Annotated in this window: 45 protein-coding genes and 2 pseudogenes (1 of these 47 running past the window's edge); 27 read left to right on the top strand and 20 right to left on the bottom strand. The window is 70.2% G+C overall.

The features are described 5' to 3' along the window. Nucleotides 1-113, bottom strand: the 5' portion of a protein-coding gene (locus ACZ5NW_RS36130) for a hypothetical protein (protein ID WP_468748273.1). 487 nt of this gene lie to the left of the window's left edge; only the first 113 of its 600 coding nucleotides appear in the window; it begins with the start codon at nucleotides 111-113; its stop codon lies off the left edge, out of view. Nucleotides 114-366: 253 nt separating this feature from the next. On the opposite strand from ACZ5NW_RS36130, the gene ACZ5NW_RS36125 reads away from it, so the two are divergent. From ACZ5NW_RS36125 to ACZ5NW_RS36065, 13 genes and pseudogenes are all read left to right on the top strand, one after another. Further along, on the top strand, nucleotides 367-774 hold the full coding sequence (locus tag ACZ5NW_RS36125; protein ID WP_468748272.1) for a Rossmann-fold NAD(P)-binding domain-containing protein: 408 nt from the start codon (nucleotides 367-369) through the stop codon (nucleotides 772-774). Then, on the top strand, nucleotides 771-1,904 hold the full coding sequence (locus tag ACZ5NW_RS36120; protein ID WP_468748271.1) for a phosphoenolpyruvate carboxykinase (ATP): 1,134 nt from the start codon (nucleotides 771-773) through the stop codon (nucleotides 1,902-1,904). The genes ACZ5NW_RS36125 and ACZ5NW_RS36120 overlap by 4 nt, the downstream gene beginning before the upstream one ends. Before the next feature lie 115 nt (nucleotides 1,905-2,019). Further along, nucleotides 2,020-2,313 (top strand): annotated as a pseudogene (locus tag ACZ5NW_RS36115) (ATP-binding protein); the annotation flags it as partial. Nucleotides 2,314-2,566: 253 nt separating this feature from the next. Further along, nucleotides 2,567-3,877 carry a cellulose binding domain-containing protein gene (locus ACZ5NW_RS36110; protein WP_468748270.1) on the top strand — a complete coding sequence of 437 codons (1,311 nt, stop codon included), beginning with the start codon at nucleotides 2,567-2,569 and terminating at the stop codon, nucleotides 3,875-3,877. 26 nt (nucleotides 3,878-3,903) lie between these two features. Next, a complete protein-coding gene (locus tag ACZ5NW_RS36105) occupies nucleotides 3,904-5,070 on the top strand; it encodes a cellulose-binding domain-containing protein (protein ID WP_468748269.1) in 1,167 nt (388 codons plus the stop codon). A 189-nt stretch (nucleotides 5,071-5,259) separates the two neighbouring features. Continuing rightward, the gene (locus ACZ5NW_RS36100) at nucleotides 5,260-6,756 is read left to right on the top strand and encodes a cellulase family glycosylhydrolase (protein ID WP_468748268.1); all 1,497 of its coding nucleotides are present in this window, start codon (nucleotides 5,260-5,262) and stop codon (nucleotides 6,754-6,756) included. 1,049 nt (nucleotides 6,757-7,805) lie between these two features. Beyond that, the gene (locus tag ACZ5NW_RS36095) at nucleotides 7,806-8,747 is read left to right on the top strand and encodes an ABC transporter ATP-binding protein (protein ID WP_468748267.1); all 942 of its coding nucleotides are present in this window, start codon (nucleotides 7,806-7,808) and stop codon (nucleotides 8,745-8,747) included. Further along, on the top strand, nucleotides 8,744-10,093 hold the full coding sequence (locus ACZ5NW_RS36090) for an ABC transporter permease (protein WP_468748266.1): 1,350 nt from the start codon (nucleotides 8,744-8,746) through the stop codon (nucleotides 10,091-10,093). Before ACZ5NW_RS36095 ends, ACZ5NW_RS36090 begins: the two co-directional genes overlap by 4 nt. Before the next feature lie 13 nt (nucleotides 10,094-10,106). After that, a complete protein-coding gene (locus tag ACZ5NW_RS36085; protein WP_468748265.1) occupies nucleotides 10,107-12,863 on the top strand; it encodes an alkaline phosphatase family protein in 2,757 nt (918 codons plus the stop codon). A 108-nt stretch (nucleotides 12,864-12,971) separates the two neighbouring features. Further along, complete coding sequence (locus tag ACZ5NW_RS36080; RefSeq protein ID WP_468748264.1) at nucleotides 12,972-13,886, top strand: LLM class flavin-dependent oxidoreductase; 915 nt, start codon at nucleotides 12,972-12,974, stop codon at nucleotides 13,884-13,886. A 69-nt stretch (nucleotides 13,887-13,955) separates the two neighbouring features. Next, nucleotides 13,956-14,360, top strand: coding sequence for a hypothetical protein (locus tag ACZ5NW_RS36075; protein WP_468748263.1), 405 nt, complete (start codon nucleotides 13,956-13,958; stop codon nucleotides 14,358-14,360). An 11-nt stretch (nucleotides 14,361-14,371) separates the two neighbouring features. Then, a complete protein-coding gene (locus tag ACZ5NW_RS36070; RefSeq protein WP_468748295.1) occupies nucleotides 14,372-14,743 on the top strand; it encodes an FAD-binding protein in 372 nt (123 codons plus the stop codon). Between the two features lie 53 nt (nucleotides 14,744-14,796). After that, entirely contained in the window at nucleotides 14,797-14,970 is a 174-nt protein-coding gene (locus ACZ5NW_RS36065) for a hypothetical protein (protein ID WP_468748262.1), read from the top strand. A 144-nt stretch (nucleotides 14,971-15,114) separates the two neighbouring features. Here ACZ5NW_RS36065 and ACZ5NW_RS36060 read toward each other — a convergent pair whose 3' ends face one another. Then, nucleotides 15,115-16,158: a sensor histidine kinase gene (locus tag ACZ5NW_RS36060; protein ID WP_468748261.1), complete on the bottom strand. Its 1,044-nt coding sequence runs from the start codon at nucleotides 16,156-16,158 to the stop codon at nucleotides 15,115-15,117. Next, nucleotides 16,152-16,880, bottom strand: coding sequence for a response regulator transcription factor (locus tag ACZ5NW_RS36055; RefSeq protein ID WP_468748260.1), 729 nt, complete (start codon nucleotides 16,878-16,880; stop codon nucleotides 16,152-16,154). Before ACZ5NW_RS36055 ends, ACZ5NW_RS36060 begins: the two co-directional genes overlap by 7 nt. A 192-nt stretch (nucleotides 16,881-17,072) precedes the next feature. Between ACZ5NW_RS36055 and ACZ5NW_RS36050 the strand changes: the two genes are divergently transcribed. Next, the gene (locus ACZ5NW_RS36050) at nucleotides 17,073-19,328 is read left to right on the top strand and encodes an MMPL family transporter (RefSeq protein WP_468748259.1); all 2,256 of its coding nucleotides are present in this window, start codon (nucleotides 17,073-17,075) and stop codon (nucleotides 19,326-19,328) included. Nucleotides 19,329-19,437: 109 nt separating this feature from the next. On the opposite strand, the pseudogene ACZ5NW_RS36045 reads toward ACZ5NW_RS36050, so the two are convergent. The 7 genes and pseudogenes from ACZ5NW_RS36045 to ACZ5NW_RS36015 form a co-directional block, all read right to left on the bottom strand. Then, nucleotides 19,438-20,129 (bottom strand): annotated as a pseudogene (locus ACZ5NW_RS36045) (alpha/beta hydrolase fold domain-containing protein). A 287-nt stretch (nucleotides 20,130-20,416) separates the two neighbouring features. Further along, entirely contained in the window at nucleotides 20,417-23,065 is a 2,649-nt protein-coding gene (locus ACZ5NW_RS36040) for a family 78 glycoside hydrolase catalytic domain (protein WP_468748258.1), read from the bottom strand. Between the two features lie 403 nt (nucleotides 23,066-23,468). After that, complete coding sequence (locus ACZ5NW_RS36035; protein WP_468748257.1) at nucleotides 23,469-25,715, bottom strand: glycoside hydrolase family 3 C-terminal domain-containing protein; 2,247 nt, start codon at nucleotides 25,713-25,715, stop codon at nucleotides 23,469-23,471. A gap of 247 nt (nucleotides 25,716-25,962) precedes the next feature. Beyond that, complete coding sequence (locus tag ACZ5NW_RS36030; protein ID WP_468748256.1) at nucleotides 25,963-26,733, bottom strand: SDR family NAD(P)-dependent oxidoreductase; 771 nt, start codon at nucleotides 26,731-26,733, stop codon at nucleotides 25,963-25,965. A 330-nt stretch (nucleotides 26,734-27,063) separates the two neighbouring features. Next, on the bottom strand, nucleotides 27,064-27,699 hold the full coding sequence (locus tag ACZ5NW_RS36025) for a TetR/AcrR family transcriptional regulator (protein ID WP_468748255.1): 636 nt from the start codon (nucleotides 27,697-27,699) through the stop codon (nucleotides 27,064-27,066). A 55-nt stretch (nucleotides 27,700-27,754) separates the two neighbouring features. Then, entirely contained in the window at nucleotides 27,755-30,193 is a 2,439-nt protein-coding gene (locus ACZ5NW_RS36020) for a glycoside hydrolase family 3 protein (RefSeq protein ID WP_468748254.1), read from the bottom strand. A 70-nt stretch (nucleotides 30,194-30,263) separates the two neighbouring features. Further along, complete coding sequence (locus ACZ5NW_RS36015; RefSeq protein WP_468748253.1) at nucleotides 30,264-31,757, bottom strand: MFS transporter; 1,494 nt, start codon at nucleotides 31,755-31,757, stop codon at nucleotides 30,264-30,266. 517 nt (nucleotides 31,758-32,274) lie between these two features. Between ACZ5NW_RS36015 and ACZ5NW_RS36010 the strand changes: the two genes are divergently transcribed. Next, nucleotides 32,275-35,124 (top strand): glycoside hydrolase family 78 protein, encoded by a 2,850-nt coding sequence (locus ACZ5NW_RS36010; protein WP_468748252.1) that lies wholly within the window; start codon nucleotides 32,275-32,277, stop codon nucleotides 35,122-35,124. Nucleotides 35,125-35,170: 46 nt separating this feature from the next. After that, nucleotides 35,171-36,223 (top strand): alpha/beta hydrolase, encoded by a 1,053-nt coding sequence (locus ACZ5NW_RS36005; RefSeq protein WP_468748251.1) that lies wholly within the window; start codon nucleotides 35,171-35,173, stop codon nucleotides 36,221-36,223. Between the two features lie 436 nt (nucleotides 36,224-36,659). Here the strand turns inward: ACZ5NW_RS36005 and ACZ5NW_RS36000 are convergent, their stop codons facing one another. Beyond that, nucleotides 36,660-37,421, bottom strand: coding sequence for an SDR family NAD(P)-dependent oxidoreductase (locus ACZ5NW_RS36000; protein ID WP_468748250.1), 762 nt, complete (start codon nucleotides 37,419-37,421; stop codon nucleotides 36,660-36,662). A gap of 163 nt (nucleotides 37,422-37,584) precedes the next feature. On the opposite strand from ACZ5NW_RS36000, the gene ACZ5NW_RS35995 reads away from it, so the two are divergent. After that, nucleotides 37,585-38,220: a TetR/AcrR family transcriptional regulator gene (locus ACZ5NW_RS35995; protein WP_468748249.1), complete on the top strand. Its 636-nt coding sequence runs from the start codon at nucleotides 37,585-37,587 to the stop codon at nucleotides 38,218-38,220. A gap of 60 nt (nucleotides 38,221-38,280) precedes the next feature. Here ACZ5NW_RS35995 and ACZ5NW_RS35990 read toward each other — a convergent pair whose 3' ends face one another. Together ACZ5NW_RS35990 and ACZ5NW_RS35985 are read right to left on the bottom strand one after the other, a co-directional pair. After that, entirely contained in the window at nucleotides 38,281-38,454 is a 174-nt protein-coding gene (locus tag ACZ5NW_RS35990) for a hypothetical protein (protein ID WP_468748248.1), read from the bottom strand. A 286-nt stretch (nucleotides 38,455-38,740) separates the two neighbouring features. Then, nucleotides 38,741-39,628 (bottom strand): AraC family transcriptional regulator, encoded by an 888-nt coding sequence (locus tag ACZ5NW_RS35985; protein ID WP_468748247.1) that lies wholly within the window; start codon nucleotides 39,626-39,628, stop codon nucleotides 38,741-38,743. A gap of 116 nt (nucleotides 39,629-39,744) precedes the next feature. Between ACZ5NW_RS35985 and ACZ5NW_RS35980 the strand changes: the two genes are divergently transcribed. Then, nucleotides 39,745-40,749 carry an aldo/keto reductase gene (locus ACZ5NW_RS35980; protein ID WP_468748246.1) on the top strand — a complete coding sequence of 335 codons (1,005 nt, stop codon included), beginning with the start codon at nucleotides 39,745-39,747 and terminating at the stop codon, nucleotides 40,747-40,749. A 426-nt stretch (nucleotides 40,750-41,175) separates the two neighbouring features. Here ACZ5NW_RS35980 and ACZ5NW_RS35975 read toward each other — a convergent pair whose 3' ends face one another. Beyond that, nucleotides 41,176-42,444, bottom strand: coding sequence for an MFS transporter (locus ACZ5NW_RS35975; protein ID WP_468748245.1), 1,269 nt, complete (start codon nucleotides 42,442-42,444; stop codon nucleotides 41,176-41,178). A gap of 56 nt (nucleotides 42,445-42,500) precedes the next feature. Beyond that, on the bottom strand, nucleotides 42,501-43,622 hold the full coding sequence (locus ACZ5NW_RS35970; protein ID WP_468748244.1) for an ArsR/SmtB family transcription factor: 1,122 nt from the start codon (nucleotides 43,620-43,622) through the stop codon (nucleotides 42,501-42,503). Nucleotides 43,623-43,634: 12 nt separating this feature from the next. Between ACZ5NW_RS35970 and ACZ5NW_RS35965 the strand changes: the two genes are divergently transcribed. The 7 genes from ACZ5NW_RS35965 (at nucleotide 43,635) to ACZ5NW_RS35935 (ending at nucleotide 49,623) form a co-directional block, all read left to right on the top strand. Next, nucleotides 43,635-44,327 (top strand): response regulator transcription factor, encoded by a 693-nt coding sequence (locus tag ACZ5NW_RS35965; protein WP_468748243.1) that lies wholly within the window; start codon nucleotides 43,635-43,637, stop codon nucleotides 44,325-44,327. A gap of 366 nt (nucleotides 44,328-44,693) precedes the next feature. After that, complete coding sequence (locus tag ACZ5NW_RS35960; RefSeq protein WP_468748242.1) at nucleotides 44,694-45,620, top strand: alpha/beta hydrolase; 927 nt, start codon at nucleotides 44,694-44,696, stop codon at nucleotides 45,618-45,620. A 12-nt stretch (nucleotides 45,621-45,632) separates the two neighbouring features. Next, a complete protein-coding gene (locus ACZ5NW_RS35955; RefSeq protein ID WP_468748241.1) occupies nucleotides 45,633-46,517 on the top strand; it encodes a short-chain dehydrogenase/reductase in 885 nt (294 codons plus the stop codon). A gap of 6 nt (nucleotides 46,518-46,523) precedes the next feature. Further along, nucleotides 46,524-47,417 carry an SDR family NAD(P)-dependent oxidoreductase gene (locus ACZ5NW_RS35950; protein WP_468748240.1) on the top strand — a complete coding sequence of 298 codons (894 nt, stop codon included), beginning with the start codon at nucleotides 46,524-46,526 and terminating at the stop codon, nucleotides 47,415-47,417. Between the two features lie 76 nt (nucleotides 47,418-47,493). Beyond that, entirely contained in the window at nucleotides 47,494-48,087 is a 594-nt protein-coding gene (locus ACZ5NW_RS35945; protein WP_468748239.1) for a TetR/AcrR family transcriptional regulator, read from the top strand. Between the two features lie 605 nt (nucleotides 48,088-48,692). Beyond that, on the top strand, nucleotides 48,693-49,178 hold the full coding sequence (locus ACZ5NW_RS35940; RefSeq protein WP_468748238.1) for a prepilin peptidase: 486 nt from the start codon (nucleotides 48,693-48,695) through the stop codon (nucleotides 49,176-49,178). Between the two features lie 43 nt (nucleotides 49,179-49,221). Next, nucleotides 49,222-49,623 carry a UDP binding domain-containing protein gene (locus ACZ5NW_RS35935; protein ID WP_468748237.1) on the top strand — a complete coding sequence of 134 codons (402 nt, stop codon included), beginning with the start codon at nucleotides 49,222-49,224 and terminating at the stop codon, nucleotides 49,621-49,623. Here ACZ5NW_RS35935 and ACZ5NW_RS35930 read toward each other — a convergent pair. Both ACZ5NW_RS35930 and ACZ5NW_RS35925 read right to left on the bottom strand, forming a co-directional pair. Continuing rightward, the gene (locus tag ACZ5NW_RS35930) at nucleotides 49,565-50,227 is read right to left on the bottom strand and encodes a restriction endonuclease (protein WP_468748294.1); all 663 of its coding nucleotides are present in this window, start codon (nucleotides 50,225-50,227) and stop codon (nucleotides 49,565-49,567) included. The two genes, ACZ5NW_RS35935 and ACZ5NW_RS35930, sit on opposite strands and share 59 nt — an antisense overlap. 627 nt (nucleotides 50,228-50,854) lie before the next feature. Further along, a complete protein-coding gene (locus tag ACZ5NW_RS35925; protein ID WP_468748293.1) occupies nucleotides 50,855-50,992 on the bottom strand; it encodes a helix-turn-helix domain-containing protein in 138 nt (45 codons plus the stop codon). A gap of 145 nt (nucleotides 50,993-51,137) precedes the next feature. Here ACZ5NW_RS35925 and ACZ5NW_RS35920 point away from each other — a divergent pair, with 145 nt between their 5' ends. Both ACZ5NW_RS35920 and ACZ5NW_RS35915 read left to right on the top strand, forming a co-directional pair. Continuing rightward, a complete protein-coding gene (locus ACZ5NW_RS35920; RefSeq protein WP_468748236.1) occupies nucleotides 51,138-51,767 on the top strand; it encodes a hypothetical protein in 630 nt (209 codons plus the stop codon). 259 nt (nucleotides 51,768-52,026) lie between these two features. Beyond that, a complete protein-coding gene (locus ACZ5NW_RS35915) occupies nucleotides 52,027-53,958 on the top strand; it encodes an NHL domain-containing protein (protein ID WP_468748235.1) in 1,932 nt (643 codons plus the stop codon). Here the strand turns inward: ACZ5NW_RS35915 and ACZ5NW_RS35910 are convergent. The 3 genes from ACZ5NW_RS35910 to ACZ5NW_RS35900 are packed head-to-tail and all read right to left on the bottom strand — an operon-like array spanning nucleotide 53,943 to nucleotide 57,356. Beyond that, on the bottom strand, nucleotides 53,943-54,596 hold the full coding sequence (locus ACZ5NW_RS35910) for a hypothetical protein (protein ID WP_468748234.1): 654 nt from the start codon (nucleotides 54,594-54,596) through the stop codon (nucleotides 53,943-53,945). The two genes, ACZ5NW_RS35915 and ACZ5NW_RS35910, sit on opposite strands and share 16 nt — an antisense overlap. Further along, the gene (locus ACZ5NW_RS35905) at nucleotides 54,593-56,320 is read right to left on the bottom strand and encodes a polyprenyl synthetase family protein (RefSeq protein WP_468748233.1); all 1,728 of its coding nucleotides are present in this window, start codon (nucleotides 56,318-56,320) and stop codon (nucleotides 54,593-54,595) included. The genes ACZ5NW_RS35910 and ACZ5NW_RS35905 overlap by 4 nt, the downstream gene beginning before the upstream one ends. After that, entirely contained in the window at nucleotides 56,313-57,356 is a 1,044-nt protein-coding gene (locus ACZ5NW_RS35900) for a hypothetical protein (protein WP_468748232.1), read from the bottom strand. The genes ACZ5NW_RS35905 and ACZ5NW_RS35900 overlap by 8 nt, the downstream gene beginning before the upstream one ends. Nucleotides 57,357-57,671 lie beyond the last annotated feature (315 nt).

The raw sequence follows: 57,671 nt of genomic DNA, 5'->3' as shown, positions 1-57,671 counted from the left end.
AACCGGAGTGCGGCGGTCTGCCCGCCGATCGTGTCGTGCGGGTCCGGCACGGCGGCCAGGATGGGGGCTGCCATCACGGCGACCGCGCCACCAAGGACGGTGCGTCGGTGCATGGGATCGTCGTCTCTCACCTGAACCTGCGCCGTGCGCCCGTCTGCGAGACCCACCAGCGCCGGCGGGATCTGAAGATGGGCAGCCGCCGCAGCCAGGACGTCGGTGCTGTAGGAGGCTTGGCCGCGTTTCTCCAGACGGGAGACGGCCGACTGGGACATGCCCAGGGCCTGCCCCGGTGCCGCCTGCTCCGCCCGCTACCGGCTCATCCTCGCCCACCTCCTCAACGTGCCCGCGGCCGCCATACAGGGGCACGTGATCGGTGAGCACGGTGACGGGGCCGTGGTGTGCGCATCGTCGACCACCGTCAACGGCACCCCCGCCGATGTACCCCTTGCGGAGGTACGCGCGGAACTGCGTACCCGCCCCGGGCGGATCAGCGCCGGGGTCGGCTGGACCCGCTTCGGACCCGCCGGCGCCGTGGTGTCGGCCCTGCATAAGGCTCTCGGCCTGGTCGAGGGGACCGAGGAACTCACTGCCGAGCACCGCGGCGACTGGCTCGGAATTCCGTTGCGGGCCACCTCTGGTCGGCCCGTAGCGTGCTTGCCAGCCCTGAATGCGGACGAAGACGCGCAGCTGGCCGCGACCATCATCAAACTCCGAGGCGCCTACCGGGCCCTCGGCTGTCCTGCCCCATCCTCGACCCCTCTGGAGACGACGTGAGTACCCCTATCGCCACCCGGCTGCAGGCCGCGGACGCGAGCGTGACCGTGCTCAGCAACACCGCCTTCGTCACCGACTGGACCCGCCGCTACTTCGGATCATGGTGGAACGCCTTCGACGTGCCCGCGAGCAGTGTGTGCGCCGGGCCGCTGGTCACGGCCGACCTCGACGAGAGGGCGTACACGGACCTCGCCGCGCTGGTGCGCTCCTGCCCCCACAACGAGGTCACCTACGCCAAGGCCCAACTGCTGCTCGCCCAGGACAGCACAGGCACCATCACCGGTGTCTCCCCGGACGAAGGACTCGCCTACCGCTCCGAACAGCTCGGCAGCCACGTCACCCTGTCCGCCCGCACGGCGCAGCCGTTGGCGCTGGCCGCCGCACGGATCGCCCGGGAGATGATCCGCGCGTCCCTGCTGCGCGACGGCTGGACGCTCCTGCACGCCTCCGCCGTCGTCCGCGACGACCGCGCTCTGCTCGCCTTCGGCTCCAAGGGCGCGGGCAGGACCACCACGGCCCTGCTGCTGGCCCATCGCGGCGCCCAGCTCCTCGCGAACGACCGGGTGTTCGTGAAGGTTGTCGGTGACGAGCTGCGCGTGCTGCCCTGGCCGTCGGCTGCGGCCATCGGGCTGGGCCTGCTCGACGCGCTCGGGCTGTACGAAGTCGTGCGCGATCGACTCCAGGCGGGCGAGCAGCTCCACCCCACCCAGCTCAAGGACGTCACCGACGCACTTCTGGCCGGCCGCCGCGAGCCGCTGTGGGAGCCGGGCGGCAAGCGGGAGATGAAGGTGCAGGTCTTCCCCGACCAGTTCGCCACCTGGTTCGGCATGGAACTCGCGACGGGCGGACACGCGGCGGCCCTGCTGTTCCCCCGCATCGACCCCGCCTCCAGCCCGGCCGTGGTCGACGGCGACCGGGCCCTCGGTGAAGACGACTTCATGAGCGGCAGCACCGAGGACCGCTACCCCGACCACTTCGGCCTCGCGCACGGCATCAACGGCGGCGGCAGCGAACTGGCCCGCGCCACCGTCGCCGACCGGCTCGCCGCCCTCCCTCACCACCAGGTCGTGCTGAGCCACGACACCCAGGCCAACGCCGACTTCCTCGCCAAACTCGCGGCCGACCTGTGAGCTGAACCGGGCTGCGGCAACCCGCGTCGAGGTCGGCCGCAGTCCGTTGTCGGTCTGTGACGAGCTGACCGGCACCCGCCCCTTCACCACCCACCCGAGGACGAGGGGGGACGTCTTGAGCGAGCTGGTCAGCACCCGCATCAGCACCACGGCCGGCAAGCTCGGCCTGCCCCACCTGACCGAGACCATCAACGAGTACATCAGGCGGGCTGACGAAGGGAAGATGGGCTACCTCGACTTTCTCCACCTGGTGCTGTCCGAGGAACTCGCAGTCCGCGACGACCGCCGCTTCCGCCAGGGTCTGAGGCTCTCCCGGCTCCCGCACCACACGACACTCGACGAGTACGAGTACGAGTACGAGTACGACTTCGCCTTCCAGCCCGACCTCGACCCTCGCAAGGTCAAAGACTCCCGGCAGAAGCGGAACCTTTGCTGACTCCCCCCGTCCGGCCCGGGCGCGCCCCCGCCCCGCCCCGGACACGGTGAAAACTCCGACCTATGCGCGACCACTTGTCAAGGTCATGACCCTCTTCTAGAGTCCCGGATACGAGCTGTGGGAGCGCTCCCACGGCTGAAGGTGCTCCAGCGCTCGCTCCCCTCACCCCCAGAGGGGTCCCGCACGAACGACACGGTGCCCCGTCACGAAGAAGGCGGATCCCCCCATGCAGCTTCCCTCGGCCCCCCGCTCGCCCACCCGAAGGCGCATCGCCGCGTTGCTCGCGGCGCTGTGCTGCGCCGCATTGCCCGTCGTGGCCGCGGCGGCCCAGCCGCCCGCGGTGAGTGCCGCCGCCACTGAGGTCCTGGGTAACGCGACCCACTTCTCCGGGCTCGGCAGCCCCTACGGCGGCTGCGGTCTGCCGCAGCGCGAACTGGACAGCCAGGACTTCGTGGCGCTCAACGTGTTCAACACACCCGGCGACTACTCGGGCGCCTACCCCCGCCCCGTGCCGGACTCAAGCGCATCGATCAAGGGCGCCTTCGACAACGGCCGCAACTGCGGCCGCTGGGTCAAGGTCACGATCGGGGACTTCTGCACCGGAACCAACGACGGCGCGCAGGGCCAGCCCTTCTGCCGCAACGGCTCCTGGGCGGCCGACCAGTACAACGGGGCCACCCTGACCATGCTTGTCGCGGACAGCTGCGCCGATTCCAACGCCTGGTGCCGGGACGACCCCAACCACCTCGACCTGGCGACCGACTCCCTCAATCGCTTCCGGATCGGCGGCACCCCGGTGGGGACGATGTACCCGAGCCACTGGAACAACCGTCATGTCTCCTGGAGCTTCGTCCCGGCCCCGGACTACAGCGGCGACATCCGTATCGGCTTCCTCAGGGGAGCCCAGCGCTACTGGCCCGCCATCGCCGTCTCCCATTTACCCAACGGCATCCACGGCATCCAGTACCTGGCGAACGGCGCCTGGACCGACGCATCCATGAACAGCGACATGGGGCAGTCGTATGTCATCGGCGCGACGGCCTCCGGCGGAAGCGACTTCACCATTCGGATCCGCGACGCCGCCGACGCCTGGCTTGGCGGCGGCCGTACGTATTCCTTCTCGCTGCCGTCGGGCTGTGCGGGAGGCTGCTCGCAGGACTACACCGCCGTCCCGTACACCACCGATACCTCTACAGGGACACCGCCTCCCACCCCCGCGCCGAGCCCCTCCGGCGACACCGCCTGCACGGCGGCATGGAAGGTGACCGGCTCATGGCAGGGCGGGTACCAGGTCGACGTCACGGTCACCAATACCGGGTCCCGGCCGGTCACCAGCTGGTCGGTGCATCACACCCTGCCGGGCGGTGTGAGCGTGGCGAACCGCTGGAACGCGGTGGTGGATCCGTCCCGCCCCGCCATCACCGTTCACAACGCCTCCTACAACGGCTCCCTGGCGCCGGGCGCCTCGACGACCTGGGGGATGACGCTCAACGGCGACGACCGAGACCTCGGCACCCTCCTCTGCACTGCGTCCTGACTCCTGTCGAGAGAGTGATCATGGCCATGCCTTCATTACGTGTGCGCCGCCACCGCCTGCCTCTCTGGGCATGGGTGCTGACCGTGGTGGCGGTTGCCCTTCCCGTGCTGGCGACGTCGCGCGCACAGGGCGCGGCGACGGGCTGCACAGTCACGTACACCACCAACGAGTGGTCCGGCGGTTTCACCGCCCAGATCCGCGTCACGAATCTCGGCCCCGCCCTGAACGGCTGGCGGCTGGAGTGGACCTACGGCGGCGACCAGCAGGTCACGTCCGCCTGGAACGCACAGGTCACCCAGTCAGGCAGCGCGGTGACCGCTGTGAACGCCGCGCACAATGCCGTGCTTACCGCCGGCGGGACCGTCGACTTCGGCCTCCAGGGCACCTGGCGCACCGCCGACCCGGCTCCCATCGCCTTCGCCCTCAACGGCGTGCCGTGCGGCGGAACCGCGACCCCCACACCGACACCGACCCCCACACCGACACCGACCGCCACGGCGCCGGCCGAATGCGCCGGGGCGGCCATCTGCTCCGACTTCGAGGACCAGACTGGCACCGTGCCCTCGGGAGCCTGGCAGACCGCGGCACCCGACTGCCAGGGCACGGGGAGGGTCAGCGTCGACACGTCCGTCGCCTTCAGCGGCAGCAGGTCACTGCGGGTCGACGGCGGCGCCGGCTACTGCAACCACGTCTTCGCGGCCTCCACCCGCGAACTGTCCTCCGTCGGACCCGTGGTGTACGTACGCATGCGCATCCGGCACACCACCGCCCTGCCCACCAGCCACGTCACCTTCGTGTCCATGCCGGACGCCTCACAGGGCGGCAGGGCGCTGCGCGTCGGCGGGCAGAACGGCGCGTTGCAGTGGAACCGCGAGAGCGACGACGCGACGCTGCCGGAACAGAGCCCGGCGGGGGTCGCCCTCAGCACCCCGCTGCCGACCGGCCGGTGGCTGTGCCTGCGGTACCAGATCGACACCACCGCGCAGTCCATGCGCACCTGGGTCGACGACCAGGAGGTCGCCGGACTGCACGTGGACGGGGTGCCGACCCAGAACGTCGACGGGCAGTGGCTCGCCCGCAGGACCCCTCCCCGCCCCACCGCCCTGCGCCTGGGCTGGGAGAGCTACGGCACCGGCGACGACACTCTCTGGTTCGACGACGTGGCCCTGGGCTCTTCACCGATCGGCTGCTGACGTCCACGTGGAATCCGCCGGGACGGCAGGATCTGAACGCGCGGCAGCTGTCGATTCCTTGATCCGTACGGCGCGCAGCACCCCCGGTGGCCGGTCGGCCGCAGGCCCTCGGTCCGGGCCCGGCTCACCGTTTCGTCGATCAGCTGGGTATCGAGCTCATCGATCCCTTACGGCAAACGAGGAGATCAGGTGAAACGTCGTCACGCCCTATTGGCCACCGGCGCCGCCGGTGCACTGATCCTGGGTGGCCTTGCCTTCGCCACCCTGCCCGCGTCGGCAGCCGCCACCGGCTGCTCGGTCGCGTACAAGGTGCAGAGCGAATGGCCGGGAGGATTCACCGCGAACCTGGCCATCACCAATCTCGGCTCCCCTGTACGAGGGTGGACCGTGACGTTCGACTTCCCGAACTCCGACCAGAAGGTCACCAACGGCTGGAGCGCCACCTGGACACAGTCCGAAGCCCACGTGTCCGCCACCAGCCTCGACTGGAACGGGGCGCTGGACACAGGAAGTTCGGCTTCCATCGGGTTCAACGGGGCGTGGAAGGGCGCCAATCCGGAACCGGCGTCGGTCGCGCTCAACGGCGTGACCTGTACCGGCTCGGTGACCTCCCCGACCCCCAGCCCCACCCCCACTCCGACCGGCGGTCCCGGCGGTCCGGCCCCGGAGCTGAAGGTGTCCGGCAACAAGATCGTCACCGTGAGCGGCAAGCCGTACCGGCTGCTGGGCGTGGACCGCTCCAGCGGTGAATACGCCTGTGTCCAGGGCAAGGGGCTGTGGGACGGCGGCCCGGTCGACCAGGCTTCCGTCGACGCGATGAAGACCTGGAACATCCACGCGGTACGCGTGCCGTTGAACGAGGAATGCTGGCTGGGCCTCAACGGCTCGCCCGAGGGGACCACTTACCAGCAGGGCGTCAAGGACTACGTCGACCTGCTGGTGGCCAACGGCATCACCCCGATCCTCGACCTGCACTGGACGCGGGGCGCCTACACCAACGGACCGGACTGGCACTGCAAGGACGCCACCGCGACCTGCCAGAAACCCATGCCGGATGCCCCGTACGCCCCCCAGTTCTGGACCGGTGTCGCCAACGTCTTCAAGGGCAACGACGCCGTCGTCTTCGATCTGTTCAACGAGCCGTACCCGGAGATCGCCGCCGACTGGGACAAGGCCGTCGGCTGGCAGTGCTGGCGAGACGGCGGCACCTGCACGGGTCTGCCCTACGAGACGGCGGGCATGCAGGACCTGGTCGACGCGGTGCGGGCCACCGGCGCGACCAACGTCCTCATGCTGGGTGGCCTCGAGTGGGCCAACGACATGCGCGAGTGGCTGACGCACATGCCGAGCGACCCGCTGGACAACATCGCCGCGTCATGGCACTCGTACAGCTTCAACGCCTGTGCGACAGCGTCCTGCTGGGACAGCCAGGTCGCCCCGCTCGCACAACAAGTTCCGGTCGTCATCGGTGAGTTCGGCCAGGACAACTGCGGCTTCGACTACATGCAGAGGTTGGTGGACTGGGCTGACGCGCACAACATGGGGTATCTCGCGTGGACCTGGAACCCATGGGGTTGCAGCAGTGGTGGCGTGCTCATCAAGGACTGGTCGGGCACTCCGGAACCTGGCGTCGGCGAGGGTCTGAAGGCCCACCTGATCAGCCAGGACCCCTACTCGACCCAGTAACCGGGCGCCCAGCGGCCGCCCACCCGCCCACGATGCCGCCCCGGCCGGGCGCCCCGACACCACAACTCGGCCCGGGCGGCTGGCGACGACCACGAGTGTGCGGGTGGCGAGGTGCTCGACGTCGGGCGGGACATCGCGGTCAAGGTCTACGCCCCCTGTCCCCGGCCACGGGGAGGACGTGGGTCAATCCCGGGCGGCGGGGTGTCCATGCGTGCGTCGGCCCGGGTGCCGTCGGGCGGAAGACGCGCGCCAGGGTCACCAGGGCCATCGCGAGGGCAGCAGGTATCGCGTAGGCGGTGCGGAAGTGGCCCGCAGCAGCCCCCCCGGCCCCCGCTCGCGCCGGCTCCGACGAGAGCGCCGACGTAGTTGAAGACGTTGAGCAGGGCCAGCACCGTCTGAAGGTCATGGTGTTGCCAAGGCTCTTCCGGAGGTTCGCGTAGACGCCGGGGCCGTCCTTTAGGCGGGCGCGGGCGCGGATCGCCCAGGGCGAGAGGGGCCATCTCACGGGGCATGGCGCCGGCGCCTGATCCCGACCCGCCGGATCCACGCTCGGTGAATTGGCCTCCGAACCGGTGTGCCCATCCCCGTCACACCCACATCACCACGAGTTCGGCGGCCGGAGTGATCTCCGCGGGGGTCGGTCGCCAGTGTCGTACGCGGCAGGGCCGCGGCCTGCGCCGTGGGTGGCGACGACGTGGGCGGACCGGCCGGGGCGGTGCCAGACGGGGAGGCACCCGACGGGGAGGGGGGCCGTGTGGGACGTGCCGCTGCCGCAGCCCGCCGCGCCGAGAACACAGCCCGCGACACCCAGCGGTACGGCTCGGTGGGACGGTTGACCGGGCTCGTGCGTCATTTCTCCCCGTGTCCGCCCATTGGGCGCCCTACGCCCCGCTGCCGACTCCCTTGCCCGATTCTGGGCCGATGCGAGTACTTCGTACTCATGCACTTGCCCATCACTTGACGATCCGTTCCCTGGACGTTCAACCCTCATCCCTCGCCTGCGCTGTGTGGCGTCCCTAGGTTTCCTGGGGGTTTGGGAAGAGGGGACTATGGGCGCACTTCTCGCGGTCCGGGCGCGTGGGATCAACAAGTGTTTCGGTGATGTCGTGGCACTTGACGGCGTCGACCTTGATGTGACGCAGGGTCAGATTCACGGCCTGGTGGGACCCAACGGCGCCGGCAAGACGACACTGCTCGGTCTTCTGCTGGGTCTGGCCGTCGCCGACGGCGGCCGGCTGGAGATCCTCGGGACGCCGGTGGAGCGGGCGCTCGCCGTTCCCGACGGGGTCGCCGGCTTCGTGGACGGCCCCGGCCTCTACCCCTCCCTCACCGCCCGGCAGAACCTCGCCGCGCTGGCACAACTTCGGGGCCGCGACGCGCGGACGGCGGGAATCGACGAGGTGCTCGACCAGGTCGGGCTCACCGACGTCGCCGACGACAAGGCCCGCGGCTTCTCCCTCGGTATGCGGCAACGGCTCGGTCTGGCCGCCGCCCTGCTCACCAAGCCCCGGCTGCTGGTGCTCGACGAGCCCTCCAACGGCCTTGACCCGTCCGGCAAAAGACATGTGCACCGGGTTCTGACCCGGCTGGCCGCGGACGGCACCAGTGTGGTCGTCTCCAGTCACCGGATGGACGATCTCGAGGCGCTGTGCTCCGAGGTGACCATCCTCGCCACCGGTCGGGTCGTCTTCTCCGGGCCGCTGAACAAGCTGGCCACCGAGAGCCGTGAACTCGACTACCGGGTGCGCACCTCCGATCCGCGGGCCGCGCGCCGGCTGGCCGACGACACGGACGGGATCAGGGTCGTCGAGGACACCGGGATGCGGCAGGACGCCGAGGTGCTGGTGGTGCGAGCCCTGGTGCCCGCGCTCGACGAACTGGTGGCGCACCTCGTGCGGTCGGGTGTGGCGGTGCGCGAACTGGCGCCCGTCGTCTCGCCGTTGGAGGCAGCGTTCCTCGCCCTCACCGAGCCTCAGGAGGACGGCAAATGACCACGGCCATCGCCGATGACAGCGTTGCCATCGTCCGCCGGGTGCCGCTGTCGCGCGGCTACCGCTTCGAGTTGGTGAAGCTGGTCTCGCACTGGCGGATCCGTCTGCTGGTCCTGGCCTGCTGGATCGCGCCGGCGCTCTTCGTGGTCGGGGTGAGCCGGCAGAGCACCCTGCCGTCCGACACGCTGTTCGGCCGCTGGATGCATGCCACGGGGTGGGCCGGGCCGCTGGTGATGCTCGGTTTCGCGGGCACCTGGGCACTGCCGCTGCTGACGTCGGTGGTCGCCGGTGACGTGTTCGCCGCCGAGGACCGGCTGGGGACTTGGCGGCATCTGCTGGTGGCGGTCCGCTCACCCCGCCGGATCTTCGTGGCGAAGTCGCTGGCCAGCCTCACCGTCATCCTGCTGCTGGTGGCGGGGCTCGTCTGCTCCAGCGTGATCGGCGGGCTGGCGTCGGTCGGCAACCAGCCGCTGGTCGGCCTCGACGGCCATCTGCTGACACCGGGGGACGCGGCCGGCCGGGTCCTGCTGGCGTGGCTGTGCGCACTCGCCCCGACGCTGGCGCTCGCCGCGATCGGCCTGCTCGGGTCGGTGGCCCTGGGGCGCTCCCCGATGGGCCTGCTGCTGCCGCCGCTGGTCGCCCTCGGCATGCAGGTCGCGCAGATGCTGCCCCTGCCGGTCGCCGTACGCCTCGCGCTGCCGGGCTACGCCTTCCTCTCCTGGAACGGCCTGTTCACCAGCCCGGCCCAGCTCGGCCCGCTGCTGATCGGCGTCGCGGTCAGCCTGGTGTGGGCCGGACTGGCGACGGCGCTGGCCCATCTGCTGTTCCTGCGGCGGGACTTCACCAACCTGGCCTACGACGGTGCCGGCCGCCGGGCCCTCACGCTCGGGCTGCTGCCGCTGGCCGCCCTCACCGCCGTCACCGTCGCGGTGATCGCCGTGGCGACGCCCTCCATGGGCTCCGGCATCACGCAGGACAAGGTCCAGCGTTCGGTGGCCACCGTATTCGCCCACCTCTACCGGCTCCAGACCCGGCAGTTGCACCGCCCCGCCGTCGCGGAGGCGCAGCTGCGGACCACGGCGGCGTGCACCAAGAGCGACGGCCAGGGCGCTCAAGAAGGCGCGGGCAACGACTGGCGTTGCGTCGTGACCTGGCATCTGCCCGACGTCGCGGTGGCCGGTACGGCCATCTACCAGCTCGACGTCGCCTCGGACGGGCGGTTCGTGGCCGACGGCGACGGGCCGAAGGAAGTCAACGGTTACTTCCTCGTCCTTACCCCCACCGGGGACGCCCCGAACCCCCTTTGGCAGTTCGACGGCAACGTCGAGCTGCTCGACACCACCTAGAAGGGATAAGTCCATGCAGGTAACACGGCTGCGCCGGGTTGACGAGCAAGAGCAGGTCAGCCTCTTCGGCAGACGCGTCGGCCGGCGCACCCTCCTGGTGACGGCGGGTATCACCGTCGCGCTCGGCGTCACGGGGACCGCCGTCGCCTCGACGTGGCAGTTCGGCACCCAGCAGGTCGCCCAGGTCACCCGCAACGGCCAGGTCCTGCCCAACGACCAGTACATCAAGCCGTACGGCGACCGTACCGTCATCAACGACGGCAAGATCATGTCGTCCACGGTCAGCCCGGACGGCACCCACCTCGCGGCCTCGGTCGCCGACGGCGACGCCTCGCTGGTCGTCCTGGACCTCGCGACCGGGCAGGTGAAGCAGAAGGTCGGCACCAAGGCGGCGGACGACCTGCGCATCAAGACCGGTTCCGTCGGCCAGGAGGGTCCGACGTACTCGCCCGACGGCACGCAGCTGTGGCTGGGCCAGGCCGACGACTACACCAAGTTCACCGTGGGCGCGGACGGCACCCTCGCCAACCCGGTGACCGTCTCCATCCCGGCCGACGGCACCAAGCACGCACTGGTGGGCGCGGCCGTGTTCTCCGCCGACGGCTCCACCGTCTACTCCGCGGTCAACGGCCAGAACCGGGTCGTCGCCATCGACGCGGCCGGCGGAACCATCAAGCAGAGCTGGGCCGTCGGCAACGCCCCGCGCGGTCTCGCCCTGGTGGGCGGCAAGCTCTACGTCAGCAACGAGGGCGGGCGCCCGGCCAAGGCCGGCGAGACCACCATGAACTCCTACGGCACCCAGGTGCCGGCCGACCCCGACACCGGCGCCGCCACCACCGGCACCGTCAGCGTCATCGACACGTCGGACCCGTCGGCCGCCGTGAGCAGCATCGAGGTCGGTCTGCACCCGACCGCGGTGTACGCCACGAAGGGCACGGTGTTCGTCACGAACACCGCCGACAACAGCGTCTCGGTCATCGACACGGCCAAGGACAAGGTCGTCCAGACCATTGCCACCCAGCCGTGGCCGGAGGCCTCCGTCGGCTACGAGCCCAACGCCGTGACGCTCACCGACGACGGGCGCCTGCTGGTGACGCTCGGCCGCGCCAACGCCGTCGCCGTCTACCGCTACACCTCCGCGCAGCAGCCGGCCCGCTACGTCGGCCTGCTCCCCACGGACTACTTCCCCTCGGAGATCACCACCGTCGGCAAGCAGGTGATCGTCACCAACACCCGTGGCATCGACGCCCGCCGCCCCACCACCGCCAGCGGTCACAACACCCACGACACGACGTCGAGCCTGACGCAGTTCACGCTGCCCGACGACAAGACCGTCCGCTCGCAGACGGCCAACGTGTTCAAGCAGAACGGCTGGACGGCCGGTTCGGTCCTCACCGCCAACGGCAAGAGCCACGGCAAGGCGCTGCCGGTCCCGCTGCGCCTGGGCGACCCATCGACGATCAAGCACGTCTTCCTGCTGGTCAAGGAGAACCGGACCTACGACCAGGTCTTCGGCGACCTGCCGCAGGGTGACGGCAACTCCTCGCTGACGACGTTCGGCGAGAACGTGACGCCCAACCAGCACGCGCTGGCCGAGCAGTTCGGGCTCTACGACAACTTCTACGACGTCGGCACCAACTCCGCCGAGGGCCACAACTGGCTGATGCAGTCGGACAACCCGGAGTACACCGAGTCCTCCGCCGGCGAGTACACGCGCAGCTACGACACCGAGGACGACGTTCTCGGCCACCAGAAGACCGGATTCATCTGGACCGGCGCGCAGGCGGCCGGGAAGTCCGTCAAGGACTTCGGCGAGTTCCAGTCGATCGAGTCCAAGCCGACCGGCGCGACCTGGCAGAACCTGTACTGCGACAGCAAGAACATGGCCGCGACCGGGGCGCAGACCCAGTACCCCATCAAGACCGGTTCGGCGATCCCGTCGCTCAACAAGGTGGCGGTGCAGGGCTTCCCGCTGTTCGACCTCGATGTCCCGGACATCTACAAGGAACAGATCTGGAAGCAGGACTTCGAGAAGAACGGTCCGGCGAACCTGAACATGTTCTGGTTCTCCAACGACCACACCGGCGGCCCGGCGAACGCCTCCGCCGAGGTCGCCGACAACGACCTCGCGGTCGGCCGGATGGTCGACGAGATCTCGCACAGCAAGTACTGGAAGGACTCGGTGATCTTCGTCGTCGAGGACGACTCCCAGAACGGCCTCGACCACATCGACGGCCACCGTGCGCCGGTCCAGGTCATCAGCCCGTACGCCCAGCACGGCACCGTCGACCACCACTACTACTCGCAGATCACGATGGTCCGCACCATCGAGCAGATCCTCGGCATCCACCCGATGAACCAGCTCGACAGCGCGGCCACCCCGATGTACGGGGCCTTCACCCCGAAGGCGGACAACACCCCGTTCACCGCGGTGCCCAACCGGACCTCGCTGACCCTCGGCGTGAGCCCCCAGCCCACCTGTGGTCCGGACACCCCGGCGGCGCAGGACAAGCAGGCGGCCGCCGCACCGACGACCACCGCGGTGCCCCAGGCGGCACAGACCGTCGCGGCTCAGTGGAAGGCCTGGGCCTCGCACCAGCGCCTGACCGGCCCGAACGCCGTGCCGGACTACGCCAACCCCGAGCAGATGAACCGCTACACCTGGTACCAGACGCACAACTTCACCAAGCCGTACCCGGGCGACAAGAAGGTCTACGCGCCGAACGCGGTACCCGGCGCCTACCTCCCGTCGTCGGACTCCGACGGCTGACCGAGCCCCATCCAGACAGGGCCCCGCGTCACCGCCGACCGCAGGGCCCTGTCCGCGCACCTCCCGGACCAGGCTGCATCCGCCACAGTTCATCGATACGTTGGAGGCATGCGCTTTGCCATCTCCATCCCCCAGTTCTACCTGGACGGCGAGTTCGATCCGGGCGCCTTCCGCGCGTACCTCGCGCGGGCCGAGGACCTCGGGTACCACAGCGTCTGGGCACAGGAGTCACCACTCGGCACCGGGGCGATCCTGTCGCCGATGGAGGCGATGACGTACGCCGCCGCGTGCACCACCCGGCTGCGGCTGGGGACGACCGTCTTCGTGAGCACACTCCACCAGCCCGTCCACTTCGCGAAGGCGCTGGCGACCATCGACCAGATGAGCGGAGGCCGACTGGAGGTGGGGGTGGGCTCCGGTGGCCCGAACCGGCCGTTCGCCGCGTTCGGCATGGACAAGGCCCGGTACCTGGCACGGTTCACCGAGGGCATCGACCTCGTCAAGGCGCTGTGGACACGGCCGAGCGTCACCTTCGACGGCGAGTTCTGGCAGCTCGAGGACGCCGCGATGGAGCCCAAGCCGCTCCAGAAGCCGCATCCGCCGCTGTGGTTCGGTGGCTCGAGCGAGTCGGCGCTGCGGCGCGCGGTGCGGCTGGGGGACGGGTTCTTCGGCGCCGGATCGTCCACCACGGCCGCGTTCCGTGAGCAGGTCGCGTTCGTCGCCGAGGAGGCGGCCAAGGCGGGCAGGACAGACTTCCCGGTCGCCAAGCGGGTCTACATCGACATCGACGAGAACGCCGATCGGGCACGGGAGCGGACCAACGCCGGACTGGCCCGTGTCTACGGTCGCCGGATCGCCAGTATCGAGGCGGCCGCGGTCGCCGGGACCCTGGACGAGTGCGTGGCGGGCGTCCGCAAGGTGATCGACGCCGGCGCGGACCTCGTCCTGTTCACCCCGCTCGGCGACCCCGCGCCGCTCGCGGAGCGCATCGCCGCCGAGGTGATCCCCGCGCTCTCCGTTTGATGTCGCGCGCGGAAGCCGGCGCAGGCCTGGCAGCGGCTCACCGAGGACGGCACGCCGGTCGATCTCGCGTTGCTGAGCAAGCGGCCCCCAGACGCCGAGGATCCGCTGATCTCGCTGCGCGATTCCCGCACCCAACTGCTCGTGCCGAAGGCGGCACAGCTGCCCCCGAGATCGAAGAAGGGGCAGGCACGCGCGCGTTGGGCCGACGGCGCTGGGCTGAGTGGGGAGAGGCTGCTGGACCTGTTGAAGGAGCTGCGTTTTGATCTCGCACGGGACGTGACGCACCTGCAGATGCTGATGTTCGCCGCAGGGCTGCGGTTCGACGAGGCGGCGATGCATGCCGGAGCGGACTGGGCGGCGCGCCAAGTCGGCGACGGCCAGCGCCGGTTGTCCCGGCGTACGTCAGAGACGCGATCCGGTCTCTGCGCCTGGAAACCGGCTCATCACGTGCGGTGCTGTCCGTGGCCACCTTGAAGCCGGATCCGATGGCGGAGGACGCCGACTACGCGGTGGACCGGGTGGATCGCTTCGAGGGCGCCGCACTGTATGTGAAGCGGAGACTGCTGGCCCCGGCCACCTGGGCTCAGCTGCAGGCGGGCGGGCTGCGCACCGATCCCGAAGCCCGGGTGCTGCGCGAGGACGGCTCGGTGAACCGGGGCCTGTACGCGGCAGGCAACACCATGGCGTCCGTCGCGGGCCCGTACTACCCGGCGCCCCCATCGCCTCGGCGATGGTCTTCGGGCACCTCGCCGTACGCCACATCGCGGACGCGTACCCGAAAGCGAAGTGACCGCCGTGCTCTCACCGTTCGCCTTCATCTCCTTCGTACGCCTCACCGGCCCCTCCCGCTACTGTGAGTACAACGAATGGCACCAACTGGACCAGCGGCCGAGGAATCTGGCGCTGCCGGGTGCCGAGTGGGGGAGCGCTGGGCGCGGCGCGGACACCGGACCGCGCCGAGGTGACGCACACCGCCGACGAGAGGTACGTGGAGCCCTACTGCACCGCCATGTACTGGTTCCGTGAGCCCGCCGACCGCAGCGTCGCCGAATGGACCGAACTCGGCGAGCGCTCCTTCCAGTGAGCCATCACCCTGCCCGCCGTCCGACCATGTCCGCGTGGGAGTCCGTCCTGCTCTCGCGGCCAGGTGCTTCAGAGATCGCTACAGCATGGCAGGCCGTTGGAGACGAGGTGCTCCGCCCAGTCCCTCACGTCCGTTCGGGGAACCTCAAGCTGCCCTTCGGGGGAGGACCACCTCGACGCGGGTGCCGCGGCCGGGCGCGCTGTCCAGTCGTACTCGGCCGCTGTGCAGTTCCGCGATGGCGGCGACGATGGACAGTCCGAGCCCGCTGCCTCCGCTCGCGCGGCTTCGCCCCCTGTCAGCACGGTAGAAGCGGTCGAAAACGTGGGCCACCGCGTGGTCGGGAATGCCGGGTCCCTCGTCCTGGACGCGCAGGAGCACATCGCTCCCGGCCCTCACCAGATCGACGCGGCAGGGGGTGCCTGGGCCGGTGTGCATGCGGACGTTGCCGAGAAGGTTGCCGAGCAGGCCGCGCAGCTGTGCCTCGTCGCCCAGGACGGTCACGCCGGGCTCGATGTGTGAGTGCAGCGGGCGTGCCGGTTCGACGGCGGTGGCGTCGCGGCAGGAGTCGGCCACGACGCGCGAGAGGTCGACCGGTTCGAGTTCGGCGTGGTCCTGCTCGTCGAAGCGGGCCAGCATCAGCAGTGATTCGACCAGTCGTGTCATGCGGTGGATTTCGGAGAGCATGCGGGCGACGGCGTCGTCGACCGCTGCCGTGTCCGGGAGCGCGCCCTGGTGGTAGAGCTCGGCGTACCCGCGCAGCGACTGGAGCGGGGTGCGCAGTTCGTGCGAGGCATCCGCCACGAACTGGCGCATGCGGTCCTCGGACTGCTCGCGGGCCGCGAGGGAGGCCTGGATCTGCCCGAGCATCCGGTTCAGCGCGTCGGTGAGGCGGCCGACCTCGGTGGTCGGGGCGCCGTCGGCCGCGACGATCCGTCGGTCGAAGTCGCCCGTGGCGATGGCATCGGCGGTGTCCGCAGCCTGTTCCAGAGGGCGCAGTTCCCGTCGGACCACCGCGGTGCTGACCAGTGCCACTCCGGCCAAGCCGGCCAGCTCGACGATCACGATGACGGCCGGATCCCCGCTGAGGATCCACGTGAGTGCGGTTGCCGCCATCGCGCAGGCGCACAGGGCGGTGACCAGCACGCTGAGCCGTGTGCGCAGGGGGCGGCGGGTGGTCCGGCTCAGCATCGGGGCTCCCCGATCCTGTAGCCGACGCCACGCTGGGTGTGGATGAGTGGCGGGCCCAGGGCGTCCAGCTTGCGGCGCAGATAACTGATGTACGTGGCCACCACGGTGTCGTCGCCGTTGAAGTCGTACGACCAGACGTGCTCCAGCAGCTGGGCGCGCGGCACGACCCGGCCGCTGTGCAGCATGAGGTAACGCAGGAGGCGGAACTCGGTAGGGGAGAGGTCCACCGGGCTTCCGGCGCGGCGGACGGTGTGGGTGTCGGGGTCGAGTTCGAGGTCGCAGACGCGCAGGACGGGGTCCGGGCGCTCGTGGCGGCGGGTCCGGCGCAGGACGGCTCCGACGCGGGCGGCGACCTCGTCGAGACCGAAGGGCTTGGTGATGTAGTCGTCGCCGCCCTCGCTCAGGCCGCGGACCAGGTCCTTGCGGGTGTCGCGCGCGGTCAGGAAGACGACGGCGTGCGGCAGGCCGTCCGAGCGCAGCCTGCGCATCACCTCGAAACCATCGCCGTCCGGGAGCATCACGTCCAGCAGGATGAGTTCAGGAAGGAACTCGCGCGCCGCGATCAGGGCGTCCTTGGCCGTGGTGGCCGCACGCACCTCGTATCCGATGAATCGCAGAAAGCGGCCGACCGTGTCGAGGATCGCCGCTTCGTCGTCGACCACCAGCAGTCGACCGAGCGGCTTCGGTGCCGTGGCGTCGGTCCTGGCGGGCTGATCGGACATGCGGACCCTCTTCTGTTCGCTGCTTCTCGGCGACTCCATTCGATCATTGCGCGGCCACGTGGACGTGTTCCATGGGAGTTGTGTGTGAAGAGCGGCCGCCGGAGGCTCTTTCGGCGGGAAGGGCCGCACGGTGTTCCTAGCGTGGATCACGCAGGTGTCGCCTGTCCTCGCTAGGTATCCGGGAGTTTTCGCGTGTCCACGCTCTTGTACCGTCTGGGCCGTTTCGCCTACCGGCGCAAATGGTCCGTCATCGGCGTTTGGTCCGTGCTGTCGCTGGTGGCGGTCGTTGCCGCGCTGGGGCTGATGAAGCCGTTCGCCTCGGCCACGACCATTCCGGGCACCGAGGCCCAGCGCACTCTCGACGTCGTGCGAGACGAATTTCCCACCGACGACGCCCACATCACCGGGAAGATCGTCTTCCGGGCGCGGAGCGGGGCGACAGTGAGCGCCGGAGAAGCTGGAGCGGCCGTTCGCCGAAGCGTCGAAGCGGTCGCTGACGTACGAGGCGTGACGTCGGCCGCCGCTCCGTCGGCGAAGGCCGGAACCGTGTCCGCCGACGGCAGGACGGGCATCGCCGAGCTGGTCTTCTCCACCAAGAAGGGCGCAACGCTGCCGGCGACCACGAAGGCGGCCGTCGAGGAGGCCGCCGCCGACGCGCGTCGGGCGGGGCTGACCGTGGAACTCGGCGGTGACGCGTTCTCCCAGGTCAAGGTCGAGGTGCTGGGGCCCGGGGAAGCGGTCGGCGTGCTGATCGCCCTGGGCGTGCTGGTCTTCGTCTTCCGATCCCTGCGCGCCGCCGTCATCCCGGTGGCCACCGCGCTGGTCGGGGTCGCCGTAGGCGTCCTTGCCCTGCTGTCCTTGACCAGCGTTGTCACGATGGACAGCACCTCGGTCATCCTCGCCGTGATGCTCGGCCTCGCGGTCGGCATCGACTACGCCCTGTTCATCGTCTCCCGCCACCAGACCCAGGTCAGGGAGGGCATGGACCCCGAGGAGTCGGCCGGCCTCGCGAACGGCACGGCCGGCGGCGCGGTGGTGTTCGCCGGCGCCACGGTCGTGATCGCGCTGGCCGCGCTGTCCGTGGTGAACATTCCGTTCCTCACCGTTATGGGGCTGGGAGCCGCCGCGACGGTGGTGGTCTCCGTGCTGGTCGCTGTCACCCTTCTCCCAGCAGTGCTCGGTCTGATGGGTGCCCGTATCGCCACCAGCATCGTCCCGGTGCTACGCCGCTCCACGGAGCGTGCCGGTCGCCGTACCGACCGAAAGGGCGCGGGGCGGCGTTGGGCGACCCTCGTGTCACGGCGCCGCTGGACCGTGCTCGTCGTGTCCCTTCTGGGCCTGGGAATCCTTGCCGTCCCGGCGGCCGACCTGCAGCTCGGCCTCGGCGGTACCCAGGACCCCGACACCTCCGCGGCGCGCGCGCAGCGACTCGTCGACGACGGCTTCGGTCCCGGCTACAGCGCCACCCTGGTTGTTCTGGTCCAGGGCGCCACCAAGACCGTGGCCGCCACTGCCGAGGAATTCTCCTCGACGGTCCGGGGCCTGCCCGGCGTCCGCGCCGTGTCCCCGGTGGTGACCGCGGCATCCGGCGACGCCGCCCTGATCAGCGTCACGCCGTCGAGCGGGCCGGAGACGGAGGCCACCAAGGGGGTTCTCGCCGAAATCCGGCACGCGCGCGACGCTGTCGAGGAACGCACGGACACGGACATCGCGGTCACCGGCACGACCGCCGTCAACATCGACGTGGCGGACAAGCTCTCGGCGGCCCTGCCCGTCTACTGCCTGCTGGTCATGGGCCTGGCGCTACTGCTGCTGGTTATCGTCTTCCGCGCGATCGCCGTACCGGTGAAGGCCGCCGTCGGCTTCCTGCTCTCGCTGGGGGCTTCGCTCGGCGCACTGGTCGCCGTCTTTCAGTGGGGATGGCTCTCCGGGCTCCTCGGTATCAAGGACACCGGCCCGGTGCTGAGTTTCCTGCCGATGCTGCTCGTCGGCATCCTCTTCGGCCTGGCGATGGACTACGAGGTCTTCCTCGTCTCCCGGATGCGTGAGGAGCACGCCCACGGCCGGCCGCCCGCCGAGGCCATGATCCGGGGGTTCGCCCACGGTTCGAAGGTCGTCACCGCGGCCGCCCTGATCATGATCGCCGTCTTCGGGTCCTTCGTCTTCGCCGACATGCAGGTCATCAAGGGCATGGGATTCGCCCTCGGGATCGGTGTGCTCCTGGACGCTTTCGTGGTCCGTATGACGCTTGTGCCGGCGGTGATGGCGATCCTCGGCGGCAGAGCCTGGTGGCTGCCGCGCCTCCTGCAGCGGGCCCTGCCGGACGTGGACATCGAGGGGGAGAGGCTGGCCCGCCGGACGACTCACCCGGCCTCGGCGCCCGGCGCGCCGCCACGGCAGACAGATGCCGCCCGGGTCGCGGTGGGCACCGGGGGAGGCGATGCGTAGCCAGTCGAAAACCTACTGGCTTTCGGAGACCGAAGGCCGGGTCGTCGACGGGGCCACGAGCTGCTCATCGGATGTCGGGCCAGCGGGCCCTCCGACAGTAGCCAGGCTGTCAGGCCTCGTCGAGAGCCGCGGGAGCGCCGAGCAGGGCGGCCCCGTCGACGACCCGGCCTTCGGCCACGCGGTTGATGAAAGCAGCCGTGCGGGCGGTGGCTTCGGTTGCCTCGGGGAGGAAGCCTGCGGCGATCTGCCAGGCATGGGTCATCTCCGGCCATACCTCCAACTCCACGTGCACTCCCGCCCGTCCCGCTCTCGTCACCAGCTCGAGTGAGTCGTCCAGCAGCATCTCGGTGCTCGACACCTGGACGAACAGTGGCGGTAGTCCGTGCAGGTCGGCGAGGAGGGGCGAGATGAGGGGCGCGTCCGCGCGGTGGTCACCAACGTAGTCAGTGGTCATCGCGCTGTCCGCGCCTGCCAGGATGAGGTCGGTGTCGCGGCGTTCGACCCAGCTTCCGGAGCTGTAGCGCTCGATACGCAGGTCGAAGACGCCGGAGTAGAGCACGCCGGCCAGGGCCCGCGTGTCCTGCTGGGCCTTCGCGTGCAGCAGCACCGCGGCAGCGAGATTCGCGCCTGCGGACTCCCCGGCGACCACCACGCGCGGGGCGAGGGTCGCGGCGTACTCGAACGCGGCGACACAGTCTCCAGAGCTGCGGGGTAGGGGTCCTCAGGAGCGAGCCGGTACTCGGGGAGCACCACACGCGCCTGTGTGCCCAGGGCCAGATGGGCGGCGAGCGGTCGTGCCATCGCCGCCAGCCCGGTCCGGAACCCCCCGCCGTGGATGTAGAGGATCACCAGATCTTCGCGATGCTGGTCGGGGGTCATCAGGTACGACCCGTCCCGCAGGTCCGCCAGGGGTTCGTCGAGGACTCCGGGGACGGGTCGGTACATCGCGGCGATGTCGGCCTGCTGTCGCCGGTCGGCGGCCAGGTCGGCCGGTTTCGCGGCCGCGTCCGTCTGACCCGCCTTGATGATGTCTGTCATGAGGCTGAAGGCCTTGCTGGGCATCGCTCTGGTCCTCTGGGTCGGTGATCTCAGGATGTCGGGCAGGTCTCGTGGTGCTCGCCGGGGCCGACGTCGAGCACCCGTCCGTCCGGCATGGTCACTGTCGCCGTGGTGCCCGGTGGAACCGTGACGGTCAGGTGGAAGCGACCGTTCGAGATGCGCCAATGTGAGGCGATGCGACCGTACGGGGAGTCGAACTCGGCCTCCGCTGATACGAGGCCGCCCCCCGGTTCGGGCCGGACGTCGAAGTGCCGGTAGGCCGGTGAGTCCTGACGCGGCCGGACGCCGGCGACATGGCGGTGGAGGAAGGAGACGACGGCGCCCTTGCTGTAGTGGTTGAGCGACGCGTGCGGGGTGCCGTCGTCATCGACGCCGTTCCAGTCCTCCCAGATGGTGGTTGCGCCCTGGTCGACCATTGCGAGCCACGACGGGCGTGTGTCCTGGAGCAGCAATTCGTAGGCAACGTCCAGGTGACCGGTGTCGGCGAGCACCGGCAGCAGGTACGGCGTCGCGAGGAAGCCGGTTCCGAGGTGTGTGTCCGCGGCTCGGATGAGCTCCACGAGGCGCTGTGCGGTCTGGGCGCGGAGTTCCTCCGGCACCAGCCCGAAGGCGAGGGCGCGCACGTGATTGGCCTGTGTATCGACGGTCAGTGACCCGTCGGCCCGGATGAACTCGGCGCGCCACGCCTCCCGTACGCGGGCGGCGAGTTCGCCGTACTCGGCGGCCCCGTCGTCCTTGCCGAGCACCGTCGCGACGCGGCTCAGCAGGTGGGCCGACCAGTACAGGTACGCCGTGGCGACCGGACCGTGGTCCTGCAGGTAGAACGGTGTGTCGTCGGCCTGCAGGGGTTCGAGCCACTCGCCCCAGTGGAATCCGCTGTCCCACAGATAGGCCTCGTGCGGCGCGGCCACCGGCCGTATCGCAGCACGTTCGTGGAAGCGCTGCTCACGCGCGATCTTGGCGCCGTACCCGACCCAGCGAACCATTGATGCGTACTGGTCGGCCAGTACGCGCTGGTCGCCGTAGGCCAGATAAATCTCCCACGGGACGATCACCGCCGCGTCGCCCCACCCCGCCGAGCCGGAGATGTATGCATACATGTCTTCCGAACGACGTGCGTGGCCGGGCTCGGGTGCCCAGTTCGGCAGGCGTCCGTCCGGCCACTGGTCCGCGGCGAGGTCGCGGAGCCATTTGGCCGAGAAACCCGCGACGTCGTAGAGGAACGCCGCCGTCGGGACGAAGATCTGCCAGTCGCCGGTGAAGCCGGCACGCTCCCGTTGCGGGCAGTCGGTCGGCACGTCGCAGGCGTTGTCACGGAAGCTCCACACAGCGGCCTCGTGCAGCCTGTTGATGCGCTCGTCGCTGCAACGGAACCAGCCTGTGCGCCGGAGGTTGGTGTGCACGACCGCTGCGGAGACGGTGTCTTTGGACAGGCTGACCGGCAGGCCTTCCACGCGCACATAACGGAATCCGTGTGTCGTGTGCCGGGGCTCGAACACGTCCCCGGGCCGCCCCGCGGAGATCACCTCGTCCCGCTGGCCCGGATCGAGAGTGACGCCCTGGGTCTCGTCCGCCACGGCGAGGTGATCCATCGTCACGTCGCCGTCCGGCCCGAGCGCCTCACCGTGGGTCAGGGTGACCTTCGTGCCCCGGGGGCCGAGTTCGCTCAGGCGCACCCAGCCGTTGATGTTCTGGCCGAAGTCCACCACTTGGACGCCGGGCCGTGGCGACGTGACGGCCACGGGAGCCAGCGTCTCGACGCGGCGCACCGGGGGAGCGGGGCCGGTCGTGAGGCGCCCGAAGTCCGCGTAAAGGCCGTCGTCACGGACGATGGCCTTCGACCAGGCCGCATCGTCGAGACCCGGTTCGGCCCAGCCCGGGATCGCTCGCCGGAAATCGACACGCTGCCCGTCCATGAGGTCAGCGGCGACGATCTCGCCCACGGTGCTGCGCCAGTCGGCGTCCGTACCGACCGTCACCGTTCCGCCGCCGGCGACGTGGATGTCCAGCTGCGCGAGCAGTGCGGTGCGGGTGCCGTACCCGTCGGCCACCCGGTGGAACCCGAAGCGTCCCCGGAACCAGCCGTCCGACAGGACCGCGCCGATGACGTTGGGGCCCTGCCGCAGCAGTTCGGTGACGTCATGGCTCTGCACCTGGAGGTGCGTTCGGTAGGCGGTGAAGCCGGGGGTCAGCTCGTCCTCGCCGACTCGGACACCGTTGACGAACAGCTCGTAGATGCCATGGGCAGTAACGCGCACCCGAGCGTGCTCGGGTGCGCCGGGGAGCGTGAACTCGCGCCGCAGCAGATAAGCGGGGCGGTCACCCGGCTCCGCCACCGTGGCTTCGGACGGCTCGATCCACGATGCCTGCCAGCTGTCCTGTCCGAGTGCCGTCTCCCAGCGCGCGGGCTCGGACCAGTTGCTCTCGCCGAGATCGGTCCACACCTTGACCTGCCAGGTCACCCGCCGCCCGTCAGGGATCGCGGGCCCGCTGTACGGCACCAGCACGCTCTGGTCGCTCTCCACCCGCCCGGAATCCCAGACATCGGTGTGGATGCGGTACGCCACCTGGGAGCTGGCGCCGGCCGGCAGCCACCACGACAACCTCGGCGCACGGTGGCGGATGCCCTGGACGTCATCGTCAAGGTGTTCGACGCGCGGGCGGGTGGGCTGATTCACGATGAACCTTTCAACGCTGTGAGGGCTGCTCGGATCTCAAAGGCATCGACACGGGTGACAGTCCGCAGCTCTGGGGAGTTGGCGTTACCTGGGTGGGCTGGGTGTTGACGACCGCGACGGTACGTCTCGCTTCGCCAAGGCTCCTTGCGAGTCACGTCGCGCGAGCTGCCCGAATGAGCCGACACGGTCATGCGGCTCGGACCCGGTCGTCCTGCCTCCCGAGGGTGAGCCGGTCTCCGGCCGCCGCCCAAGGCAGGGGAAGGGCCGGCCTTGGGCTTTCGATTGCGATCCTGCGGAGGCGTCGCCCCGGTCACGGCCGGTGCGTTCAGGTCCGCTGCTGCACGGCCACGAGGGTCATGGCTTTCCCGGCCCTGGCCGCCGACTGGCCCGTCCGCTCACTCCGTCATGCAAGGGTGCGGCTCGTCTGCATCAGCTGTTCCAGGAGGCCCTCGGGCAGTGGATTCGGCAAGAACGCGAGGAACTGACGCATGGGCATGGACTCGACCATGCGCATCGCGAACGCGTTCTCCGCTGCGAAGGCGGCCTGCTCCCCGGTCAATCCCGACTCGACGGCCTCGGTGAGGGCGGGGCCGACGGACGCGTGGCCGAACCACTCGCCGACGGTGGAGTCCAGCGTGAGCGGCTTCGCCAGCAGGTCGCCTGCGAGGTCCAGGGGCGCGGAGGCGACGACGGTGTGGGCGTTCTCGCCGAGTTGCACCTCGTACCGGCCCGCGGCCACGGTCCAGTCGGCGCGGGTGATGTCCCAGTAGGCGAACGCGCGGCGGTCCAGGTCGATCTCGACGACCGTGCTCTCGCCGGGCGCGAGGGACACCTTGGCGAAGCCGCGCAGTTCCCGGGCCGGGCTGCTGACCGGTCGCTTGGGGGCGGCGACATAGACCTGGACCACGTGCTTGCCGGACCGGTCGCCGGTGTTGGTGACCGTGACGGTGGCCGTCGCCGTGTCCGGACCTGTGGCGGTGACGCGGAAGTCGCTCTGCTCGAAGGTCGTGTAGCTCAGGCCGTGGCCGAACGGATAACGGAACCGGACGTCCGCGCTCTCGTAGTAGCGGTAGCCGACCATCACGCCCTCGCCGTAACGGACGTGTCCCTGCTCGCCGGGGAAGTTGAGGAAGGACGGTGTGTCCTGGAGCCGGAACGGGATGGTCTCGGCGAGACGGCCGGAGGGGTTGACCCTGCCCGCGAGCACGTCGGCGATCGCGCCCCCGCCGGCTTGGCCGGGCAGCCACGCCTCCACCACGGCATCCACCTGGTCGTGCCAGCCCTCCAGGCTCACCACACCGCCGTTGAGGAGCACGACGACTGTGCGGCGGGCCGCGCGGGCCACCTCCTGGATCAGCTCGACCTGATCGAGCGGCAGGTCGATGTGCTCGCGGTCGAAGCCCTCGGACTCGTCGGCCTCGGGCAGGCCGACGACGAGCACGGCGGTGTCGGCCTGCGCCGCACGCGCGACGGCCTGCGCACGCAGGTGAGCCGCGTCGGCCTGGCCGGTGGGGTCGTATCCCTGGGCGAAGTCGATGGGGGCATCGGGCAGTGCGGCGTGCAGCTGTTCCAGCGGGCTGTCGACGCGGGTGGCGTTGACGTGGGAGCTGCCGCCGCCCTGGTAGCGCAGGGTCTGCGCGAACTCGCCGATGAGGGCGATGCGGCCGGTGGGGCCGAGCGGCAGTGTCCGCTCCTCGTTCTTGAGCAGGACAAGGCAGTCGGCGGCGATCTCGCGGGCGAGGCGGTGGTGCGCCTCGTGGTCCACTCCGTCCGGGGTGCCCTCGGTCCGGACGCGTCCGGCGAGCGTGCGCAACCGGGCTACGGCAGTGTCGACGACATTTTCGTCCAGTTCGCCCGCGCGCACCGCCGCGGCGACCTCCGCGTCGGTGACGCCGCCGTTGCCGGGCATCTCCAGGTCCGTGCCGGCGAGCAGTGCGGCGACGCGGTCGCTGACGGCACCCCAGTCGGAGACGACCAGGCCGTCGAAGCCCCATTCCTCGCGCAGCACCTGGGTCAGCAGCCAGCGGTTCTCGGCGGCGTGGACGCCGTTGACCCTGTTGTAGGAGCACATCACGGTGGCCGGCCGTGCCTGGGTGACGATGCGTTCGAACGCCGGGAAGTAGATCTCGCGCAGGGTGCGCTCGTCCACGTCGGAGCTGACCCGCATCCGGTCGGTCTCCTGGTTGTTGGCCGCGAAATGCTTGACCGACGTGCCCACGCCCTGGCTCTGCACGCCCCCAACGTAGGCGGCCCCCAGGACTCCGCTGAGCAGCGGGTCCTCGGAGAAGTACTCGAAGTTGCGGCCGCACAGCGGTGAGCGCTTGATGTTCACGCCGGGGCCGAGCAGAACATCCACATCGAGGTGGCGGGCCTCGCGGCCGAGGGCTTCACCGAGTCGGCGCAGGAGGCCGGGGTCCCAGCTGGAGGCCAGCGCCACAGCGGGAGGGAAGCAGGTGGCGGGCTCGCTCTGGTGAACTCCCATGTGGTCGGAGTCCGCGCGCTGGCGCCGCACTCCGTGCGGGCCGTCGCTGAGCACCAGCGAGGGGATCCCGGAGGCCTCGGCGGCCTCGGTGCTTCCGAAGTCCCGGCCGGAAAGGAGCGCGGTCTTGTCGTCGAGACTCGGCTCGGTGGCCGTGTGGGCGTGAGTCATGTCGTATCCCTCAGGAATTCTGGGCGGCTGCCGGGTGCAAGAGACGCGGACCGGCATGCCGACGCGTGGAGCGACGGCGGGTTGGGCGTTACGGGAGAGGTGAGGAGCGGTGTGCGTCGGCCACGACTGCTCGGGCGGAGAGGACGGCTGAGGGGTGGGACATGGCGGCCTCCGGCCGGTCGGGCATATTCATGCGCGAGTGCGGTGGGGGAGTGTCCGCGCGGGGCGCGATGCCCCCACGCAGGTGCTACTGGTGGGTCCCGCCGTCGATGCGGATCTCGGTGCCGGTGATGAAGGCGCCGTCGTCGGAGATGAGCATCGCGACGACGCCGGCGACGGTGTCGGGTGAGCCGAAGCCCTCGCCGAGGGCGGGGGTGAGCTTGGTGAAGAGATTCCAGTCGGTGTCCTCGGGGACGAGCGAGAAGATGTTCTCGGTGATGCCGCTGGAGATGCTGCCCGGGTTGATGTTCACCGCGCGCAGGCCCTGCTTGCCGTACTCCTGGGCGATGCTGTGGGTGAAGGACAGGATCCCGCCCTTGCTCGCGGAGTACGCGGCCATGAACGGGTGGGCGAACTGGGCCGAGGTGGAGCTGAAGTTGACCACCACGCCCCGACCCGTCTCCAGGAGTGCGGGCAGGGCGGCCCGGGTCACCAGGAAGGTGCCGGTGAGGTTCACCGCGATGACGCGGTTCCACAGTTCCAGGGAGCAGGCGTGGGTATGGGCTCCGCGCAGCATGCCGGCCACGTTGACCAGGGCGTCCAGGCCGCCGAATCCGGCGACGGCGTCCGCCACGACGCTGTCCACCGCGCTCTCGTCGGAAACGTCGAGGAGGGCCGTCCGGAGCCGCTCACCGGTTCCTGCCTCGGCGGCAAGCCAGGCCGTCTCCGCCAGGCCGTCCTTGTCGATGTCCGTCGCGACGACGCGCGCTCCCTCGGAAAGGAGCCGAAGGGTGGTCGCACGACCGATGCCGGAAGCGGATCCTGTGACGAGTATGCGGCGGCTGTTCAGACGTTCCATAGGGCTACCTCTTGGTCTTGCGGCGGAGCCGCTGAGTGCGGCGCGCGCACGCATCGTGGTTGTTTTCGAGGAGACGGAAGAGGCGCGTATCCCGTGCCGCGGCCTGCGGCGGGTACCTGCGCCGAATACGTGGCGGGTCAGGCGCGAGGAGACAGAAGGGCGCCGACGACCGACTCTAGAAGCAAAAAGCGAATGAAGCTAGGTATTGGATGCTGCGGAAATGCCGGGACCGCGGAGAGGCCGCCGAGGGCGCACGCCAGTGACCGCGCGGCCCTGTGGCGGTGCGCGGCGGCTTGAAGGCGGTACTGCGGCGGGTTGTGGCGTCGAAGCTCAGACGTGGTCGCGGGAAGAGGCCTGAGGCGCCTGACCATCGGTCTCGTCCGACCAGGCCAGGCACATCCGGTTGAACGCGTCGATCGTTTCCGCCATGTCGACGCTCGGATCCAGCAGCCACTGCAGCTGGAGCCCGTCCGAGAGGGCCACCAGCATCCGCGCCATGTGCCGCGGCGCGATGTCCGGGCGGACCTGCCCTTGCTGCTGGGCCCTGCCCAGACCGTCCTCGATCTGGGCACTCAGGTCCGCGTACCGCTGCTTGAAGAACGCATGGGCCGGATGGTCCGGGTCCGACGCGGCGGCGGACAGGGTGACGAACAGGTCCACCAGGCCCGGCTGCTGGGCATTGTGTGCCACGGTCCTGGCCACGGCTTCGCCCGGGGACGTCGCGTCGGCGACCGACTCGGTGTCCAGGGCGTCCCGTTCGGCCAGGACGGCCAGGAGCAGTTCCTCGCGGGAGTCGAAGTAGTGCAGCACACCCGCCTGCGACATGCCCACGCGGTCGGCGATCTCCTTGAGCGACGAGCCGCGTTCGCCGTGCTCGTTGAAGACCTCCAGGGCGGCCCGCAGGATCTGCTTCCGGCGTTCCAGGCCCTTGCGGTAGGGGCCGCGGGGCTTGCGTGGTGTGCTCACGCCCCGACCGTACTTCACCGTCCGTCAGCTCGGCATACCCGGGACTCACAGGCGTTCAGGCTGATCGTGCCACGTGGGTACTGAGCCGGGTGTCCAGGACCGAGCGTCCGATCCGGAGCAGGTGCGGCCCAGAACGGTGGCCCCAACCACTCCCGGTCCAGCGTGCGAGAACCTGTGCGGGCACCTGGATGGTGGCGACCGCGGCCGCGCCGGCCTCCGCCTCGATGGCGGCGAATCCGACCAGGCGGGCCGGTTCGGAGCCGTCGGCCGGTTCCAGATACGCCTGGACGACCTCGCGGCCGGCCCTGGAACCGGTGTTGCGGACGTGGACGCGGACGGTGAGCCCGCGCTCCAGGTCTCCGGTGACCACGAAGTCCTGGTACTGCCAGGTCGTGTACGACAGCCCGTGGCCGAAGGGGAAGAGCGGTGCCGTGCCGGACGCCGCGTAGGCGCGGTGCCCGATCAGTGTTCCCTCCGCGTAGTCGAGGACGCCGTCGACCGGCTGGGTCGACAGAACCGGAACGTCCTCCTCGACCGCGGGGAAGGTCGTGGGCAGTCGCCCGCCCGGCTCGGTACCGGTCAGGATGTCCGCGATCGCGTCGCCGCCCTCCTGGCCCGGGAACCACGACCACAGCAGCGCGGCCGGTCGTTCGGCCCACGGCATCAGGAAAGGCGAGCCGGCGTTGACGACCACGGCGGTTCGGGGGTTCGCGGCGCAGACTCGTTCGACGAGCTGGTCCTGCAGGCCGCGCAACGTGAGGGAAGCGCGGTCGGCGTTCTCGGTCTCGGTGTCGGCGTCGCTTCCGATCATGAGAACGACGACGTCCGCGTCCGCCGCGGCGTCCGCTGCCGCCTGCAGTTCTTCCTCGTCGCTGCCACGCGGGACGTCGTAGCCGAGGCCCAGCAGGGCGATGGGGTAGGGGAGGTTGCGCTGCGGGCGCACCCGCACCAGGATGTCGGTCTCACCCCGCACCGCGGGGAAGACGAACGTGTGCGACGGCGGGTTGAGCAGGAGTGCGGCGATGTCGTCGCCTTCCTGCAGCTCTTCGTGGGTCTGGGCCTCCTGGCCCGGCACGTGCAGGGTGAAGTGGCCGGTTCCCAGGACGGACAGGCGGTGCTCGCCGGACTCCGTCAGGGTGAGCCGGGTCCGCAGGCACAGTTCATCGACGTCCTCTCCAAGGAGGATGGGGAACCACCAGGCCGCGGGGTCTTTGTGTTCGTCGGACATGAGGCTGCCGTCCGCCGCGCGGTACTCCAGGCGTACGCCTGGCGCGCCGTCCACGGGGTCAGTGACCAGTCCGGCGTGGATCGGAGGCAGTTTGGCGTGCGGGAAGACGCCCGGGTGGACGGTGACCTCGACGTGTTCACCGAGCGCGCGGCGCAGTCCTTCTGCGGGTGTCACCACATGCTCGGGCGTGACATGGGCGCTTCCGCCGCCTTGGGGTGCGAAACGGACCGCGTTGGGTCCGATGAGTGCGACCTTGCGCAGCTCGGCAGGGGCCAGCGGCAGCAGGCCGTCGTTGCGCAGCAGGACCGACCCGCGTACGGCGAGGTCGCGGATGCGTGCGCGGATGTCCCCGGGCACGGCCTCCGCCGGCGGCGCGTCGACACCGTCAAGGGCGCCGGTGCGTGCCGCGAGCCGCAGGATCCGCCGTACCTTGTCGTCGACCACGGACTCGGGCACGCCGCCCTGCTCCACGGCGGCGACCAGCGCATCGCCCCACGGTCCGTCCGGTCCCGGCATCACCAGGTCGAGGCCGGCCAAGGCGGAGGCCTCCAGGGACCGGGCGGCCTGCCAGTCGGAGACGACGACGCCGTCGAACCCCCATTCCTCCTTCAGCAGGCCGGTGAGCAGCTCGGCGTTCTCGGTCATCGTCGTGCCGCCCACCGAGTTGTAGGCCGCCATCACCACCCAGGCATCCGCTTCACGCACCGTCGCCTCGAAGGGCGGCAAGTACGTCTCGCGCAGCGTCGTCGGGTCGATCCGGGCGTCGTATGTCATGCGCTCGGTCTCGGAGTCGTTGCCGACGAAGTGCTTGACGGTGGCGGCGACACCGGTCGACTGCACCCCCTTGACGAAGCCGGTGGCGATGCGTGCGGTGAGGTGAGGGTCCTCGGAGTAGCACTCGAAGTGGCGGCCGCCGAGGGGTGAACGGTGGAGGTTGACGGTGGGGGCGAGAAGGACGTGGATGCCCATCTCACGGGCCTTCAGTCCCATCAGCCGCCCGGCCTCGTGGGCCAGGTCCTCGTCCCAGGCCGCGGCCAGCGAGGTGGGGCTGGGGAAGAGCAGTGCGGCGGGAGCGTCGGCGCCGAAGGTGGTGCCGCGGGGGCCGACGGGCCCGTCGGACAGGGCGAGGGAAGCGAGGCCGGCGGCGACGACCGGTGTCAGGGTCCAGGCGTCGCCGCCGGTGAGCAGGGTCACCTTCTCTTTGAGGGACATGGCGTCGAGGCGCCGGGTGAGATCCGCTTCGTCAACTGCCTGCCGACGGGCCATGGGGGTTGCCTTTCGATGGTGGGGGGGCTGGTCCGCCGTCTGCCGAGGGCGGACCAGCCGGAGAGCACGGTCAGGAGTGGCTCAGGGCTTCGCCCGCGGTCACGTCCTCGGTGCGCTTGAGCTTGGGAATCAGAGCCACGGTCAGGAGCCCCACCGCCGCGAGAGCGGCGCCGAGGAGCATGGCGTTCTTGTAGCCGGCGTCCAGGTAGAAGCGGGTGCCTTGGACGACACGGCTGTCTTGGGCGAGGACCACGTAGACGAGTTGCGTGATCACCGTGGTGGTCACGCCCTGTATGAGGTTCTGCAGGCCGTTGGCGGTGGCCTGCTCGTCGGGATTGACCGTCTGGATGATGAGCACGGGCATCGACGCGACGATCATGCCCATGGCGAACGCGGAGATGGGCCCCAGGATGATCAGCTGGAAGCTCGTGTAGTGCCAGCTGTGCGAGAGCACGAAGCCGAGGCAGGTGAGCGCGGCGCCCAGGCCCAGCGGGATGCGTGCGTCGAGCTTGCGCAGCAGGGCGCCGGTGCCGAAGCCGACGAGGAGGATGAGGATGCTGGAGGGGATGCCGATGACCGCGAAGTGGGTGGCGGTCATGCCCAGGCCGTCCGAGATCGTGGGGATCTTGGGGAAGAGGACCAGCAGCTGCGTGATGACGCCGGTGCCGAAGATGGTTCCGGCGATGAGGGAGGTCGCGACCATGACGCTCCACACCGGGCGGCGGGACATCATCGTGAGGTCGAACAGTGGGTTGGCGGACTTCTTCTCGATGGTGACGAAGAGGATCACCGCCAGCACGCCACCGAGGATGAATCCCAGCGTCCAGGCGTCTGTCCAGCCCCACTCGCCGCCTTTGCCCACGCCGTAGATGACCGACGCCGCGCCGACGCCCAGGAGCAGCCCGGACAGCCAGTTGAACCTGGTGTCCCTCGCCCGGTGGGGTGTCTCGGGCACGACGGTGAGCAGGAGCACCAGCCCGATGGCCGTGGCGATGGCCAGAGTCCACAGCACGCCGCGGAAGCCGAAGGAATCCAGCAGCCACCCCGTGAGGAAAGGGCCTCCCAGGGCCACGAACGCGATGCCGCTGCCCATGAACCCGCTGGCGGTGCCGACCTGCTTGGGCGGGAAGAGCTCGCGGACGCTGGCGTAGGCCAGGGCCGCGATCGGCGCGTAGAAGCCGGCGATGGCGCGGCCGATCAGCAGGGTCTCGTAGTTGGTGGCGAGTGCGGCGATGACGTCGCCGACCAGGCCGAGCACGGTGATGGCGATCATCGTGTTGCGCTTGCCGTACAGGTCGGCCGCCTTCACGACGAAGGGCAGGATGACCGTGCCGACCAGCGCGTTGACGAGGAGGAACCACCCGATCTCCGCCGTGTGGAAGTGCAGGGCGACGGATGCCTGGGCGTTGCCTCCGAGTAGGCCGCTCAGTGACAGCAGCTGGGTCGGCCACATCAGGGCCACCGCGATCAGTGCCAGACGTGCACCAAGACCTGCGGGCTCGGCGGTGGTCGAGGACGCCGCTGCGGTGGGCGGGGGCGCGGAGGGGGTGGTGGATGAAGACACGGCAGTGTGGCCTCTCATCAGAAGGCGGCCCGCGCGGCTCGGCGGACTGCGGGAGGGTGACGGCACCGGCCCGCTCATGCGGAGCGGTCGGAGCGCGTCGAGCGGTGGTGAGTGGCTGTCGAGCACGACGGGCAGGCGCGGGGCGCGGCGGCGATGTCGGTGGGGGACTCGGACGGAGCCGGAACGTGCGGCTTGCGGCGGCGAGGTCGGATGCCGACGCGAGGGGTTGGAACCTTTCATGTCCGTGGCGGCCATGACGGGATCCATGGCCTGAAACGTCAACCCTCACCAGTGGTGACCTGGTGGTCACCGACGAGGGTGGAGCGACGGGAAAGACTGCTTCCTACTGCACGTGAACGGGGTCATCCGGGTACGTCGGAAGTTCACACGGCGGAAACCTAGTAGCATTCGGGTTTCATGGCTAGGGTTTCCGTCACAGACTTTTTCGAGCCCCTTCGGACCGCCGGCCCAAGGTGTGGCTCTCGATTGAATCGATTCATGGAAATGGGGAACCCTCGTGATCCAGGCATCCCGCACCCACGCCGTCACCGTTGCCGAGGTCCGGTTCGAGCATGTGCGTGAACCCGTCGGCCTGGGCACCGCCACCCCCCGTCTGTCCTGGACCACGCTCACCGGCACTGCGAACTGGCATCAGGCGGCCTACGAGGTGGAGCTCACCAGGCAAGGGGGATCGGAGCCGACCGTGCTGCGGATCGAATCCGACGATTCCGTCCTCGTCCCATGGCCCTTCGCACCGCTGACGGCCCGCGACCGGGCCACCGTCCGTGTCCGCGTCACCGGGTCCGACGGTGAGACGTCCTCCTGGAGCGAGCCTGCGACCGTCGAGGCGGGCCTGCTCGCTCCCGACGACTGGTCGGCGTCCTTCATCACTCCCGACTGGGAGGAGGACGCGCAGCTCGACCAGCCCTCCCCGCTCCTGCGCCGCGAGTTCGACCTGCGCGGCCCCGTGCGTTCGGCCCGCCTCTACGCCACCGCGCTCGGCATCTACGAGGCCGAACTGAACGGCACCCGGGTCGGCGACCACGTCCTCGCACCCGGGTGGACCGCCTACGACAAGCGTCTGCGTTACCACACCTTCGACGTCACCGGCCTGCTGCGCCCTGGCCGCAACGCCCTCGGCGCGACGCTCGCAGACGGCTGGTTCCGCGGCCGTATCGGCTTCGACGGCAAGACCCGGGCCGTCTACGGCAAGCGCCTAGCCTTCCTCGCGCAGTTGGAGGTGGTCTACGAGGACGGCACCACCGAGCGCATCGTGACCGACGGCTCATGGCGGGCGGCAACCGGCCCCGTCGTCTCCTCCAGCCTGTACGACGGCGAGGCGTTCGACGCACGGCTGGAACGGCACGGCTGGTCGGAACCCGGTTATGACGACGCCGGCTGGCGCGGAGTCCGCACCGTCGAGCGTGACCTCGCCACACTGGTCGCCCCCGACGGACCACCGGTACGCCGTATCGAGGAGATCGCCCCGGTCTCCGTCACCACGACGCCCTCCGGCAGGACACTCCTCGACTTCGGCCAGAACCTGGTAGGACGCCTGCGCCTGACGGTGACCGGCGAGCCGGGCCGGAACCTGGTCCTGCGCCACGCCGAGGTCCTCGAAGACGGCGAACCGTGCACCCGCCCGCTGCGCACCGCCGCCGCGACCGACACCTACACCCTGCGCGGCGAGGGCACCGAAGTCTTCGAACCCCGCTTCACCTTCCACGGCTTCCGCTACGCCGAGATCACCGGCGCGCCCGACGACTTCGACGCCGCCACCGCGGTGAAGGCCGTCGTCCTGCACTCCGACCTCGCCCGCACCGGCACGTTCAGCTGCTCCGACGACCTCGTCGACCGCCTGCACGAGAACGTCGTATGGGGCATGCGCGGCAACTTCCTCGACCTGCCCACCGACTGCCCCCAGCGCGACGAACGGCTCGGCTGGACAGGCGACATCCAGGTCTTCTCGCCGACCGCCTCCTACCTCCACGACAGCGCCGGCTTCCTCACCTCCTGGCTGGCGGACCTCGCCGCAGAGCAGGGCGAGAACGGCGTCGTCCCGTTCGTCGTGCCCAACGTCGTTCCCGGAGCCGACTCCGCCACCGCGGCCTGGGGCGACGCGGCGGTCATGGTGCCGTGGGTGCTGTACGAACGCTACGGCGACACCGGGGTCCTGGCGGCCCAGTACGACTCGATGCGCGCCTGGGTGGACCACGTGGCCGGCCTCGCGGGCGAGTCCCGACTGTGGGACACCGGCTTCCAGTTCGGCGACTGGCTCGACCCGACCGCCCCGGCCGGACGCCCGGACGCCGCGGCCACCCCGGGCGAACTCGTGGCCACGGCCTACTTCGCCCGCTCCACCGACCTTCTCGCCCGCTCCGCCGAGATCCTCGGCAAGACCGCCGACGCCGAGCGCTACCAGACGCTGGCGTCCGAGATCCGGTCCGCGTTCCAGCAGGAGTACGTCACCGGCGCCGGCCGCATGATGGCCGACGCCCCCACCGCCTACGCCCTCGCCCTCTGCTTCGACCTGCTCGCCACAGCCGACCAGCGCGTCCACGCCGGAAACCGGCTCGCCCAGCTGGTGCGGGGCGGCGGATACAAGATCGCCACCGGCTTCGTCGGCACCCCACTGATCTGCGACGCCCTGACCAGCACCGGACACGTCGACGTCGCGTACCGGCTGCTGCTCCAGCGCGAATGCCCGTCCTGGCTCTATCCGGTCACCATGGGCGCCACCACGATCTGGGAGCGCTGGGACAGCATGCTGCCCGACGGCACCGTCAACCCGAGCGGCATGACCTCCTTCAACCACTACGCGCTCGGAGCCGTCGCCGACTGGCTGCACCGCACAGTCGCCGGCCTCGCCCCCGCCGCACCCGGCTACCGGCGCCTGCGCATCGCGCCCGTGCCAGGAGGCGGGCTCACCCACGCAGAGGCGGCGCTGCGCACGCCGTACGGCGAGGCGGCCGTTTCCTGGTCCCTGTCCGGAGGCGAGCTGACCGTCGAGGCCCTGGTACCGCCGAACACCACCGCCAACGTGCTCCTGCCAGGCCAGGAGGAACTTCAGGTGGGCTCAGGACGGCACACGTGGACGGTGCCCTTCACGACGGATGACAGTGCGCGAGTGCCGCTGTCCGTGGACATGGCCGTCGACGAGCTGCTGGACCGCGAGGACGCGATGCGCGCCTTCAAGGACCTGCTCATCGCGTACATCCCGGAAGCAGCGGCCTACATCGAGGACGGCGCCTCCTCCGCCCCCGCAGGGACCACGGTGCGTTCCGTCGCGAGCATGCTGCCCAACGGCGAGCAGTTCCTGGTGGATCTGGAGGAGAAGTTCGCTTCCCTGTCGGCCGCCGAGTCCTGAGCACCAGCTCGGCTGTCCCTCACCCGCCCACCCTCAAGGAGTACGCGTGTCCACACCCGTTGGCGCGAGCAGCCGTTCACGGCGGCTGCGTATGAAGCTCGTCGGACAGGTCCTGCGCAGGCTCCCCGCACCGGTGCTGGGGTCGGTCCTGCGACGCGGGGCGCAGGGCGGAAAGTCCGCGCTACCGCCCTTCGGCGAGTTCGTGGCCTTCCTGGAAGGGCTGGGACCAGCCGCAGACCGCGTCATGGAACAGCAGAACCCGATCGACCTGGTCGCACTCTTTCCGGAGCTGGGGGCGGTGACGGTCCGCCCCTTGAGCCTCGGCCCGGCGAGGGTACCGGCCCGGGTGTACCGCCACCCGGACAAGCGGGCGACGTCGGCACTGGTCTGGGTCCACGGCGGCGCCTACGTCAGCGGCAGCCTCGACATGCACGAGTCCCACTGGGTAGGCCTCGCCCTCGCCGCCAGGGGCATTCCGGTGCTCGCCCTCGACTACCGGAAGGCCCTGCACGGTGTGCGCTACCCGGTGCCCCGCGACGACGTGCTGGCCGGCTGGCACTGGGCCGTCGAGAACAGCACCGACGCCCTTGGCACCACGGCCGACGCGCTCCACCTCGGTGGCGCGAGCGCCGGCGGCAACCTGGTCGCCTCCGCCACCCGGTATCTCCTCGACCACGATCAGCCGCCGCCGCGCACACTGATCCTGGCCTACGCCTCCCTCCACAGCGGAATCCCCGCCTGGGACCCTGCAGAGTTGGCCGCCATACGGGAGGCCACCGACGGCACATGCTTCGAACCGCAATGGCTGGTGGAGAAGAACCACCACTACGCCGGCCCGGACCATATGAACGACCCGGCGGCGTTCGCCGGGCTGGGAGACCCGCTCCCCGGCCATCCCCCCACGTTCTTCCTGGACTGCGAGAACGACACGGTGCGACCGTCGGCGGAACTCTTCGCCCGCCAGCTGACCGACGCCGACGTGCGGTGTGAGCGCCACCTGCTCACCGGTGCGTCACACGGCTCCCTGGACAGGCCTGTGGCGCCGGACGGCCAAGAGGCACTCGAGGTGCTGGCCAAGTGGATCGAGGCTCGTTCGTGAGCCGGTGACTCGGGGGCCCGGACCTTGGGGATCTCCAGGTCCAGGTCGCCGGTCAGCGTGGTGAGCACCTTCTTGCGGTGTCCGGTGGTCGAGTGGGCCGCATGGTGCGCGAGTGCCTACGAGTACCTAGAAGGGACCCTCAACTCGACAAGCTCATCACCCGGCGTCGTCCCCTGGCCCAGATCAACGAGGGACGTAGCCCCTCTCGAATGACGGGGACCGAAGCCACGGCGATATTCCGTGGTCGGCGGGTATCTGTGCCGGCGCCCCGCCTGCTGCGCGGCGTGTCGTCCGGTGTCACCTGCATCGTGTCAAGGACCCCCGGGCCGAGCCCATCGAGGAACATGCGGTGGTGCTGGCGCAGGGGGAGCGGCCGGCGGCCCGGTTGGCCGGGCGGCGGGTGACCGTCTGCCCGGCCCCGGAGGAACCGGGTCGCTCAGACGGCCGCCCAGCCGTTGTCCACCGGCAGGATCGCGCCGTTGATGTTGCTGGCCGCGTCCGATGCCAGGAAGACGATCGCGGCGGCCTGCTCCTCGGGTTCGGAGAGCCGGCCCACGTTGCTGGAGTAGGGGGCGAGCGCGGCCGGTCCGTGCGCGCCGTCCTGCACGTCCACCTGGATCCCGGTCTTGGTGCCGCCCGGCGCTATCGCGTTGGCCCGGATGCCCTGGTTGCGGTACATCACGGCCAGGCTCTTGGTCAGGCCGACGATGCCGTGCTTCGAGGCCGTGTAGGCGGCACCCGCCGAGCTGCCGCGCAGACCAGCTTCGGAGGCGGTGTTGATGATGGCGCCGCGGCCCGCCGCCAGCATGTGCGGCAGTACCGCCCGGGTGAGCAGGAACGGCGCGGTGAGGTTGACCCGTATGACCCGCTCCCACTCGGTGTCGGTGACGTCGGCAAGTGCCGACATCCGGTCCATGATCCCGGCGTTGTTCACCAGGACGTCTATCCCGCCGAACCGCTCCACCGCGGTCGCGACCACCTGGTCCACCACCGACTGCTCGCTCAGGTCGCCTGTGACGGCCACGGCCGTACCGCCGACCGCCTCGATCTCCTTGACCGTCGTGACTGCGCTCTCGGCGTTCAGGTCGGCGACCACGACCCGGGCGCCCTCCTTCGCGAAGGCCAGGGAGGCGGCACGCCCGATCCCTGATCCCGCGCCGGTGACGATGACGCTGCGCTCGTCGAGTCCGCTGCCCATGTGGTGCTCCCATCAGGTGGTTCCGAGGGCGCTCGGCGCCCGGTGCAGTGACACCATACGACTTAATGTCTTTGAGTGACATAAAGTCGGGGCCGAGGTTCCTGTCATTCCAGCGCCTCGGGCAGAATCGCGGTGGAGCAGCCATCGGGACCGGAGGGACAGGATGACCGCAGGGGGACGCACGGGACGGCCGCCCCTGAGCAAGGAGCGCAAGGCCGAGATCAGACTGGAGATTGCCCGCGCCGCTGTGGACCTGTTCGCCGCCCACGGGGTGGCCGCAACCACCGGCGAGCAGATCGGCCAGGCTGTCGGGGTCTCGGCGCGCACGGTGTGGCGTTACTTCCCGAGCAAGGAGGCATGCGTACGACCACTGTTCGCGGCCGGCATCGAAGCGATCGCCGACGCACTGCGCCGCTGGCGCACCGATCGGCCGCTGGAGGACGTCTTCGGCACCGTCCTGCCGACGGACAGCCGCCTCGTGCACGGCCCGGACCGCGCCACCATCTGCTCCCTGGTACGACTGACCCGCAGCGAACCAGGTCTGCGCGCGGAATGGCTGCAGTCGTATGACGCGGCCGAACCGGCGTTCGCCCGCGCCCTCGCCGAACGCTCCGGGCTGCCCCCAGACGCCCTCGTGCCCACCATCCAGGCAGCCATGATCAACGCGGCCCTGCGCGCGGCCGTCGAGCACTACGCCTGGCGTGTCGCCGACGAGGCGACAGACGCGGCCACAGCGGAAGCCGAGCTCACAGCGACCATGCGCTCGGCCCTCGCCGTCGTGGCGGACGGGCTCGCCTAGCTTGACTCTGTGGGGGATCTTGGCGTTGGCGATGTCAACTGCCCAGGGCTCGCCATGATTTCAGCCAAGGTAACTCGCCCTGGTCGAGGTAGCTCTGGAAGGCAGTGGTCGGCGGAGTACGGGGGCTTCCTCGGATGGCGGCAGTCTGCTGAGCCGTTCCATGTTGACGGCGATGGCCGTCAGGACGTGCTGGATGTGAGCCTTTCCCCGTCGTAGATAGCGGCAGCGCCGCATGCCGTGGCCATGGGTGAACTCTGTGACCGCGCCCTCCCATTCCGGAGCGGACCGCCTAACGCGTCTTCCACTCGGGATTCTGCTGCTCCCGGACGCGGAGTTGCAGATCACGAGCTCGCGCGGGGAAGACCCACAGTGCGGGCACTGACAGCGGTGCTGGTGCACTGGGTAAGGGCAGGGCAGGGACGGCACTGGCTCTTGGCGAACCGTCCACGACCACCGGGGCCGCGTTGGGCGAGGAGGTCGGGTAAGGGCCGTGCCAGCCCGCATCAACGTGTCCTTTCGGTCAGTCCCTTGGAGCTGCGGGGGCGGTTGAGGTGATACCGGCGCGCAGGCGGGTGATGTCCTGAACCGGCGGCAGTCCGTAGAAGGCCCGGTATTCGCGGCTGAACTGGGTCGCGCTGGCGTATCCCACGGTGTGGGCGACCTGCGCGGCGGTGACGTCGCCGGCCAACAGTTGGCGCCTGGCCGACAGCAGTCGCAGATGTTTCTGATAGCGCAGCGGGCTCATACCGGTCGCAGCCGTGAAATGCCGGTGCAGGGTCGCCGGGCTCATGCCGGCCTCGGCGGCGATCTGGTCGATGTTCACCGGCTCGGTGATGCGATCACCGAGCCAGGCGATGACGCCGCGGATCCGAGTGCTCGGGGTATCCGCGGCCTGGCGCAGCGCCGGACCGAGCGGGCCGGTCAGCAGCCGGTAGATGATCTCGCCTTCGACGCGCGGCGCCAGGGCCGGGATGTCGTTCGGGGCATCCAGCAGGCGCACCAGACGGGTCACGGCGTCGATCAGTTCAGCGGACATACCGGCCGTGGCCCGCCAGGCGGGCTCGACGGCCGGGGGTGGTGCGGCGGGGCCGAGTTCCAGCAGTAGTTCGGCAAGGATCTGGTTGTCCAGCACCAGGACCGCGGAGCGGTAGGGCACCTGCTCAAAGACCGCGGTGACCGGCAGTCGCACGGTATTGAGCAGCATGCGGCCGCCGGGCACGCTCCAGCTCTGCGAACCCGCGACGGTGCGCTTGGCGCCCGCGGCGACGAAGCTCACCATCGGCTCGTACAGCAGACGGCTGGGCGGCAGCAACTCGTCGGTCGCGACCAGCGTCAGCCGGGGCACTGCGGTGGTGGTCCACGGGCCGTCGCGGTGGTCGGTGATCGCCTGGGCGAGACGGTTCAGCATCGGATCCCCCGACTGCTCGGTCCGCGTTCCACGCCGACCATGGTGAGACGATCAGGCAATCATATGCGAATGTTGCCCAATGACCTGCGGATACGTAGCCCCCTAGCGTCACGGGCATGAACGCACAGCACGCCATGCCGGTCCGGTCGCTCGGCTCTCAGGGCTTGACCTCCTCAGCGCTGGGCCTGGGCACGATGGGCATGACCATGGGCTACGGCCCGGCCGACCCCGACGGCGGGATCGCTGCCATCCGCCGCGCGTACGAACTCGGCGTCACCCACTTCGACACCGCGGAACTGTATGGGCTGGGCAGCGGCACGAGCGAGCAACTGCTGGGGCGGGCGGTCCAGGACTTCCGCGACGAGGTGGTCCTGGCCACCAAGTTCGGCTACGACCTGGTTGACATGAGCCGCTTCGGCCGCGCCTTCGACAGCCGACCGGAGCGCATCCGCGCGGTCGCAGACGCAAGCCTGCGGCACCTGGGCACCGATCACATCGATGTCCTCTACCAGCACCGCGTCGACCCGAACGTGCCGATCGAGGACGTCGCCGGCACCGTCGGCGAGCTCGTGGCCGAAGGCAAGGTGCGCTTCTTCGGCCTGTCCGAGGCCGGCCCGGACACCATCCGCCGCGCCCACGCCGTCCACCCGGTCTCGGTCTTGCAGACCGAGTACTCGCTCTTCGAACGCTCCGTCGAGGCCGAGGTGCTGCCGACAGTCCGCGAGCTGGGCATCGGCTTCGTCGCCTGCTCCCCACTCGGCCGCGGCCTCCTGACCAGGACAGCCACCCCTGCCGCCGACTGCCCGCCGAACGACCTGCGCGCCCACGATGCGCGCTGGCAGCCCGGCAACTACGAAACCAACCAGGCGCTGGTCCGTGACCTGGGCGCGATCGCCGAATGGAAGGGCTGCACAGTGGCGCAGGTGGCACTCGGCTGGCTGCTGGCCCAAGGCCAGGACATCGTGCCGATCCCCGGCACCCGCAGCGCACAGCGCGTGGCCGAGAACGTCGCCGCCGCGCACCTCACCTTCACCCCTGAAGGGCTGGATCTGATCGGCTCGCTTCTGCCGAACGGCGCGGTCGGCGACCGCTACCCCGCGCCGATGATGCCCGCCTGGTAATCCCGAGGGCACGCACCGACGCCCCGGGACATCCGCTCAAGGCCACCGATGGCCCCGATCCACCGCCGTTCGCGTTCGGGGCGCGTCGGCCAGGCGGGGGGAGAGGGGACGGGACGGCTGAGGGTTGTCCGCGCTGAACGGCACCGGGATGGCATTCCCATGCTGGGATCTTGCTCGGACAGCACGCCTCAGAAGCGCGTTTCCGTAGGTAGGAGTGCTGTACCAATAACTTCGCGGTGGACCTGTCCGCCGTCCACGCTTCGCGAGGACCCACTGTGCACCTGCCGCCGCGGCATTGCGGAGCTGCTCGCCGGCCTCGATGTGGCATCGCGGTCCCAGGCCGGAGTTCGGGGGCTGGCTAGTGCCGTGGACACTGCCTCGCACCACTGACGGCCGGTCCTCGGCGTCCTGAGCTGATCCGCGCAGTCATTCCGGCTCGGCCGTGCTCACCGCTGTCTCTTCCGGCACGGCGACAGTTGCCGTGCCGTCGGCCGTGGCGAAGGGCTCCTGACCGGGCCGCCGCAGGCCGACGGTTACGAGGGTGAGCGCGGCGGCCACGGACAGGACGACAACGGTGGCTCCCGAGAGCAGGAAGGCGTCCTCGACCCTGGCGAGGGTGATGGCGGTCGAGGCCACGAAGGGGGAGACCGCCAGGGCTCCTGCTACCCCTGCCTCCCACAGGCCGAGCGCCTTCGCCAGATGGTGGCTCGGTATGCGCTGCTGCACCAGTGCGATCAAGGGGATGTCCGTGAGGGCCGAGGTCAGCCCCGTGACGGTCAGGAGAACCACCGCCACGGCATGGGAGGTGACTGTTCCCAGCGGGGCCCGGAAGATCCCCAGCAGGGCCCACGCCAGCACCGCGGCCAGTGCGAGTCTGCGGATGCGCAGGCCGGCCAGGAGCAGGGCACCCACCACTTCGGCGACCCCGGCGACGCCGAGCAGCAGGCCGTACTGGCCGCCCTGTCCCACGACCGCGACCAGTCCGACGGTCAGGAATCCGTTGGTCAGGGTGAGGGCGAGCACGAAGGCCACGATGACCACGAGGACGTCGGGAGCGGCGCGCACGGCCCTGAGTCCGGCGCCGAGATCGGACCACAGCCCGGCCTGACCGCTGGTTGGGGCGGGGCGAGTGACGTGGATGGCGGCCACGGCGGCCGCCGAGCCCAGGAAGGTCAGTCCGTTGACCGCCAGCACCGACTGCAGGGAGCCGAAGGCCAGCAACGGCGCAAGCATGAGCGGTCCGACGAAGAAGGCGGCACGGAAGGCGACTTGCAGCAGTCCATTGGCCTGCTGGAGGCGGTCGTCCGGCACGATCTGCGGGACGATGGCGTTGCGGGCCGGGGCGAATGGTGCGCCGATCAGTGCGAGCAGTGCCGTGGTCGCCACGAGCAGGGGCAGGTTCAGCAGGTTGAGAGAGAGCAGGACGAAAGCCACAGCCACCACGGCGACCCGGGCCAGGTCAGTGGCGATCATCAGCTTCCGGCGGTCGCGGCGGTCGGCATACGAGGCGGCGACGAAGGTGGCCACGAACGCGGGCGCGAACGCGGAGACACTCACCACGGCGACCGCCGTGGGGTCCTTCGTCAGTGACCAGGCCAGCCACGCGGTCGCGGCGGTGTACAGGCCGTCGCCGAAGCGGGAGACGCCCTGGCCGGCAAAGAGAAGCAGGAAGTTGCGGTCCCTCAGCAGTGACATGCCGCCACTGTCGGATCCCGCCGGGCCCCTGATCCACTTATTAGGCGGATGGCTAATCAGTCGTGCTCAACCGCCTTGCCGTCGCCGTGCAGGAAGCTTTCCAGGCTGGGGGTCAGGCCCGTGATCTGTCCGGACGCCAGGCGGTACAGGACGTAGTAGCCCTCGCGGCGGCGCTCCAGCAGGCCCGCGTCCGCCAGCACGCGCAGGTGCTTGGACAAGGCGGCCTCGCTGACTCCGACGAGCGGGGCCAACTCCTGTGTGCTGCGCGGCCGTTCGGCGAGCAGTCGCAGGGTGCGCAGCCGGGTGTCGTCGGCGAGCGCGCGGAGTGTGCCGACAAGGCTGGTCGGTGGAATTCTCGGGCGGGCTTCCCGGACGATCGAGGAGAGGGGGAAGACGAGAGCGGGGGGCCAGGGACCGTCGCAGTTGACGCGGACGTGCGGCCACACATAGGCACTGGGGGCGAGCAGGAGGGTGTCGTCCGGGCCGATGGCGACCTCGTGCTCGTGCGGTCGCTCCAGCCAGAAGCGTTCGGTCTGAGGATCGCTGCGCACCTCCGGCCACAGGCCGCGGAGCATGCCGTACAGGCCGCGCTGCTCGATCTGGTGTCCGGCCTCGCTGACGCCGGCGGCGAGTTCGGGTTCGAGCCGCGCCCATTCGTCCTCGAAGGCCTCCCGCCAGTAGCGCTCCAGCATGTTCAGGAACCGTTCGAGCAGCGCGCCGGGGTTATCGAGGAGCATCGCGGCCATCGCTTCGTCGCTTTCCCTGGCGACTCGCTCCCGCAACAGGCCACGTACCTCCGGTTGGTCAAGCACCTGCGGATCTCTGTCCTCGCCACCGCCCGGCCAGGGCGTGAGCAGGGGGATGGCGAACTCCAAACGGACCAGCTCGGGATCCGCCCCGCGCAGGCCGGCCAGTTCGGCTTCGAAGTCCGCCAGCTGGCCGGTCGGCTGCGGAAAGAGGAACTCGGGGAAGTATGAGCGCACCGCGTAGGAGAACGCCTCGATCTCCCGCTTCAGCGCCGGGGACAGCTTGCGCATCGCACGCACCCAACTGTGCTGGACGGGGTGGTGCTTGGGCTCCACCAGCACATGGAGACTCAGTACGGCTTCCATCGTCGGCGAGTAGGCGAACGCCACCCGCTCCGCACCGCCGACAGGGACCCGGAACACGATCGTCATGACCCGTCATCCTTGCCGCACGGCGTCCTCGACGGGAGGCACGCCGCGCCCGAAGACGGCTTCTGCACCACTTGCCTGCGCGCGGCGGGCGGCCCTGCGGCGAGCGGGAATCGCCGCAGGGCCGCCCGGCAGCCCGAGTACTTCCGCATCCCACCTGCCGGCGATCATGCGACCGCCTGCACCGACCGTAGAACAATCCTGCTCGACCTGCGTCTCCCCGACCGCCTCGCCGCCGACGTCGTCCCGGCGGTGCACCGGGTCAGTCCCGACAGCCGCGTCCTGCTCTTCACCGCCTTCCCCGAACACGCCGCCGTCGCACCGACGTTGGCCGCTGGAGCCAGCGGACTACTCGTCAAGGACGCCGGCGGCACGGCCGTGCGCGACGCGATCCGCAGCGTGGCCCGCACCGGCGCCTTCCGCGCCGACCTCCCCGGCGCCTCCGCGGCTCCCGTTACCGCGCGCGAGTACGACGCGCTGCGCCTGGTCGCGGCCGGATACACCAACCCGGAGATCGGCGACGAGCTGAACCTGTCGGTCAACACCGTCAAGAGCTATCTCCGGGAAGAGATGCACAAGCTCGGCGCCCGCAACCGGGCGCCGCTCATCGCCAACGCCCGCACGGGGGGTAAGCGGGAGTGCAGCACCTACGCCAGAGCGGACGAGACCTCGGTGGGAGGGGCTGAAAGCAGCTGCCCGCGCAGATGACCTTGCCTTCGCGGTTGTGCGGGGCGGCGGTGAGGTGCGCTCACGCGGGCCTGGCGTAAGAACGTCTCACCGTCGGGGCGTGATCGACGACGAGCAACCGGCGCCAGGCATGGTCGAGGGGGTCCTCGGTCGCGCGGCGGGGGCGGCGGCCCTCAGCGGGGTGGCGTCGCTGTAGCGGCCGGAGTCGACCAGTGTCTGCCGCGTGTGGTGCTGAGCCAGGGCGTGGCTCAGGACTCAGCGGAGACGTGACGGGTTCGTTGCCGTCGGTTTGCTTTACACCCCTGCAATGTTGGGCTAACTTCCAATGTTGGAAGTGATTCCAAGTTTCAGCGACTCCAACGATTCGAGCGGTGTTACGGAGGTCCGATGGCCGACCGATTGGATGTGACGTTTCCTTCGGGGCCGGACGAGTGTCACGCCTGGCTGTACCTGCCCGAGGGCGGGGGGCGGCGTCCCGTGGTGGTCATGGCACACGGTCTCGGTGGGGTCCGCGAGATGCGGCTGGACGCCTACGCCGAGCGTTTCGCCGCCGCCGGCTACGCGTGCCTGGTGTTCGACTACCGGCACTTCGGGGCCAGCGGCGGTCAGCCGCGACAGCTCCTGAGTGTCGGACGACAGCTCCAGGACTGGCGGGCCGCCGTGGCGTACGCGCGCTCCCGGCCGGAGACCGATCCCCGGCGCGTGGTCCTGTGGGGCACCTCTTTCGGCGGCGGCCATGTCCTGGCGACAGCGGCCCAGGACCCGGCCGTCGCCGCCGTCATCGCCCAGGGCCTGTTCACCGACGGTGTCGCCTCTGCCCTGGCGATGCGCCCTGACACGTCGGTGAAGGTGATGGCCCGCGCTGTCCGTGACGTGGTCGGCGCCCGCCTTGGGCGCCCTCCCGTCATGATCGCGACGGCGGGACCGCCCGGATCCGCCGCGTTGATGACCGCTGCGGACGCCGAGCCCGGCTACCTGGCCCTCGTGCCCAAGGACGCGCCCTTCTCCAACCAGGTTGCGGCGCGGTTCGCCCTGGACATCCTCCGCTACCGGCCGGGCCGCCGGACCGCGAAGATCGCATGCCCGGTGCTGTTCTGCGTATGCGAGCACGACAGCGTGGCCCCTGCGCGGCCCACCCTGCGCCATGCCCGCAGGGCCCCGCGAGGCGAGATCCGCCTCTACCCCGACGGCCACTTCGACATCTACCTCGGCGAGCCCTTCGAACGCGTTGTCACGGACCAGCTCGCCTTCCTTGCGCGACACGTCCCCATCGGCTCCGCACGCGGTCAAGCCCTGGGACCCGCGACACCCTGAAAGAGGTACGAGATGCCCACCTACCCGATTGCGGGTAAGACCGTCTTCATCACCGGCGCAGCCGGAGGCATCGGTGCGGCCACCGCCCGCTCGCTGCACTCGCGCGGAGCCAACGTGGTCCTCGCCGACCGGGGCATCGACGCCACATCGGCCCTCGCCCGCGACCTCGGCGGCGACAGGACACTGGCGCTGTCGGTGGATGTCACCGACAGCGCCGCACTGGCCGACGCGGTGGACCGTACGGTCGACCGGTTCGGCGGCCTGGATGTCGTCTTCGCCAACGCGGGGATCGCGGCCGATCCGCCGGCGACGATCGCCACCATCGACCCAGCCATGTTCGAGCGCGTCGTCGACGTGGACCTGCTGGGCGTCTGGCGCACCGTTCGCGCCGCACTGCCACACGTCATCGCGGTGCGCGGGCACGTCCTGGTCACCGCTTCGGTGTACGCCTACTTCAACGGCATGACCAACGCCTCCTACGCCATGGCGAAGGCCGGAGTCGAGCAGTTCGGCCGCGCCCTGCGCGCCGAACTCGGCATCCACGGAGCCAGCGCCGGGGTGCTCTACCCCGGCTGGGTCCACACGCCGATCGCTGGAGCAGCCTTCGGTAGCAACGACATCACCACCCGCATGCGCGAGATCGCCTTCCCGTCCCTGCTCGGCAAGGCCATCGCCCCCACGCGCGTGGCGGACGCCGTCGTTCGCGGCATCGAGAACCGGTCGGCCCGTGTCATGGTCCCTCGCAGGTGGGTACCGTTTTCGGCCCTGCGCGGCGTCCTTAACCCCGTCACCGATCTCATCGCCGAGCGCCACCCCGAACTGCGCCGGCTCCTGCGCCGACTCGAGGAATCGGCCGGCCCCACAGGCAAGTCCCCGCAGACCAACTCATCGAGGTAGGCCGTCATGACCCGTTACGACCTGGCCGGGCGCACCGTTGCCCTCACCGGCTCCACCGGCGGCCTCGGTATCGCCCTGGCCAAGGCCCTGCGTGAGCGGGGTGCCAACCTTGCGCTGCTCGACCTCGACGCCAGGGCGGCCCAGGCCCAGGCGGAGAAATTGGGTGGCGACACAGTCGCCCGGGGCTGGGGCGTGGAAGTCCGCGACCTCGCCGGACTGCAGACGGCCATGGACGAGGCCGCCGCACACTTCGGGCGCCTTGATGTCGCCGTCGCCGGCGCCGGCATCGACACCATGGCCCCCCTGGCGACCATCGACCCTGCCGCCTATGAGCGCGTGATCGACATCAACCTCAACGGCGTCTGGCGCACCTTCCGCGCGGCTCTGCCGCACGTCGAGGCCCAACGCGGCTATCTCCTCGCGATCTCCTCCATGGCCGCCTTCGTGCACTCACCGCTCCAGATCTCCTACACCGCGAGCAAGGCCGGCGTGTGGGCGATGTGCGACAGCCTTCGCCTGGAGGTTCGCCACCTGGGCGTCGGTGTCGGCAGCGCCCACCCCACGTTCTTCCGCACTCCGATGATGGACGACGTGACCTCGGACCCCGCCGGGCAGGCCCTCTGGGGCGGCAACGCCAAGGGGTTGTGGAAGATGGTGCCGCTGGAGAAGGTCATCACCGGCATCGTCCGCGGCATCGAGCGCCGTGCGGACCGCGTCGTCGTCCCCAGGTCCCTCACCCTGACCGCGAACGCTCCCGGTCTGTTCCGGCCGGTAGTCGAACGTATCGGTTTCCGCCCTCAGACGGTCCAGCGCGCCCTCGGCCTCGCCTCGGGGTCGGGCTGGCACGACCCGGCGGTGCATGAGCGCCACCAGTCCGGTTCCCGCCGAATTCCAGGCTGAAAGAAGCGGCCCAGGGGGCCCGGCCGTTCGAGTACCTCGTAAAGTAGCGGAGACCATGACAAGCAAGGTCACACGCATGACACGTCGGGCCGCCGCGACCCGTGCGGCCATCGTCGACGCCGCCGAGGAACTGCTGGCCTCCGGAGGCCCCGAGGCGGTCACCTTGGAAGGCGTTGCCGAACGTGCGGACGTCGCCGTGCAGACGGTGTACAACCGCGTGGGCGGCCGCGCGGCCGTTCTCATCGCGGTTGCCGAGCGGGCGCTCGAGGACAATCGGACCTACATGGACGAAGCCTACGCTGCCCCGGGCACCCCGGTGGAACGCATCAGGGCCGCCTCGGCCGCGTACGTCCGCTTCGCCGCCGAGCGCCCGCACCAGTTCCGCCTGCTGGCCCAGCCGCCGGACGAACCCGCGGCCCTGGAACGGGTCGCCGCGCTCGTCGACGAGCAGAACGCCAAACTCGCCGCCGCCCTGGCCGACGGGGTGGCCGACGGTTCGCTCGCCGCTGACCTCGATCCCGCCACCACCGCCACCGCGTTGTGGGCCGCCATGAACGGCGTTCTCGGCCTCTCCTGGCGCGCGGACCGACTCCGCGCTGACGCCTCCCATGTGACGGAACTCGTCGCCGCTGTGGAAAGGGTGGTTCTTCGCGGACTGCTCGTCCGCTGAAGTCCGCGCAGGGCCGTGCCACCGTACATTCGCTGACGCACTGCGGAGGCGTGCGGCACCGGGCGAGTGGGGGCGGTAGTGGAGTCTGGCCGGCGGTGCGGGGGCTTTCACGCCGCTGTGGTTGAGGGGGGACAGTGACGCGGCCTGACCCGAACGGGTCGCGCTCTCGACGTTCAGCCGATTGCCCTGATGCCCGAGCCGTGGCGGCCGACCGAGGTGTTCCGGCGGTCGGACGCCTCCTGAGTACACCATGCTGGTGCCTGAGCCGTGAGGCAGGGAACGGGGGTGCTGAAAGCACGTGCTCCCAAATCGTGGGGCGTCCGCGATATCCGAACGGAGCTGAGTTTAGGCTCGGTTGGGTGGAGACGTTGGTGGTTGTTGTGGTGGCTGTTGTGTGGGGTGCTGGCACGGGCCTGTTGATTCCTCGCCCGGCGTACCGGCTCTCGGTGCCCTTTGACGAACCCTGGCGGTCAGCGTGTCCGGCGGGTCATCCGCTTGCGGGGTTCGTTCGTGGGTGGCTGGGGCGTGCTCGCTGTGCCGGCGGGCATGCCTTCGGTCCGAGTGCGCTCTTGGCCGCTGCTGGCACGGCTGTGGTCTGTGCCGTATTGGCGGTCGTCACCGGGGTGCGTCCCGAGCTGGTGGTGTGGTTGTTGTTCGCTCCGGCTGCGGTGCTGCTGGCCGCTGTCGACGTCGCGGCCCACCGGCTGCCTGATGTGCTGATGCTGCCGCTTGCGGTGGCCGTGCCGGCGTTGCTGGGCGTGGCCGCGTTGCTGCCCGGCGCGGGCGGGAGTTGGACGGCCGCGCTGCTGGGTTCCCTCGTCCTGGCGGTTTGCGCGTTCATGCTGTTCCTGCTTGGTAAGGGTTTCGGGTTCGGTGATGTGAAACTCTCTCTCGTGCTGGGTGCCGTCCTGGGCTGGTACGGCTGGGTGATCGTTCTGGTCGGTACGTTCGCCGGCTATGTGCTGGGTGCGCTGTACGGGATGGCGCTGCTTGTTACGGGCCGGGCGGGACGGGCAAGCAGGATCGCGTTCGGCCCGTTCTTGCTGGCCGGGGCGTTCGTCGGCGTGCTCCTGGGCTCTCACGTTTGGTGACTTTCGAACAGGTGCAGTCCGCCTGAGCAGCCGTCAACCGGCTTTGTCATGCCGCCGCGAGCGCGTCGTCACCCTGGCCCGCCAGCAGCTCGGCGGCGACGTGCGGGGCAAGCGGATCACCGTCTGGGGCGCTGCCTTCAAGCCCGAGACCGACGACATCCGCGACTCGCCCGCCCTCGCCGTCGCCCAGGTCCTGCACGACCTCGACGCCTCGGTCACTGTCACCGACCCCAAGGCCTTCGACTACGCCGACGACCCGATCGCCGCCGCACAGGACGCCGGCCTGCTGCTGCACCTGACCGAGTGGCCCGCCTACCAGCACATCGCCCCCGTCCGCCTCGCCTCCCGCGTCGCGAACCCGAAGGTGATCGGCGCCCGCGGCACCCTCACCGCCGACGACTGGCTCGGCGCTGGGTGGACCTACCGAGCCCTCGGCCGGCCCTGACGGCTAAAGGCCAGCACCGCAGCGGGGGGGAGGGGGGGGGGGGGGGGGGGGGGGGGGGGGGGGGGAGGGGAGGGGGGGGGGGGGGGGGGGGGGGGGGGGGGGGGGGGGGGGGGGGGGGGGGGTTGCTCTTCCCCCCCCCCCCCCCCCCCCCCCCCCCCCCCCCCCCCCCCCCCCCCCCCCACACCCCCCCCCCCCCCCCCCCCCCCCCCCCCCCCCCCCCCCCCCGCCGGCGACGCTGTCCCGGCAGCCGTCGGGAGGGCTTGACCCCTTCCAGCACCTTCACCAACGGCTGGCCCTCAGAGGCCCACAGCTCCAGGCGTCCCCGGTCGATCAGATGGACGCCGTACGTCTCGCCCCACTCCAGCGCCGGCAGGGTGAAACGGCCGTTGGTGACTAGCACCGCGAACCGGGCGCCGTGGACCGGCTGCGCGGTGCCGTTGAGCTGCTGCAAGGCATCCACCCCGATGGCCTTGCCCTCCCAGCCGTCTCGCTTGTGCTTGCACTGAACGGCCCAGATCCGGCCGTCAGCGTCCACACCGCGAACGTCACAGACGTCATCGTGCGCTCCGCCGACCCGCTCGGCTTCGAAGCCGTCGCGGCGCATCAAGTCCCGTACCGCGAACTCGAACTCGCGGTGGTGCAGAGGGTCGATCTTCTTCAGCGGCATCCGCACCCCCCTGGCCCGCCGCTCCTCCCACCGGCGGCGCTGCTCGCCGGCCAGACCCCAGACGGCCAGCAGCATGAACGCCACCTGCGGCACAACGGCATAGATCCCCCAGTGCTCGTTCAGCCAGGACCCCAGCCAGATCCCGAACCCGACCACCGCTGCGAGGATGGCCCCCGCTGCGCCGATCAGCACGCCGCCGCGTAGCCCTTCCGGCGCGACCCACCGTTCCGCCCCGGCCGACCCGCGGACCGGGGCCGCGAGGTCCACCGTGAGGTCTGCGTCCGGACCTCCGTCCGTAACCGCGGGCGGCTGGGTTAAGCCGCCGGAATCCTCGCCGTCGCCGGACCACTTACCGCCATGCCCTTCAGCCTCAACCATTCCTGTCCCTCCCCGAGTTGACGTAACAGGTCAGGCAGCCACTCCACCACAGGGCACCGACATCTCTCCTCAGCCTTAGCCCGCCGACCAGGCGACACCAAACAAAGGAACCGCCATCTGCGCGGTGGAGGTCGTGACCGCCTCACGGCTCCCATCTGCGGCCGGGAACCCAATGTGGCGGAACGCTCAGGGCTCGCTGCGGCGCGGAGCGCCGCGCGAATGGAATGTGGCTCCTGCGTCCTCGAGCACGCGGTGCACGCCCCCGTACGAGCGGCCCGTCTCCTCGGCCGGAGCCTGATCGACTTGCCTCCCTCCTACTTCGATTTGAGGGGGTCGGCGGCGAGCTCTTTCGCGGTCCGAGCCGGGCCCCCGAGCACCGCCTAGACAGCTATGTGTTCAACGGAGGAGTCCTGACTCTTGCCGACCTGGAGGCCATTCGGCGGCCTTCGCAGGGCCGGGGGTGAGGCGGGTGAAGTGTTCGGTCTGGATGATCTGGGTGCGGTCGGCTTCGGGGAGGCGGGCGAGGACCCCCGGCAGGGCCGCTCACGCGCGACTTCGCCGTTACGCCTTCTACCTCACCCAGAGCTGGCGCGACGCCGGCGAACCCGCGAAGGCGCTCGCCGCGTACGACAAGCGGGCGGCCATGGCCGGCTTCGACGAGGAGGCGTTCTGCGCCCGGCTCTACGCGGCCCGCCTCGCGGTGACGCTCAAGCGCCGGATGCCCGAGGTGACGGCCCGCTTCCTCGACGCGCACGAGTACCGGCCCGCCCGGGCCGAACCGCTCGGCGAGCTCGCGCACCTGTTCCGCGTGACCGGGGAACGGTGGCCGCTGGCCTATCTGTTCGCGCGGCGCGCGGTGGAGATCCCGCGCCCGAGGGACGTGCTCTTCGTCGAGCACGGCTGGTACGACTGGCGGGCGCTGGACGAGCTGGCCGTGTCGTCGTACTGGATGGGCGATTACCGCGAGTCCCTGGAGTGCTGCGAGCGGCTGCTGGACGGCGGGAAGCTGCCCGACGCCCATCGAGAACAGGTCCTCGCCAACCGCGACTTCGCCCGCGCCGGGCTGACCGTCGGCGCTCCCCGCCCGCAGCCGGTCTGACATCACACGAAGGGGCCCCTCCCGCTCGGGAAGGGCCCCTTCGGTGATTCGAATCGCACGTTCTGCGGCGGCGGCAATTCGGCGGATATTCGGGGAATCGATTCCGCAGCGTATTCGAGGGGGCAATAACGATTCTCCGGCCCTCGAGGAAACGCCCAGAACGAGTGACGCTCCCTTGTTCGCACATTTGCCCGCGCCACGATGTGCGGGCCCGCAGACGGCGGGCTCCCGTACACGACCTGCGATCAAAGGAGATTGCGTGACTACGACAACAGCCACCATGGACGAGATGGAGACCGACAGTCTCCAGACGGGGATCATCCGGACCTACGCGGGAACCGGCGTCTGGGACTTCGCGGGTGACTCCATGCATCGGCTCCAGGCGGCCTTCCGGGCACTGCGCGGACTGGCCATCTCGCCCAACGGTGACATCTACATCAGCGACCGGGACAACCACCGGGTCCGCAGGGTCAATCGCGACGGAATCGTCAGCACCGTCGCCGGTCAGGGCGACTCCTGCTACGAGCAGGCAGCCGGACAGGCCACGTCGTACCACCTGGCCGCCCCGAGCGGACTCGCGGTCGACAGCAAGGGCAACCTGTACATCGTCTGCGACTGGTACAACCGGATCATGAAGGTGGAGGCCAACGAGGACGGCGACATCACCCCCGACGCCGCGATCACCACCGTGGCCGGCGGCGGCGACTCGCTGGACGACGTCTTCGGCACCTCCTGCAACCTCGATCTCTGGGAGTTCAGCGGCCTGGCCGTCGACAAGAACGACAACGTCTACTTCTCGGAGACCGGGCGCCACCGGGTCCGTTACCTGTCGCCCGACGGCATGGTGGTGACGGTCGCCGGCCGCAGGGGACTTGCGGGCAACGAGGGAGACGGCCAGCAGGCCACCTCGGCCAAGCTCAACCAGCCGAACGGCCTGGCCTTCGACAGCAAGGGCCGGCTGTTCATCGCGGACAGCGCGAACCACCGCATCCGGTACCTGGACGTCACCAAGCGCACCCTCAGCGCCTACGCCGGAAGCAGCAAAGGCGAAGCCGGCACCAGGGGCGACGGCGGCCAGGCGCAGTCCGTGTTGCTGAACTACCCGACCGACGTGATCTTCGACGCCGAGGACTCGCTGTACATCGCGGACAAGCACAACCATGCCATCCGCCGGGTCAAGGGCGGCAAGATGGTCACGATCGCCGGCCGACTGGCCCAGGAGGGCTTCTTCGGCGACTCCGGCCAGGCGACCTCGGCCCTGCTGACCCACCCGAACGCCGTACTGGTGGACCACCGCGGCCATCTGTACATCTCGGACTCCGGGGGTGCGAGCGACCGGGTGCGCCGCGTCATCCGTGTCTCCTCGACAGCCAAGAAGACCGACTCCAAGGCCGACCTGTACGGCGAGCCCGTCCACATCGCCAGCATGCCCGTCAACGGGCACGCCGCGCTGGGCGTCCGGGTCGGCAACCGCGGGCCTGCCACGGTGGACGGCGGCCAGGTGACGGTGACGCTCACCCTGCCGAACGAGCTGGTGTCCTCCGAGGACCACTCCCAGCACGTCTTGACCAAGAAGTTCCCCGGGCAGACGCTGCCGCCGAACGGCCTGCTGGACGGTACCTTCCAGGTCTTCGCACCCAGCACCACCAAGCCGGGCGTCTACCACGCGACGGCCCAGATCACCTACACGCCGGACGGCAAGAAGCCCGAACCGATCACCGTGCAGCTGACCATCATGGTGGTGGCGGACTCGGACGTCTCCAGCGACCCGGCGAAGCTGCGCATCGAGCAGAGCGGGATGCCTTCCGCCAACTCCAAGACGCTTTACAGCACGATCACCGTGCTGGTCTGGCCCACGGTCACCGGCGCCAAGATCAAGACCGCGGATCTGCCGTGCTCCATGAAACTCCCCACCGGATGGAGCTTCACCGGCACCCACGCCCGGTACGGCTACGTCGGCGGCGGAAACGAGGACGGCCGCATCGACAAACCCGTCTACTCCGCCGACAAGAAGAGCGTGACCTTCAGTTTCGCTCCTCACCTCAACCTCACCGAGAACGACCGCGAGCCGCTCAATCTCACCTTCGCGGTGATGCCGAACGGCGAGGCGAAGAAGGACACCGTGACCTCGGACGGCGAGGCCAAGGTCGGTGACCACACAACCCAGTTGAGCGGTTACGTGCAGTCCTGATCCACCGCGGTGCCGTCCGGGATCCCCGCTCCGCCCCCGGACGGCACCGTCGCCTGCGCCGCGACCACCGGCCCCAGGACGTCCACGATGCCGAGCACCACATCGCGGTACAGGTGCAACCCCGTCTCCATCGCGGGCAGTTCGGCGGGCGCGCGTTCCTCGGCGGCGGGAGCCCCCCGCAGGACACCCGCCACGACCGCCGACCCCGTCGCCCGCAGCCAGCGCAGGGGAAGGTCCAGCGCGGCCGGGCGGGCGGCCGCCGCGAGGCCGGTGCCCGGTCCCGCGAACGGTGCCCGGGCCGACTCCCGCAGCCAGCGCAGCGGAAGGTCGAGGACCGCGCCGGCACGGTCCAGCGGAAGCGTCTCCGCCTCCCCTCCCTCGGCCATGAAGTCCTCCCACTCCATGAGGTCGAACAGGAACTGCCCCGCCTTGTACGGCGGCCAGGAGTCCAGCGTGTCCAGCCAGGCCCGGGCCCGCTCCGGCTGGTCGCGGCGGACCTGGGCGCCCCGGCGGGCCAAGGTGCACAGCGCGGCCCGCGTCCAGCGGTTGGCGGTGGTCAGCGCGGTGAGCGCGGCCCGGTCCACGGGGGTGAGGGCTTCTTCGGGCGCGGGCGGCGCCCCGGTGTCGACGGCGGTCACAGGGGGCGGGTGGTGACGTAGTGGGCGATCTGGCGGAGCACGGCCTTTCCTTCGTTCTCGGGGATGTGGGCGAGGTCGGTCTCGAAGCGCCGGATGCCCTCGTCGGCCAGTTGGTCGGCGAGCTGGACGGCGTACTCGATGGAGCCGTACTCGTGCATGGCGGCCAGCAGGGTCTCGGCGTCCTGCTGGGTCTTGTCGGCGCGCCGGTGGCGGATGATCTCCTCGAAGGGCATGCGCTGTGCGGCGGTGGGCACGGTGCGGAAGAGATGGATGAGCATCACCGTGCGCTTGCCCTCCAGGAGATCCCCGAGCGCCTCCTTGCCGTACCGGGCCTCGTCGCCGACGAGGTTGAGGATGTCGTCCTGTATCTGGAAGGCGATACCGATCAGCCGGAAGGCCTCGTCGAAGCGGGCGAGGACCGCGGGGTCGGTGACACCGGCGCAGACGGCGCCGATCCGGCAAGGGCTGATACAGGTGTACCAGCCGGTCTTCTTGGTGCTCATGTGGAAGTAGTCGGCGTCGGTGTCGGGCACCACGTTCCGGTGGATCCAGCCCAGTTCGATCGCCTGGCCCTCGACGCTCTCCCGGCACATGTGCAGCGTCTCGTGGATCAGTGCGAGGGTGCGGGCGAGTCCGAGCGTCTCCAGGTTGGACAGGACGGCGTCGATCGCGAGCAGGTTCAGGCCGTCGCCGACGTTGACGGCGAGGCCCTCGCCGTACTGGGCATGCAGCGTGGGCAGGCCCCGGCGGTGGGTGGACTCGTCGGCGATGTCGTCGTGCACCAGGAAGCCGTTGTGGAACAGCTCCAGGGCCGCGGCGGCCCGTACGGCGTCCTCGGCACGGCCGCCCAGGGCGAGACAGGCCGCGATGGTGAGCGTGGGGCGCAGGCCCTTGCCCTGCCGGGCGGGGTAGGCCCGCATCAGGTCGTACAGGTCGCGCCGGGGCTCGGCCTGGTCGGGAATCAGCCGGACCATCTCGCGGGCGGTCCGGGCCCGGCAGGCGGCCATCGTCTCCATCAGGTCCGCGTCGGTGAGCGTCAGCTCCTCCCACCAGGGCGCGCTGGAGCGCCCGTCCCAGAGGGAGCGGGGGCGGGTGAGCACGGTTCCGCCGATCCGGTCGTCGGCGGTGCCGGCGTTCTCCGGGCGGCGGCGCGCGAGATAGTCGAGCGCCTGCCAGCCGGCGATGTCCCGATGCCGTTCGTCGCCGTCGGCGGGGCCGGGCTCGGCGGGGTCGGGTGCGGCGGGGTCGGTGTGGCCCCACAAGTGGGGGCTGTGGGCGCGGTAGTCCTGCCACAGTCCCTGGACGGCGCGGAGCCCGGAGGCCCGCTGCGACAGCAGGGCGAAGGCTCGCCACACCGCGAGCACCTTCTCGCGCTCGCCCTGGATGTCGAGGCTCGCGGGCAGGATCTGGTCCACCGGTCGGCGCTGAAGGTCGAAGAGGAGGTTCATGGCCCGGTCGTCGAAGGCGGCCCGGACGTCGGGAGCCTCCTGCGGGACGGGCGTCCCCTCCCCCTGAGCGGGCGGGACCGGCGTGACGAGCAGTCGGCTGTGCCGTGTCGTGAGGGTGGCGGCGCTGGTGTCGTTGAACTCCAGGCCGAGAACGATCCCGCGCATCTCCTCGGCCGCCGCGGCGACCACGGCCGGTGCGCGCTCGGCCAACGCGTCGACCGTCGCGCCGAGCAGCCGCGCCCCGGTCCACCCGGGGGTGCCGGCCGGCTCAGTCATCGCACGCCCCGCCCGCGAACTCCACGACCGCGCCCATGGCGAAGCCGACGCGCTCCGAGCCGAGGTTCAACTCGACCGTGCAGGGGCCCAGGGTCTCGTGCACGCTGAACGGGCGCAGTCCACTCTCGGAGGGGTTGGCGATGCGTGCGGCGGTCCGGGAGGTGAAGTCGAGCCTCAGCCGGTCCGCGCCGCACTCCGCGGTCACCACCAGACGTCCGGGTACGGCGGCCATGGGCGCGGTACCCAGCAGCCCGGCCAGCGGCGGCACGAGCTCCACCCGGTCGCGATCGAGCTCACCCGCGACGGCCACCCGCAGGGCGCGGCGGGGAAAGTGGCGGACGAGACGGCCGTGGCGCCACACCATCACGGAGCCGTTCGCCGCCCCGGGCGGCCGCACCGGCTGGATGAGGGTGAAGACGACCGAGGTGGGCGGAGCGGAACCCGGGTCGCCCGTGCAGTCGTTGACGAATCCGAAGACCCAGCCGCCGAGAAGCGGCCAGCTCCAGCGTCCCCGTACCCGCTCGTGGTAGCCGACCAGTTCGGCAGTCACCGTGTGTTCACCGAAGCCGAGCCGGGCCTCGCCAAGCACACCGGGCTCGGACTGCCAGCGCAGATGCTCATGGTCACCGAACGCCGCGGTCTGAGCCGTACAGGCCCGGCCGGTGCGCCGGAGCGCCGCCCGCAGGGCCGGTGCCCCCGAGCGGGCGGCGATCCGCAGCTCCCCCGCCGGGCCGTGCGGGTGGGGCGTACGGAACGACGACCACGGTTCGGCATCCGCCTCGGCGTTGAACTGACTGGAGTGCCAGCCGAGTTGCTCGTCGTGCAGAAGCAGGATCGCCCGCCGGTGCGGTTCGCCCGGGTCACCTGGTTCGGTGCCGAGCCACGACAGGTTGGCGATGACGGCCTGGGCCGCGTCGCGGGAGAGGAACGCGTAGTGGAGCCACCGTCGCTCCAGTACATCGGTGAAGGCGGCGGCGGGGAACGGGCCGGCTGGACCGAGCCGCGAGGCATCGGACCGCTTCGACAAGGTCTGCACATGGCTTACTTACCGTGCGTAATCAATCAGGCGCAAATCGCGACATTCGCGGTGGAGTGCCGCCCTGGCCGCGCCGACGGGCGAGGAAACGAAGCGCCGGTGGCGGCCGCCACCTCCTCCTCGCTCACCCCCCGCCGACGCCGCGATCACCCGATCGAGTGCTCGCTCGGGTCAGTGCGCTTGACTACTTGAAGCGGACGCCTGGCCTGCGTTCTTGACCGTCAGCGGAAGCAGCTTCTTGCCCGTCGGGCCGACCTGGATCTCGGTCTGCATCGCGGGGCAGACGCCGCAGTCGAAGCACGGCGTCCAGCGGCA

It is taken from the genome of Streptomyces sp. NPDC032126 (assembly GCF_055580085.1).
The sequence above is the reverse complement of the archived record's forward strand: the minus strand, read 5'-3'. Positions and strand labels throughout refer to the sequence as shown.

Coding starts and splice junctions, on each gene's coding strand:
- ACZ5NW_RS36110 (WP_468748270.1), top strand. CDS start 2,567: ATGCAGCTTCCCTCGGCCCCCCGCTCGCCCACCCGAAGGCGCATCGCC.
- ACZ5NW_RS36105 (WP_468748269.1), top strand. CDS start 3,904: ATGCCTTCATTACGTGTGCGCCGCCACCGCCTGCCTCTCTGGGCATGG.
- ACZ5NW_RS36095 (WP_468748267.1), top strand. CDS start 7,806: ATGGGCGCACTTCTCGCGGTCCGGGCGCGTGGGATCAACAAGTGTTTC.
- ACZ5NW_RS36090 (WP_468748266.1), top strand. CDS start 8,744: ATGACCACGGCCATCGCCGATGACAGCGTTGCCATCGTCCGCCGGGTG.
- ACZ5NW_RS36085 (WP_468748265.1), top strand. CDS start 10,107: ATGCAGGTAACACGGCTGCGCCGGGTTGACGAGCAAGAGCAGGTCAGC.
- ACZ5NW_RS36080 (WP_468748264.1), top strand. CDS start 12,972: ATGCGCTTTGCCATCTCCATCCCCCAGTTCTACCTGGACGGCGAGTTC.
- ACZ5NW_RS36070 (WP_468748295.1), top strand. CDS start 14,372: ATGGCGGAGGACGCCGACTACGCGGTGGACCGGGTGGATCGCTTCGAG.
- ACZ5NW_RS36060 (WP_468748261.1), bottom strand. CDS start 16,158: ATGCTGAGCCGGACCACCCGCCGCCCCCTGCGCACACGGCTCAGCGTG.
- ACZ5NW_RS36055 (WP_468748260.1), bottom strand. CDS start 16,880: ATGTCCGATCAGCCCGCCAGGACCGACGCCACGGCACCGAAGCCGCTC.
- ACZ5NW_RS36035 (WP_468748257.1), bottom strand. CDS start 25,715: ATGACTCACGCCCACACGGCCACCGAGCCGAGTCTCGACGACAAGACC.
- ACZ5NW_RS36030 (WP_468748256.1), bottom strand. CDS start 26,733: ATGGAACGTCTGAACAGCCGCCGCATACTCGTCACAGGATCCGCTTCC.
- ACZ5NW_RS36020 (WP_468748254.1), bottom strand. CDS start 30,193: ATGGCCCGTCGGCAGGCAGTTGACGAAGCGGATCTCACCCGGCGCCTC.
- ACZ5NW_RS36000 (WP_468748250.1), bottom strand. CDS start 37,421: ATGGGCAGCGGACTCGACGAGCGCAGCGTCATCGTCACCGGCGCGGGA.
- ACZ5NW_RS35995 (WP_468748249.1), top strand. CDS start 37,585: ATGACCGCAGGGGGACGCACGGGACGGCCGCCCCTGAGCAAGGAGCGC.
- ACZ5NW_RS35990 (WP_468748248.1), bottom strand. CDS start 38,454: ATGCGGCGCTGCCGCTATCTACGACGGGGAAAGGCTCACATCCAGCAC.
- ACZ5NW_RS35985 (WP_468748247.1), bottom strand. CDS start 39,628: ATGCTGAACCGTCTCGCCCAGGCGATCACCGACCACCGCGACGGCCCG.
- ACZ5NW_RS35980 (WP_468748246.1), top strand. CDS start 39,745: ATGAACGCACAGCACGCCATGCCGGTCCGGTCGCTCGGCTCTCAGGGC.
- ACZ5NW_RS35975 (WP_468748245.1), bottom strand. CDS start 42,444: ATGTCACTGCTGAGGGACCGCAACTTCCTGCTTCTCTTTGCCGGCCAG.
- ACZ5NW_RS35970 (WP_468748244.1), bottom strand. CDS start 43,622: ATGACGATCGTGTTCCGGGTCCCTGTCGGCGGTGCGGAGCGGGTGGCG.
- ACZ5NW_RS35960 (WP_468748242.1), top strand. CDS start 44,694: ATGGCCGACCGATTGGATGTGACGTTTCCTTCGGGGCCGGACGAGTGT.
- ACZ5NW_RS35955 (WP_468748241.1), top strand. CDS start 45,633: ATGCCCACCTACCCGATTGCGGGTAAGACCGTCTTCATCACCGGCGCA.
- ACZ5NW_RS35950 (WP_468748240.1), top strand. CDS start 46,524: ATGACCCGTTACGACCTGGCCGGGCGCACCGTTGCCCTCACCGGCTCC.
- ACZ5NW_RS35945 (WP_468748239.1), top strand. CDS start 47,494: ATGACACGTCGGGCCGCCGCGACCCGTGCGGCCATCGTCGACGCCGCC.
- ACZ5NW_RS35930 (WP_468748294.1), bottom strand. CDS start 50,227: ATGCGCCGCGACGGCTTCGAAGCCGAGCGGGTCGGCGGAGCGCACGAT.
- ACZ5NW_RS35905 (WP_468748233.1), bottom strand. CDS start 56,320: ATGACTGAGCCGGCCGGCACCCCCGGGTGGACCGGGGCGCGGCTGCTC.